We start from the raw sequence: 57,671 nt of genomic DNA on the forward strand, positions 1-57,671 counted from the left end.
GTGGCTTTCGCATTGTGTCGTGCGCCAGTGCTCGCCGACCGTCAGGTAGTGCCGATCCGCCTCACCGACTGGCCGCTCGACGGGTGCGGCGCGTTGAGCGCATTGATGGCGTCGATCATGCCATCGCCGATGCTGCCGGTCAGTACGGCGCCGCTCATTGAGCCGCAGTCAGCACGCACGCAGCAGCGCCATGCCCACGGCGCGTTGAGCGGGCCGCCAGGTGCGCCGCAACCCCGTTCGGCCGCGCAACGGCTCCTCACTGTGCGGTCGAAGCAGCCGTATCCGACGCCCCCTTCGCATGTGCTCCGCTTTGTGGCATTCGCGTGGGCGCATTCGTCGACTTGCCGCCTTTCGACATGGAGCTCGAGCCGCCCGCACCGCCCGCGTTGGGCGGATTCATGCCTGCACCGCCCTGGCCTGCTCCATTCGCCCCATTCACGCCGGCCCCGCCTGCTCCAACACTCGTGCCGCCGCTGCCGCTACCGCCCCCGCCACCACCCGCGCCCTGTGCGAATGCCGTGCTGGCGAATGCCAGCACGCACGCAGAGCAAAACACTGCTTTCTGTACCGTCTTCATGGTTAGCTCCCTCGATAGAACAAACGCCGGCCCGCGTCTGCGCAGGCCGGCCAATCATCGTCAGATTTCAGATGTCGCCCGCAGGCAGGTCTTGCACGCCGCGCGTGGATGACCAGTACGGGTCGCGGTTGTAGTACTGATGGATGGTGGTGCCCCACGTCGCATCCGCCATTGAAGGCCAGTGATCCTTGTCGAAGCCCGGGTCGTCCTTGATGCGTTGGGCGTCGATGCTTACGCGAAAGCACTTCGCGTCGGTGTCCAGCGTGAGTGCATTCCAGGGTATCGCATGCAGGTTGGCGCCCATGCCGAGAAAGCCGCCCTCGGACAGCACCGCATAGGCAATCCTGCCGCTGCGTACGTCGAGCATGATGTCTGAAATCTTGCCGACGTCTTCTCCGTCCGATGAAATGACCTGCGTGTCGTCAAGGGTCGCCGCCGCCATGACCTCCGGCCCCGGGCCTTCGCCGACGCCACTGCCGACAATGTCCGCACCGCCCGCGCCCGATGCAGTGCCTTGCGGGTCTAATGTGCTCATGATGTCCTCCACGTTTAATAGGTGTGGACGTTGACCCGCAACGACTATGCCCGCGATGGCACAGCCGCGCCTGCCGGCGCGAGGCGCGCCCTTGAGCGCTATGGAGCGCCGGCGAGCGCAGTCGAGAAGAGACAATGCGAAGAGCGCGTAAAGATTTCTCGCGCTTCTAATGCGGCTACGCGGCGCGCAAGGCGCGCCGGCTAGACTCCACCGGCCGCGCTACAGCGCGACGCTTTCGAGCCGCGCCGCGAGAAACTCGACGAAAAGACGCGTGCGCGCTGGCAGGCGCCGCGTAGGCAGCCACAGCGCCTGCAGCGGCAATGGCGACAGCTCGTAGTCGGTCAGAATCAATTCCACGCGACGCTGCTGCACCAGTTCGCCAATCTGCCAGTACGCCGCCCGGCCGATGCCAAGACCGCTCGCCACCGCGTCATTGATGGCCGCCGTGCTGTTGCTCTCGAAGCGGCCCCGCACCTGTACCGCCTCCTCCACGCCGCGTTTGCTGCGGTAGCGCCACAGCGATGCCTCCGGCAAAGCGGAGCGGACCACGCAATCGTGCTGCTTCAGATCCGCGGGCCGCAGCGGACGCCCGCGCGCCTCAAGATAAGCAGGCGACGCGAACGTGACTCGTCGTATCGTGCCGAGCCGCCGGGCAATCAGATTGGAGTCAGGGGTTTCGCCAATGCGGATCGTGATGTCCGCACCGCTGGTTGCCGGGTCGTCGTACTCTTCGGACAAATCCAGCGACGCGGTGAGCTGCGGATAACGCGCGAGAAATGCCGCAAGCAGCGGCGCGATATAACGCGGCCCGAACAGCGTCGGCCCGCAGATACGCAAGCGCCCCGACACTGTGGTCGCGTACTCGGCGAGTTCGGCGCGCGCCATCGCCAGATCGGCGAGCACCTGCTTGACACGCGCATAGAACTGCTCGCCTGGCGTGGTCAGGCGGCATTGGCGCGTGGTGCGCGCGACCAGCAACGTGCCCGCCTCGCGCTCCAGTACCTGCAGCGAGCGGCTGACCGCCTGCAACGAGCGGTCGAGCCGCCGCGCCGCGCCGGTCAGGTTGCCTTCCTCGGCAATCGCGACAAAAACTTCCAGGTCGCGCAGCGATCCATTATCCATTTTTGCGGGAGAAAGAGTCATTTTTCCTCTCGATTATCTATCAAGTCCGCGCGAGTAGCATACGCAAGATCCACCTCACGGAGTCCCGCGCATGTCCCACAACGATCCGAGCCCTGCCGCTACTCATGCGCCCGCGTCGGTCAGCACACGCCCTTATGCGATCGCCGTCGGCATCGCGGTGCTGGGCTTGTATGCTTCGCAGGCGCTCGTGAACGATCTCGCCACCTCGGTCGGACTCGGCGCGTGGGCCAACATGGTGACCACGCTGACCTTGACCGGCTACGCCGCCGGGCTGCTTCTCCTCGTGCCGCTCGTCGACCTGTTGCCAAACCGGCGGCTCATTATCGCGACGCTCGCCGCGCAGGTGCTGTCGCTCGCCGTGCTTGCGGCTGCGCGCGATCCGGTGGCCTTCCTCGCCGCGTCGTTTTGCGTCGGCCTGACCTCGAGCGCGATCCAGATGCTCGTGCCGGTCGTTGCCTCGCAAGCGCCGGAGGCCGAGCGCGGCCGCGTGGTCGGCGACGTGATGAGCGGACTGATGGTCGGCGTGCTGCTGTCGCGGCCGGCGGCGAGCCTGATTGCCGGCGCCTTCGGATGGCGCAGCTACTATGCGATCGACGCCGCGGCGCTCGCCGCCATGTCCGCGTGGCTCTGGACGCATCTGCCCGAGCGGCGGCCGCTCCATCAAAGCTCGTACGGCGCGCTGCTCGGCTCGCTGCTGCACCTGGTCCGTGACGAACCGGTGCTGCGGCGCCGGGCGCTCTATCAAGGCTTGCTCATGGTGTCGTTCAACCTGTTCTGGACGAGTGTCGCCGTGAAGCTCGCGAGCGCGCCGCTGCGGCTCGGGCATCTCGGCATCGGCCTCTTTGCGCTGGCGGGTGCGGGCAGCACGATCATCGCGCCGGTCGCGGGACGCCTCGGCGACCGTGGGCTCGACCGGCGAGCCACGATCGCCTTTCACACGATCGTGGTGCTCGCGGCCGGCATCGGCTTGCTCGGCGGCAGCGACCGCCTGCCGCCCGCGGTATCGCTTGCGTTACTCGTGCTTGCAGCGCTGCTGCTCGATCTCGGCGTGATCGGCGATCAGGCAATGGGGCGGCGCGCGGTCAATCTGCTGAACCCGCAAGCGCGCGGCCGGGTGAACGGCCTGTTCACCGGACTGTTTTTTGTCGGCAGTGCAATCGGTGCGCTGCTTGCCGGCCCGGCGTGGGCGCTCGGCCACTGGACGGGCATCTGCATCACAGCGGCTGCATTCGCGCTCGCGGCCAACGTCCTGCATGTACGGCACACCACGCCATCTGCACGCTCGACGCAAGCGGGCGCGGTTGCCGACCCACGCGGCTGAAACCGCCCCTTCCCACTCACGGAAAAACCGATCATGGATGCAACGCGCTCTACCTTCCGCTATGAAACCGTCAACGTGGACGGTGTCGACATCTTCTATCGCGAGGCCGGTCCTAAAGACGCGCCCACCGTTCTGCTGTTGCACGGTTTTCCGTCGTCTTCGCGAATGTACGAACCGCTGATGCCGTTTCTCGCGCCAAAGCTGCATCTCGTCGCGCCGGACTATCCTGGCTTCGGCAATAGCGCGACACCCGCGCCCGAACGCTATGCGTACACGTTCGACAATCTCGCCCGTTCCATCGAGCAGTTCACTGACGCGTTGCATCTCGACCGCTACGTGCTCTTCATGGCGGACTACGGCGGCCCGGTAGGATTCCGCCTTGCGATGGCGCGCCCCGAGAAGGTGATGGGCATGGTGATCCAGAACGCCGTTGCGCACGAGGAAGGACTCGGGCCGCTGTGGGAAACGCGCAAGGCATTCTGGAAAGACCGTGCGCAGCATGAGGCAAGCTTGCGGGCCAACCTGGCCTCGCCGGATGCGTTAAAGCTGCGGCACGTAGGCACGAGTCACAATCAGCACCGCTACGATCCGGACAACTGGCGCGACGAAGAACATTTTCTCGCACGCCCCGGACAGGCAGCCATACAAACCGACCTCTTTTACGATTACCGCACGAATCTGCAATCGTATCCGCGCTGGCAGGCCTGGTTGCGCAAGCATCGGCCGCCCATGCTCGTGACCTGGGGCAAGTACGATCCGTCGTTCACGATAGGGGGCGCCCATGCGTATCAGCGCGATGTTCCGGATGCCGAAGTACATGTGCTCGAAGCAGGCCACTTCGCACTGGAAGAAGCAAGCGACGAGATCGCCGCATTGACGCTTGATTTCGTGCAGAGGGTGGCGGCTCGCTGAGTTACTCATGTGTGTCGCGTGGGTCTATCCGTTGCAGCGGTGGGGCCGTGACTATTGACTCGCAGTCCTCGATAAAAAAATTAATGTAGCGCTCGCTTTATTGTCCTTGTCAGATAGCTACCAGAGCACGCTTTTCTGACAGCCAAATAACGAGCCGCCCAGATGCGCACTGCGTTTACCGATACGGTCCAGCAGAGCTTCGCCACGCTCACGCCCACAGCCAAGCGCATTGCCGCTTACATGCTGGCGAATCTCGACCGACTCGGTCTTGAAACGGCGGACCAGATCGCGCAGCAAACAGGAACGAGCGGCATTTCGGTCGGGCGCTTTCTGCGCAGTGTCGGCTATCGCAATCTGGACGATTTGAAACGCGAGCTGCGCGGTACGTCAACGCGCCCGTGGTTCATCACGGACCGTCTCAAGGAATATCGCAGCGAGCGTCCCCTCGACGATTCGCAAAGTCCAGGCCGTCAACGGGCCGTACTCGCGCGGTCTTTGGAACTGGAAACAGAGGCGGTGCGCTATGTGTACGGCCTCGTAGAAAGCGAAGCGTTCGGCTGTGTGGCAGACCGCGTGGCCACTGCGGACGCGGTTTATATCGTCGGCATTCAGTCGACGCGTGGCATATCCAACGCATTCTTCAGCTACCTCGAATATTTGCGGCCACGTGTGTTCTACTCCGACGGCATGTCGGGTTCGTATGTGGATTCGCTGAACTCCGGGTTTGCATCGCCGTATCTGATAGTGACGGACACGCGCGCCTATTCGCGCATGGCACGCCGCTTTTGCGAAGCCGCGGCACAGCGCAGCATCGCGTTTGCACTCGTCACCGACATTTACTGCCCGTGGGCGCGCGACTTCAACTGCGACCTGTTGCAGGTGAAAACGGATGTCGGCCAGTTCTGGGACTCACTCGCGCCGCTCACCTGTCTTTTCAATCTGTTGCTGACCTCGATAGTCGAGCGCCTCGGCCCCGCCATCGACGAGCGCGTCGCCCGCAATCGCGAACTGCAGCACGAGCTCGATCAATTCGAATTCTGACCATGACCGACACCCCTCGCCTGATACACATTACGCAAGACACGCATCGCGTGGACATCGACCTTGTTTATGCAACGCCGCGCAACTTTACCGGTAAGCCGATCTATCGCGAAGCGCATTGCCTGCTGCTCGAGCCCGCCGAAGCCGCATTGCGCAAGGCCGTGGAGCTTGCTGACAGCATCGGCATGCGCCTGCGTATTTTCGACGCCTACCGGCCGCCGCAAGCGCAACAGGTGTTATGGGACTTCCTGCCGGACCCGACTTACATCGCCGAACTGGGCCGCGGCTCGAACCACAGCCGGGGCACGGCCGTCGATCTCACGCTGATCGACGGCGACGGCCGGGAACTGGACATGGGCACGGGTTTCGACGAGATGGTGAAAGCCTCTGAGCACTTCCACCACGGCCTGCCACAGCATGTGCAGCGCAACCGTCTGCTGTTGCTCGGCCTGATGCACGCAGCGGGATTTACGCACATTGCCAGCGAATGGTGGCACTACGAACTGCCCGGCTCGCGTGCGCTACCCGTGATCGACAACAGCGAAAGCGGCCCGTTGAAGTTGATGTGACCCGGCAGGTTTGCGGCTGTCCGTTTGCAGGTTCTCTTCCTTTAGATACGGAGCGAGTATGAATCTGGTTTTGCGCAATGCACTGGCAGCGGTCGCGGTGGCCAGCGCGCTGACATTTTCCGTCACCATGACAGGCAGCGCGCTCGCCGCGACGCCAAAAGACATGCTTGTGATTGCCACGACGCTCGACGAATTCTCTACGCTCGATCCCGGCGAAATCTACGAACTGGTGCCCGAAGAATACGCCGCGAACACCTACGACCGGCTGGTGCGCGTCGACCTGAAAGATCCGTCCAGATTCAATGGCGACGTCGCGCAATCCTGGACCGTGAGCCCCGACGGACTGACGTTCACCTTCAAGGTCGGTTCGGGCCTCAAGTTTCATTCCGGCAATCCGCTCACGGCGGACGACGTCGCGTGGTCGATACAGCGCTGTGTGCTGCTCGACAAGGGCGCGGCCGCCGTGCTGCAGGGAATCGGCCTCACTAAAGACAACGCGCTGCAGAAAGTCCGCAAGATCGACGACTCGACGGTGAGCATCACCACCGATCAGAAGTACGCGCCCACGTTCGTGCTCAATGTGCTCGGCGCGTGGCCGGCATCGGTGCTCGACAAGAAGCTGTTGATGTCGCACCAGAAAGGCAATGACTTCGGCAACGAATGGCTGCGCACCAACGAAGCGGGCTCGGGTGCGTACAAGCTCGTCAAATGGACCGCTAACGACAGCATCATTCTGCAGAAGTACGACGATTACCGCATGCCGCTTGCAATGAAGCGCATCGTGCTGCGCCACGTTCCCGAAGCGTCGAGCCAGCGCCTGCTGCTGGAAAACGGCGACGCGGACGTGGCGCGCAACCTGAGCCCCGACGATCTCGCTGCATTGACGAAGTCCAACAAGGCACACGTCACGGCCGTGCCGCAAGCCACGCTGCTGTATCTCGGTCTGAACGTGAAGAATCCGAATCTCGCGAAGCCTGAAGTGCAGGAAGCGATGAAGTGGCTGATCGATTACAAGGGCATTCAGACGAACGTCGCGAAGACCACCTATCAGGTGCATCAGACTTTCTTGCCGGAGGGCTTTCTCGGCGCGCTCAACAGCAACCCGTATCACCAGGACGTTGCAAAGGCGAAAGCGCTGCTTGCCAAGGCCGGTTTGCCCAACGGCTTCAACGTGACGATGGACGTGCGCAGCGCGTATCCGTACAACGAAATCGCGCAAGCCGTGCAAGCGAACCTCGCGCAAGGCGGAATCAAGGTGGAGATCATCCCTGGCGATAACAAGCAGACGCTCGCCAAGTATCGCGCACGCCAGCATGACATTTATATCGGCGAATGGTCAGCCGACTATATCGACCCGCACAGCAACGCCCAAGGCTTTGCGTGGAACCCCGACAACTCGGACAAATCGTCGTACAAGATGCTGGCATGGCGCAATTCATGGGACATTTCCGGCCTGACGAAAGAATCCAATGCCGCGTTGGCCGAGTCGTCCACGACGAAACGCGCAGAGCTCTATCAGACCATGCAGAAAGAGATGCTCGCGCGCTCGCCGTTCGTCATCATGTTCCAGCAGGTTTCTCAGGTAGCCATGCGGCCGGGCGTGTCCGGGCTCGAAGTCGGGCCGATCAACGACCTCGTCTCGTATCTGCACGTGAAGAAGCAATAAGCGCCCTGCGGCGTCCACACCATGTCGACCACCATCACTCCAATCGACCGCATTCGCGCCGCCTCCGCGCGCCGTCCAGGCGTGCGCTGGACCCTGCGCGTGCTGCGCTGGGTGCTGACGCTTGCCGTCACGTTCACGGGCTTGCTGGCTGTGACGTTCGTAATTGGCCGCAAGGTGCCCATCGACCCTGTGCTCGCCGTCCTCGGCGATCGCGCCTCGGCGAGCGCCTACGCGGCGGCGCGAATCCAGCTCGGGCTCGACAAGCCGCTTGCCGAGCAGTTTCTTATTTATGTGAATGCGGTATTGCACGGTAACCTGGGGGTGTCGCTGCTGACCGCCAAGCCGGTACTGGACGATATCCGGCGCGTGTTTCCGGCCACGCTGGAACTGGCCACGCTCGCCACCATTGCCGGCGTGTGCGTCGGCGTGCCGTTAGGCGTGGTAGCCGCGACGCGTCATAACCGCTGGATCGATCACGTCGCACGTTTCGTGGGGCTGATCGGCAGTTCCGTGCCGGTGTTGTGGCTCGGTCTGATGGGCTTGCTGCTCTTCTATGCGAAGCTGCATTGGGTCTCGGGGCCCGGGCGCCTCGACCCGGTATTCGACGGCATGGTGGACGCGCGCACTGGCAGCCTGCTAGTCGATTCGCTCATAGCCGGCGAATGGGACGTGTTCTTCAATGCGCTCTCGCATGTCGCGCTGCCTGCCGCGATTCTCGGCTATTACTCGGTTGCGTACCTGAGTCGCATGACGCGCTCGTTCATGCTGGAACAACTGAACCAGGAGTACATCACGACGGCCCGCGCCAAGGGCGTTCCCGAGCGGCGAGTCGTGTGGGTACATGCTTTCGGCAATATCGCCGTGCCGCTGCTCACGGTGATCGCGCTCTCGTACAGCTTCCTGCTGGAAGGCTCGGTGCTCACTGAAATCGTATTCGCTTGGCCTGGCATCGGTTCGTATCTGACAGGGGCGCTGCTCAATGCGGACATGAACGCCGTGCTCGGCAGCACGCTTGTGATCGGCGCCACTTTCATCGCGTTGAATCTGCTCACGGACGCGCTCTATCGCGTGTTCGATCCTCGCGCCCGCTGATGCAACGGAGACTATCCACGTGCGTCATCCTCTTGAACATTCGACGCAGGACTGGCCGATGAATGCCCCACGCCTCACGTGGAAGCAATGGCTGCTCACGGACACGCCCGCCTCGCGCAAGCAGGCCGCGTTGGGTCTCGCCTATCGCCGCTGGCGGCGTTTCGCGGGCAACCCGCTATCCGTATTCGGTTTTGCGATCCTGATGGTGCTCGTGATCGTTGCAATAGTCGGACCGTGGATCGCGCCGCACGACCCCCTGCGCCAGGTGCTCTCAGACCGGCTGCTGCCGCCGGGTTCAACGTCGCATTGGCTCGGCACCGACCAGCTTGGGCGCGACATTCTCTCGCGCATCATCTATGGCTCGCGGCTCACTTTATCCATAGCAATACTGGTGGTCGTAGTGGTGGTGCCCATCGGGCTCATGATCGGCACCACGGCGGGCTTCTTCGGCGGCTGGGTCGACAACGTGCTGATGCGCATCACGGACATCGCGCTGGCGTTTCCGAAGATCGTGCTCGCGCTCGCCTTCGCTGCGGCGCTCGGGCCCGGCGTGATCAATGCAGTGATCGCCATTTCCATCACCGCGTGGCCTGCGTATGCGCGGCTCGCGCGTGCCGAAACCTTGAGGCTCGTGCAGGCCGACTTCATTCAGGTTGCGCGCCTGCAAGGCGCATCGAATCTGCGCGTTCTGCTGCGCTATGTGATGCCGCTATGCATGTCGTCTGTAATCGTGCGCGCGACGCTCGACATGGCCGGCATCATTCTGACTGTTGCCGGTCTCGGCTTCCTCGGGCTCGGCGCACAACCGCCCAGCCCTGAATGGGGCTTCATGGTGGCTTCCGGCCGCAATGTGCTGCTCGATTCATGGTGGGTCGCCACGCTCCCTGGCTTCGCGATCCTGCTCGTGAGCCTTGCGTTCAACCTGCTGGGTGACGGACTGCGCGACGTGTTCGATCCTCGTCATGGAGACTGACATGCGCAACGACGAAGCGAACCCTCCACTGTGCGAAATCGACGATCTGCGGATTGCCTTTCGTACGCACGACGGCACGCTGAACGAAGCGGTGCGAGGCGTGTCGCTGACCTTGAGGAAAGGCGAGCGGCTTGGCATAGTCGGCGAATCGGGTTCCGGCAAATCGCTCACGGGCCGCGCGCTGCTCGGTCTGTTGCCGCCTGCAGCGCATTGCACGGCCAACGCGCTGCGCTTTAACGGCCATGATCTGCTCGCCATGCCCGCCGCACGCCGCCGGCGCTTTTGCGGTTCGCAGATGGGAATGGTGCTGCAGGACCCGAAGTATTCGCTCAACCCGGTCATGACCGTCGAACAGCAGATGCGCGAAGCGTTCGCATTGCATGAGCCGAAGCTGAGCCGTCGCGCACTGCGGGAGAAGGTCGTGGCGGCGCTCGAGTCCGTGCATATTCGCAATCCTGAACGGGTTGCACGCTCGTATCCGCATGAGTTATCGGGCGGCATGGGGCAGCGCGTGATGATCGCGATGATGGTCTCGACGGGTCCAAGCCTCCTGATCGCCGACGAACCGACGAGCGCGCTCGATGTGCTGGTCTCCATGCAGGTGCTGACCGTGCTCGACGAACTGATCGACAAGCATCAGACCGGCCTCATCTTCATCAGCCACGATCTGCCGCTCGTCATGTCGTTCTGTGACCGTGTGGTCGTGATGTATGCCGGGCGCGTCGTCGAGACCTGCGCGGCGCGCGATCTGGTCAATGCGCAACACCCGTACACGCGCGGGCTGCTCGCCGCCAATCCGCCGCTGACAGACCCGCCTGAGGAATTGCCTGTGCTGTCGCGCGATTCCGCGTGGCTTGGCGACCTGCCCGTGCGGCCAGGAGCACCGTCATGATCCGCATCGACGCACTGACGGTGCGCTTCAGGACGGCAGCGGGGCTCGTGGATGCCGTGCGCGCCGCAAGCTTTCATGTCGCGACTGGCGAGGTGTTCGGTCTGGTCGGCGAATCCGGCTCCGGCAAGTCGACGATTCTTCGCGCGTTAAGCGGACTGGCGCCGGTTGCCGAAGGGTCCGTGCACATCGCCGCCGCAGCGGATCGCGACGCGCGCAGTCGCCATGTGCAGATGGTCTTTCAGGACCCGTATGGTTCGCTGCATCCGCGCTTTACGGTCGACAAGACGCTGCGCGAACCGCTGCATATCAACGCAATCGGCGACGAGGAAACGCGCATTGTGAATGCGCTGCGTGAGGTGGGACTCGATCCGTCGTATCGTTTTCGCTATCCGCATCAACTATCGGGCGGACAACGACAGCGGGTGGCAATTGCACGCGCGTTGATCGTCGAGCCGCGCGTTCTGCTGCTGGACGAACCGACATCCGCGCTCGACGTCTCGGTGCAGGCCGAAATTCTCAACCTGCTGAAACGGCTGCATCGCGAGCGCAATCTGACGATGATTCTCGTCAGTCACAATCTCGCGGTGGTCGGTTTTTTGTGCTCGCGCGTGGCAATCATGCGCAACGGCGAGATCGTTGAAGAGCTGCCGATCGAAAAGGTACGCGCGCAACAGGTGGCGAGCGAATACTCGCGCAAGCTGTTGCTCGCGACAGGCGGTTATCAGCGCAAGGCCGCGGAAGTGTTTGGGGTGGACGCGTCGCTATGAAGAGAGTCGCCTCCATACCGCCGTGGCTCGAATCGCCGGCAAGCTTCTACGGCTGCCGCCCGGGCGCCACGCTGCCCGGAGGCCGGCGGTTGTCTGGCTGCGGCTGCGGCTGCGTGGACCACCTGTCCGCGCCTGGCTGCTGGCGTTTGGTGTTGTCGTCCGCCTGGTTCTTTTTTGTGGGTGCGGCCGGCGCCGTACGATTCAAGGTCTGCAACTGCAGCAACTTCAGCAGGCGATCATCCGCGGCTGCATTGCTCATACCCGCCAGGCAGCTTGCGCAAACCAGGCCAAGCCTCGCTAGCGATCGAATTCTCGTAGTCATCAACGTCTCCCTGCGAGTGCAAACCGCGAGGCGTCTCGCATGACGCCACCGGGTCCGTCCCCGCATGTCTGGCCGCGCGATCAGCGCCCGCCGGTAGACGAAATGCTGCTGAAGTGCGCTCTTTCATAGTACTCCGGCGGCTCGATGGGTGTGCTTCGTCACGCGAAAAACCGCTGGCGTGATGAATGTGAGGCGTCGGCGCACAGCCGTCGGTATGTCGCCGCTGCGCACTGCGGGTCGCGAAAACGATCGGCGCGCCGACGCAATGCGACCGGCTCTTGCCGCCGTGCGCCGCAGGCGGTGTTTGTCCTGATTGCTACGGTTTACCTTGCCGTGCCGTAATGTGGAGTCCGTCTACCAATGAGGAGCCCAACGTAGTCGATGCGAACAAGAGCCGTGCACCGGCCGCCGCCTCGCCGCAGGAAGTAGCAAAAAAACATGCAGCGAGCGGGCATGACCGGCATGCACGCCATTGCAGTGACCCGATGCCTGACGACAAAGGAAACAACATGCGTTTTGCGAAGACTTTCACCCCTATCGCCGTTGCAGTTGGAGCACTTCTCGCAGTTGCACCGCTCGCCTCTCGCGCGGAGACAGTCGTAAAAATCGGCTTTGCCACTCCGCTCACCGGACCCAATGCCAGTTACGGAAAAGACCTGCAAAACGGCGTAAAAATGGCGCTCGACGACGCCAAGGCGCAAGGCATCAAGATCAACGGTGAGCCGGTGTCGTTCAAGCTCATCTCCGAAGACGACCAGGCGGACCCGCGCGTCGGCGTACAGGTCGCGCAAAAGCTGGTGGACGAAGGCGTGTCGGTCGTGGTCGGCCACTTCAACTCGGGAACGACTATTCCCGCATCCGACCTTTACGAAAAAGCGGGTCTGCCCGTTATCGACCCTGCCGCCACGAATCCGGTCATCAGCAGCCGCGGCTACAAGAACGTCTTCATGGTGATTTCAAGCGACGCGCAAAACGCCGGCACCGCGGGCACCTATGCGGTCACCACGACGAAAGCCAAGCGCATCGCCGTGATCGACGACCGCACCGCGTTTGGTCAGGGCGAAGCCGATGAGTTCGTGAAGGCCGTGAAGGCGAGCGGTGGCGACATCATCGATCGCGAATACACGACGAATCAGGCGACCGACTTCAAGACACAACTCACGAACCTCAAGAGCAAGAACCCTGATCTGATTTTCGTGGGTGCGCTGAATCCGCAGGCGGCCGGCATTATCAAGCAGATGAACCAGCTTGGGCTGAAAGCGCAATTCGTGGGCGGCGGCGGCGTGAAGGACATCGACTTCATCAAGCTCGCGGGCAGCGTAGCCGAAGGCGCGATGGCATGGGAATACGGCCGTCCGCTCGACAGCACTCCCGTAGGCGCCAAGTTCGCCGAGCGCTTCAAGCAGAAGTTCGGCCAGGACGTGCTCTCGTATGCGCCGTTCGGCTACGACGCGGCGTGGACCGCCATCAAGGCTATGCAGGCAGCCAATTCGACCAAGCCGGACGACTATCGTCCGAAGCTGCAAAGCATCAGCTTCGACGGCATCACCGGGCATATCGAATTCAATGCGAACGGCTCGCTGAAGCACGGTTCGTCCACCGCGTATCAGGTGAAGAACGGCCAGTGGGTGACCGTGAAGACAGTAAGCGGGCTTTGATTGCAGGGCGCCTCGGTGCGGCACGCCGGATGACAGGCATGCTTACCGTGGCGCCTGTGCGCACTCTGTCTCGTACCAGACATTTACCTGCCGCTGTGCCGCTTCGAGGTCCGCCGGGTAGTACGGATCGAAGCGCCATTCAGGATGGTAGCCCGCCATTCTGAGCGCCGCCAGCTCGCTCATGCTGCGCTCGCGCGTGACGGGCGCCTTGTTTCTGATGTCGGTGAGGTCGCGGCATTGCGTGGCACTCAGATGTGCTTGCGGACCTCGCTGCATGCCGCCGGTCACGCCGGTCATACAGCCGGCGAGCAATAGTGTCAGCGCGGCAAGAATCGGCTTCGCCTTCGTCGCAATTGTCATTTGGGACCTCGCCTCGTTCGGGAGGAACTGCCGTTTTCGGGGTTGGGGCTGCGATGCTTTTATATACGCGGGATGCCGCGAGGTTTTGTGTCGCTTCCTTCGCTGTAGCGGCGCAATTTTTGCGCCTGGTGAGATGGACTGTTGCACAGGGACCGTTGCGAGGCCACGGCTAATCGACACCCACCGTGGCCCGGCAACGCCTTACTGCTTCGACAATTGCCCGTATGCGATCACCGAGTTATCCGTCGCCTTGATCAGATAGACGATGGTCCGTTGGTACAACGTCGTGCTGCCGCTGACAGGCAGGAACGTAATCGCCGCATTGCCGCTGTACGTCACACCGGCAGCCAGCGTGCAGGTGCTCGTCGTGCCGGTCGTCGTCATCGTGTACAGGTTCTTGTTCGAGCCAGGCGTGGTCAACGTCAGCGTGCCGGTGACCCCGCAGCCGAGAATGTTGCCGGTGAAGTTGCCCGCGCCATCCACGGTGAGCGACGTTGAGTTTTGCGCCCAGGTGCCGGTGACGCTCGACTGCGTCACCGCTAGCGCGTTCGCCGGATCATAATTCAGCGCGAGGTTCACGGTCGTACCGTTGGCCACATAGCTGCCGGTCAAGGTCTGATTCGCCGTGTACGTGCCGCTTCCCGCCGTGGCCGGATAGCGTATGTTGCTGCGGGTCTCGAAGCCGCTCGTCAAAGTCCAGTTCGGCGCAGCGGTCGTGGCGGCACCGAAGAACGTCGACGTGACAAACGAAAACAGGCCGGTCACGTACGATATGTTGTTCGTGGGATCGATCATGGCTGTCGTGCGCGACGACGAAGACGCGGGTTCCGTCCAGATCCCTTCAAATCCATTGCCCGTAGCAGCAGTCGACCCCGCCTGCGGCGTAGCCAGACTTGGCAGCGCCTCGCCTGTCTCGACCGGCGTAGATGCAGGGGCCGGGGCGCTGGCGCTCGTCGCCGGTGCAGCGGCTTGAGAGGTTGGCGCAGTGTCGCCGCCGCCGCCCCCGCCGCATGCGGCAAGCGCGAATGAACCCAGTAACGACATGATCAAAGGTAGTTTTTCTTTCATTTTCATTATGTAGTCAGGTTTGCGGACAGTTAATCCACAAAACGGTTTTCAACTCTCGATAGCCCCGCGCAGAATTGCGCACTGGCTTAAACGGCAGCAGAGCGAAAATCTTTAGAGTCGAAAGACGGAATATCTTTGATCAATGCAAACTTCTTACTGGAGCACACCTTGGGTCTTTGAAAGGCTAAATGCAATCCGCATAGCAGACTGCCGCCGCAAGCTTGCTGCTAGCCGTTTCACCGCGAATCGCATTCAACCCGCTTTGTCTCGACTACGACTCAAACCCATGAAATCGCGCAAAGCCCTCAACCTCCTCCCGGCCTGTGCGCAAGCGGCTCACAGGCGCATTACAGTCAGAAACCCCCAAACTCAAGCCACACACCACTTCGTAATTTGAAAGAAGCCCCAGTTGCTCCGCTATAACGTTCTGAAATCGCACGAACGACACCTGAGGACATGTATCCAGCCCCACTGCTCGCGCCGCCACCATAATGCTTTGAATAAACATGCCGTAGTCAAGCCAACTGAACTTTGTCAGTGTTGAATCAATTGAAAAGATCAGGCCCACTGGTGCGTCAAAGAAATCGAAGTTTCTCGCTGTCACGCGCGCACGCTGTGCCAGGTCCTGTTTCTGCACGCCGAGTGCACCGTAATAGGCAGCGCCGAACGCTTCCTGGCGTGTTCGCATGGCTTCGGGCAACGGCTCGGGCATATGCCGGAGCGGCGGATGCCGGTCTTCGTCATGCGCGACTCTTAACGCCGCGCTAAGAGCGGACTTGGCGCGCCCTGCGAGCACATCGACTCGCCAGGGCTGCGTATTCGAATTGCTCGGAGCATAGCGCGCCACGTCGAGAATCTGCTCGATGACATCACGGGAAACCTCATCGGATTTGAAAGCGCGGACGGCCCGGCGCGATCGTATGGCCGCGTCGACAACGCGTGCGTCGGGATGAGTCTTACGGTCGATTTTCATAGCTCAACGAAGATTGCTAAAGCGCCACAAACAGCGCGCCAAAATCAGAGCGCGGCAAGTGCGCATCTGTACCTGGCATCGCAACTCAACGAAGCGTTGCGATCCCTCAAACTTATGTCATGTCGTGATCTGTGGCTCAGAATGTGTGCCGCACGCCCATCATTGCGCCCATCTGTCCCATGCCTTGCGCAGGCGTCGTCCCGCCGCCGCCAGCGCTGACGGAATAGCGCGCGTGCGGGCTGTTCCACAGATAAGCCACGTTCCCATACACCGCTGTCCTTTTTGACAGGAAGTAGGTCGCGCGCAGACTGGCCAGGGTCGCGCGAGCGTCATGCTGCCGGACCACCACGCGATACGCCTCGCCGTCGAGCGCGAACGTGGGCGTCACGTAGTACTGCGCGCCGACGAAGAAGAGATTCGAGCGAACGTCCCCGCCAGGTACTTTGGATTGCACGCGCCGGCCTAGCCATCCAGCGCCGAGCTTCACGCCGGCCACGTTTACGTAGCCATTGGCCTGGACACGCGCGTCCTTGTCGCTGCCCGACGAGGTGCGCAAAGGCGCTACGCCGTCAAAGAAGTTCGCGGCCGCATTGGCGCCGCCGCGCTGTTCGTCGTAGGCACTGGCCACGCCGAAATAGGTGCCGTCGTACTTGAGCATCGCGCTCCATTGGCGGCACTGGTTGACATCTCCGGGCACCTGGCCCGCACAAGTGCCCTGGCCCGGCGAATTACCGGTTCCCGCACCGTCACGACCAAACGACCACGACGCGCCTATCGTGACGCCGTAGAACTTGCCCTTGTAGACGATGGTGTTGTCGCTTCTCGCGTTCGGCACATAGGCGTCGAGCGCGCCGATGCCATAGATGTCGGGCCCGAGAATGTCGGCGTCCGACATCGCCCAATAAGTCATTGTGTACTGACGGCCGAAGCTCAGCGCGCCCCACGGCCCTTCCAGTCCAACCCATGCCTGTCGGCCGAATAGCCGGCCGCCTTGCCCCGAATCGCCGGCACGCGGATTGAAGCCGCTTTCCAGCACGAAGTTCGTTCTGAGCGTGCCGCCCAACGCTTCGACACCACGCATTCCCCAACGCGACGGCAGTTCGCCGGTGATACCCGGCATGCGCACCAGATGTCCTCCGGCCGCATTCGCGTGAGACACGTATTCGATGCCTGTGTCGAGCACGCCATAAAGTGTGACGCTGCTTTGTGCAAATGCGGAGACGCTGACAAACCCCGCAGCACATGCCGCCCACCTGCCATATCTCATGAAGCCTCCGTGTTTACGACCCATTGGTTACAGCGACGAAGCGGGTCGTCATGAATGCATGGCGGCGAGGTTAAGATCGGTCGATAAACGCGACAACAGGGAAATCCCGCAAGCAGCAACCGGCTCGCGAGGAAAACAAAAAGTACCGCAGGCATTTCCTGCTCAGACTTCACGCGACGAGTCGCTGATTTATTTCGGCAATCTAAGTCAGTTAGAAATGCTTCCTCGAAACCGCACTACTTCTTTCGTGAGCTGGCGAAGCTCGCCGGGCATTGAAATCTGTTCAACTTGGTATTGCAGAACATTCGCTTCTTGCACGAACCGCGCTATGGCATCTTGAACACGGTCACGCAATTCAAAGGAGTTTCGAATGTCGCAAACCGAGGCGTTAAGCAGCAAGGATCAACTGGTCGCGCGCTGTCTGCCGTTTCTCGAAGAAGTCAAAGACATGACGACCGGCACGGAAGTCGAGCGATGGCTGAACGAGCGGTATGGCGTAACGAGCGATCTCTACCAGGACCTCGCGCGGCTTATCAAGATCGGCGTGAAAGAAGGCTGGGCCGCCGACGTCGAAATAGCGGGCCCGAAATACCGGCGCGCGCGCCTCGTCGCGCCCTGCGCCGAGACGTTCTTCTTCAGCATCACCGCTGTGCTGATGGACAGCACGGGAAACGCGCAAAACAATCCGGAAGACAGCTTCCGTGGCGACTATCACGCACATCCCTACGGCGAGTTCAATATGGTCGTGCCACTCGACGAAGGCGCCGCGCTGGCAGGCCCGAACGGCTGGTGCCACGGCGGCTGGACAGCGCCCGCGCCCGGAAGTCATCACTATCCGGAGGCAAAAGGCGGCGCGGTCATCGCGCTGTTTTTCCTGCCTGCCGGGCGCATTGCTTACGACATCCACCCTGAGTGAACATGAAACAAGGCGAGCCATTTAGGGGGCTCGCCTGCCCGTCCTCACTGACCATTCTGATCGTTATACATGGCGATCCGAATCAACTGGCTCTGACCTGCCGAGCCACATCGGCAAGCTGTTCTCGCAGCCACTGTAGCGCAGGGTCAGCGTCATTGCGTTCATGCCATACGGCGCGCACGGTCACATTGGGGCATGCATAAGGCGTGGCGCGCATTGTGAGCTCGCCGTGGCGCTCCAGTTCGCGCGCCAACGGCGAAGGAACCAGGGCGAGCATCTCGCTATGACGCAACAATGCGGGAATGGCGAGAGAGTGCGCCACCGACACGCGTAAGCGCGGCATCTCAGGCGCGTTGGCGAACGCACGGTTGATGGCGTCACGATCAAACATCTCCGATTGCCGTGCAAGGCCACGTTCGAGAATGAAGCCGCTCACCGCGCCCTCTTCCGCGCCGCCCTGCGAGACCGCCACGAGTGGGTAAGCCAGCAGGTCTGCTTGAGTAAGCGGGCGGCCCGCGAGGGGATGATCGCGATTCAGGAGCAGCGCGTCGGTCTGCTCCCACAGCGTCATCGAACGAAAACGCAGCGGCACGTCGGCGAAGATACCGATCGCAACGTCGATTCTGCCGACATCGATCTGTCCCGCGAGATCGAGCCGCGTGGAAGGCCGCACGACGAGACCGGCGAGCGGCGCTTCGGCAGACAGGCGCTGACTCAGGCGCCCCAACACGAGTGCCGTGATGTAGTCGTTGGCCGCCACGACAAACTTGCGTTGCGCGACGCGCGGATCGAACTCGTCCACGCCCAACGCGGCCCGAATCTGCTGCAATGCGCTGCGCACCTGCGCGGCCATGGCGAGCGCGCGGACGGTCGGCTCCATGCCTCTCGCGGTGCGCACGAACAGATCGTCGCCGACGACTTCACGCAGGCGGCCAAGCGCATGGCTGATCGCAGACTGGCTCAGGTTCAGACGCTTGCCGGCGAGCGCGAGATTGCGGTCTTCGAATATGGCGTCGAAAACACGCAGCAGGTTGAGGTCGATGCGGTTCGCGGAAACGGCCATCACGCCGCTCCCTGCGCGGCGCTAGCCTCGCGGCCGGCCAGTGCCTTGAGGTCGAACGCCGGGTCGTTAAGGTCGTCGATGGAAAGCCGCGCACCGCTCGCCAGTAGTTTGCGCGCCAGCATATGGTCCTGCGGCCTATCGACGCTATCGACCGCCACGAGGTTCTGGCCGCGAAAGTAGAACAGCGAGAACTTCGCTTCGTCTATAACCCCGCGTACCGCGAAGTCCGTGAAGCCCTTGCTCACGCCGGCCATCTGCAACTTCATATCGTATTGATCCGACCAGAACCACGGCACCGCGCGATAGGGTTGCGGGCGGCCAAGAATCGACGCGGCTGCCGTCTTCGCCATATCGTTTGCGTTCTGCACTGACTCGATGCGACAACGGTCGCTGTCCGCCTCGGCCCAATACGGCACGAAGGACGCGCAATCGCCCGCTGCGACGATCGCAGGATCGCTAGTGCGGGCGCACGCATCCACGACGATGCCGCCTGCCACCTGCAAGCCGCAGCCGGCCGCAAGCTCGGTATTCGGCAGCACACCAATGCCCACTATCACGAGATCGCAAGGCAGGCGGCAACCATCGTCGAGTTCGACCGCAACTGCGTCCGGCGTATCGTGCAGCGCCACCACCTTGCGGCCGCACGCGAACGACACGCCGCGGCTCTTGTGCACACGCTCCATGAAACCAGACAAGGTTGGCGACGCGACGCGGGCAAGCACACGCTGCTCGGTTTCCACCACCGTCACGTCGAGGCCCTTCAGCCGCAGCGACGCGGCCGCTTCAAGACCAATGTATCCGCCGCCAATCACCACCGCGCGCCGCGCCGTTTGTGCACGTTCGGCGAGGCGTCTTGCATCGCCGAGATCGCGCAGGTAATGAACCGCGTCGAGCGACGCGCCCGCGCAATCGAGCATGCGCGGCCGCGCGCCGGTGCTCAGCGCCAGGTGGTCGTAGGCTATCCGTGAGCCGTCGTGCAACTCGACCTGTTTGCGTTCGCGGTCGATGCGCACAGCACGCGTCGAGGGCATCCACTGAATCTGCAGTTCCGTGTAGAACGCCGGCGAGCGCAGCGGCAAGCGCTGCTCCGCGAAACTGCCTGTGAGAAAGCCCTTTGACAGCGGTGGACGTTGATAAGGCGCGTGCGGCTCATCGCCGATCAGCACGATATCGCCGTCAAAGCCCAATTCCCTTGCCGACGTCGCGATCTGCAGACCCGCATACGAGGCGCCGACAATCACGAGCTTGCGTTTCATGGTTTCATCCCTGTTTCGCGGGGATCTGCACAACCAGTCCGTTCATCGCCGGTGCGACGACGAGTTGGCAACTGAGCCGGCTCTCGGGACGGCGTTCCGCGGCCACGCCCTCCAGCAGTTCGCGTTCCGTATCGTCAGGCTCCGGCAACTCGGCGGTCGACGACGAATCGATATAGACGTGGCAGGTCGCGCACGACAGACATCCGCCGCATTCCGCGTCGATGCCGCGAACGTTGTTGTGAATCGCGGCTTCCATCACGCTGGTGCCGGCGGGGACGTCGATTTCACTGCGGCTCCCGTCGCGCAGAATGTAGGTGACGATAGGCATGGCATGTCTCCTTGATGATCGGGTCCGCCTAGAAGTTCTCGAAGTACTCGCGGTGTTCCCACTCGGTGACTTCGAGATTGAAGCGGCTGATCTCCGCCTCCTTGAGCTTGCAGAAGTAGTCGATAAAGGCGCTGCCGAAGCCCTCGCGCAAACACTCGTCTGCACGTAGTGCGTCGATCGCATCGCCCAGCGAGCGGGGCAGCAGTTCTGCCTGCGTTTCATAGGGCGTGTCCGCGGAAGGCGGCAACTCGAGCTTGCGGCGCAAACCGTCGAGCCCTGACAGCACCTGGGCGCCGAAGTACAGGTACGGGTTGGCCGTAGGCTCGCCGACGCGATTCTCGACGCGCGTGGCCGGGTCGTTCGGCCCGCCGAGCACGCGCAGCATTACACCGCGATTGTCGCGTCCCCAGATAGCGCGGTCGGGCGCATTCGAATAGGGGCGGTAGCGCCTGTAGCCGTTGATGGTCGGCGTGGACAGCGCAGTGGCTGCCTGCGCGTGAGCGAGCAGCCCCGCGAGGTATCGCTGGCCGGTAACGGAAAGTGGCGAAGCGGCGTCGGTCGGCATGAACGCGTTGGCACCGTCTTCAATCTGCATGAGCGACTGATGCAGATGCCATCCGCTCGACACCACATTGGGAATGCGCGGCCGGCACATGAAAGTCGCGTGATAGCCGTTGCGCTGGCAGATCTGTTTGACTGCACTGCGAAACAGGATCATGTCGTCCGCGCTTTTGATGCCCCTGGTCGGCGCAAACGTGAACTCGAACTGACTCGGGCCATACTCGACTTCGAGTGAGCGCACCGGTAATTCGAGGCCCTCTATGCCATGCCGCAACATCTCCATCACATGATCCACCGCGTCGTAGCGCAGTTCGGTCAGGTACTGATAGCCGTGTGACAGCAATTCGACGTCGGGCGGCAAGCCGGGTTGGCCCGAATGCTCGGGTTTCATGTTCGGGTTGATGCACTTGAAAACATGAAACTCCACCTCCAGGCCGCTGACAAACTCGAACCCCTGCTTTTCGATGCGTTCGAGCGCGCGGCGAAACAGGTGGCGCGTGCCGAAGGGCACCGGCCTGCCGTTCGGAAAGTACAGGTCGCACAACACCCAGCCCGTATGCGGCGCCCACGGCAGCACGCGAAACGTTTGCGGGTCCGCGACCATGAGCGTGTCGCACGCGCCCTGCATTTCCGGCATGTCGAATCCGCCGCCCGCTGTAAACACGGGGAATACGGTACGATGCGACGTATCTTTCGCAAGCAGCGTGCTCGTGAGCGTCACGCCGCATTCGAAAGCTTTGATCGCATCGGCGACCACAAGCGTCTTGCCGCGCAGGAGTCCGTGCTGATCGGGAAACGAGAATCGCACTACCTGTACGTCACTTTCCTTCAGACGCTCCAGAAGCTGTGCAAAGGCCGAGTGCTGCGCATCGGTCCACAGACCATGAGTCTTCACAAAAGACATAGCTCTCTCGCGCGGCAGCCGCCGCGCGCTCCGTTCCGGTTTGCGATATCGACTCAGGCCTTGGGCGCGGGCCACGGCGCCGCAGCGCGGCGATTCACGTCTGCCTGTTTCCAGTAGTCGTCCCAGCGCTCAGCCGGCGCGATGCCGTCAATGGAAGCCGGCCCGGTGAGATGCGCCGCTTCCTGTTCGCCGATCATCATCAAGGTCTTCTCGCCGGCTCGCGTCTTTTCGATTGCATCGACGAGCAGGCGCCGGTACGCCATGATCCCTTTGTCGGTCGTGCCGAGATGCTCACGCGTGCGGTCCTGAATGGGCCCTTGCGATTCCACCGCCCATTGATCGTGCACGTTGATGTCGAAGCCCATTCCGGTGTACGTCTCGGTCAGTTGCTCGTGGACGTTGAAGCCGTACTGATTGCGCTTGTTGCGGCGCGATGTGTAGTCGGGCAGTTCATAGAGTTCGAGCCGCTGCTCGCGCATCTGCTGCTTGTTGGTCGGCGCGCCGAAACTGGTGAAAATCGCGTACCAGTAGCAGTTTTCGTCGTCCACGGGCACGTGCCATTGTGTGATCGTCATCTCGGCGCTCATGGGAATCACAAAGGCCTGCGGGAACACGACATTCGTGACGCGCACGTGCGTGTGCTCGTCATCCAGCGGGCGTTTGGCGATGAGCCGAAGACCGTAGTCCGCCGGGCTGACGAGAATCTCCGGCGACTCGTATTCGCGCAAGACCTTGGTGATAGGCATATTCGAATCGGCCGACGCGCCGCGAAACTGCTTGCCGTAGCTCGCGCTCACATCCTCGTCTTCGAAGAAGCGATGCAGGAACGATGCATGGGCCGGATCGATGCCCACCTCCAGAGCCTGCAACCAGTTGCATTCGAACAGTCCCTTGAATGCGAAGGTGTACTCGTTGGGCGCCGCGAAGCAATCGAAGTTGGGAAATGCCGGCGGCTCGCCCGTGCCGATATAGGCGAAAAGAATGCCGCTGCGCTCGATCACCGGATAAGCGCTTTGACGAACCCTCTTGCACAGCGTGCTTCCCGCAGGCTCGCCTGGCGTTGACAGACACTGGCCGTTCACATCGAACAGCCAGCCGTGAAAGGCGCAACGCAAGCCGCCTGCTTCCAGCCGGCCTGCGGCGAGATCGGCACCGCGATGCGGGCAATCGCGGTCCAGCATGCCGTAGCGCCCTTCTTCGTCCCTGAACACGACGAAGTCCTGGCCCATCAGCCGCACGGCACGCACCGGCCGCACTTGGGGAAGCTCCTCTACGAGCGCGACCGGTTGCCAATAGTTGCGTAACAGCGCGCCTGCGGGCGTGCCCTTGCCGACGCGCGTGATCGCGTCGTTCTGCTCGGAACTCATCATGGCGTTGTCTCCTGGTATGGATTCAGATGACGATTCTCTGCATGCAGAGATGTCCTTTTGATGATGCAAAGGATAGGCGAATGAATTCATAGTCTCAAGTATTGCATACATCGCACCCCTCCCCGAAAGACCCGATAGCTGTCCAGTTACTTTCGCAAGCCATTGTTTTATATACATTTACAACGACATGTAGGGACTTTCCCGTACGTCGATCGCCTCAGTGCTTCCAGTTATCAAAGGCCGGATTGCATACAATGCAAGACAATTGATGTTCAAGACAGACATCGCAGGAGCTTCGCGAGCGCTCCGCTCAGCTACAATGAAAAGCACATGGCGTCCAACGCAGGACGCCAACCAGGCAACGGGAGAACAAAGATGGAGTCGCAGCAAGAGCGGGTGTTGGTCTATCTACGCGATCTGATACTGAAGGGCGAATTCGCGCCGGGCGAACGCCTTGGCGAAGTGGCGCTGGCGGAACGGCTGCAGGCGTCGCGCACCCCCGTTCGCCTCGCGCTGACCACGCTTGAGCAAGAGGGGCTCGTCGAGCCGTCGCCCGGCGGCGGCTACGTGATGCGGCGAATCACTGCGGCGGAAATTGCCGACGCCATTGCGGTACGCGGACACCTGGAAGGTATGGCGGCACGACTCGTCGCCGAACATGGCGTGCCGCGCCAGCTCTCGAACGGGTTGGCAGAATGCCTGCGCGCCGGCGACAAGCTGTTGGCGAAAACCGAGTTGAATCTCGACGACTACGCCGCCTATACCGACATGAACAATCGCTTTCACAAACTGGTGGTCGACGGCTCGGGCAATGCGGCGCTGATTCGCGCCATCGACATGAACAACCGCCTGCCGTTCGCCGCCGCTAGCGCGATGCTGCCGATGCAATCGGCCATCGAGGAAGGCCGCCAATGGCTTTTCATGGCGCATGAGCAGCATCACAGCCTGGTTCAGGCGATGGAGCGCGGCGAGGGTACGCGAGCGCTCGCGCTGGCCACCGAGCATGTGCAGATCGCGCAGAGAAACCTGGCCTACGCACTGGAGCGCCCGGAAGTTTGCATAAAGCTTGCGCCCGCGTTGCAGCTGGTGGCCGGCGCTACATTGTGAAAGCGCGGCGGTGACGGGCGGCGACTGTGCATCGTCGCCGCGCAAGTGGCGATGGGGCGACGGTTCCAGTCGACTACCGGTATGCGCCGCCGGATAAATGATCCAACGAGGAGCGACGGTATTTCGCCAGTCGCGGTGGACGCGTTAATGTACGAGCGCCGTAAAAGCGGACGCCGCAGTACAGGCGCACGCGCTACGTGCGCGAACGAGACTTCATCCACCAACAAACCTCTTTTATGGATTGTTTATGCTTATCAAGAATGTGGCGGTCAGCCTGCCTTCCAGAATCGTAACGAACGACGAAGTCACCGATATGATCCGGTTTCATTCAACCGGCTATGACGGCGACATCGACCGAGGCATACGCACCATCAAGACCCTGCTCGACAGAAGCGGTCTGGTGAACCGGCGCTGGTGCGACAGCCACGAGTCACCCATCGACCACGTTGCCATGGCCACCCGCAAGGCTCTGGCGGAGACCTATTTGCGGCCGGAACATATCGAGCTCTTTATTTATGTCGGTATCGGCAGGGGCTTTCTGGAGCCCGGCAATAGCCATATGATGGCCAGCACGCTCGGCTTCACCAATGCCGAATGCTTCGACGTAGTCGACGCATGCATGAGCTGGACAAGAGCCATGTCGATTATCGACAGTCTGTTCAAGTGCGGCCAGTACAGAAACGCCATGATCGTCAACGCCGAGTTCAATATGCTGGCTGGCGGCCCACTTTTCCCGGCGAACTTTGCGTTGAAAAATCAGGCGCAAATCGAATATACGCTGCCGTCCTTCACCATCGGCGAAGCGGCCACCGCCACGCTGCTCGTTGCGAAAGAGCCGGATAACTTCAGTTTTGCGTTTCGCGGAAAGCCCGAGGTGTCCGACCTGTGCACGATTCCCATTCCCGGCTATGAAGGGTTTTGCCATCCGTCCGAGCGAATTGGGAAAAACGGCGACATGCGTTTTACATCGTTTGGCCACGAGCTTCATAAGAATTCCGACGAACTCACCGCAGTCCTGGCTAAACTGCCGGTTCCGAAGAAAGATATCGACATTGTCTTTACCCATGCCTCCTCGAAAGCGGCGTGGCACGGCTATGGAGAAAAGGCGGGGATCCAGGACAAGATGTATCACATCTATCCGGAGACCGGAAACCTCGTGTCAGCCTCTATTCCCGCCGCAATTGCAATGGCGAAAGACAGCGGAGAACTGAAGCGCGGAGACAGAGTGCTGTGCTGGGTGGGCAGTGCCGGCATGTCGTTCAACGTCAGCAGCTTCAAGTTCTAAAGCTCACGTCAATCAAATTTAGAAGCGCGACATGAAAGCCATTTCAGGGGGCATCCGCTACCTTAACCGGATAGTGTCCGACGCCGCGAAGGTCTCCGACTACAGCGTATTGGCTGTGGGCCTGATCGGCACCATTGGACATCCGCTGTACTGGTTCTGGTGGACGTTTGTCGATCCCCAGCCGAACGAGAACCTGCTGATGCGTGTTTTCGGCACTGCCAGTTGCGCATTGCTGCTTTTGCGGCGCTTCTGGCCGGCTTCGGTAGTGCGCCTCCTGCCTTGGTATTACTTTGTAACGGTGGCGTACACGCTGCCGTTTTTCTTCACTTACTACCTGCTGGTCGGCCATTACTCGATGCTCTGGTCCATGGCCGAGCTGGGTATGGTCTTCTTCCTGATCGCGATCTTTCCGTCGTTCGTTGCGTTGTCACTGAATCTCGCCCTCGGCATCGGAGCTGCCGTGCTGTGCGCGCGCATTGTGGTTCCGCAAGCCGTCCATGTGGATACGCATCTGTTTCTCTACACCTATCTGCCCGTTTTTACGTTCGGCATTTTTGCAGGCATCACCTTCTCGTACAGCAATCTGAAAGGAATCGTCGCGCAGGCGCGCACGGGAGCGCTGCGCGCGCTGGCCGGCTCGATCGCTCATGAAATGCGCAATCCGCTCAGCCAGCTCAAGCATGTTCTGGATAGAGTGGAAGAGGTGCTGCCCGCAGCGATGGATCATCACGCGTCGCCCGCTGCGACGCAGCGCCGGACCGAGCTGCTGTACCGCCATCTGGCCCACGGCCAGCTTTCCATTGAGCGCGGTTTGCGCATCATCGCAATGACACTCGACGAAGTCAGCGCAAAAGCGATCCGCTCCGATCAGTTCACGTACGTCAGCGCGGCGGCGGCCACGCGCAAGGCGCTGGAGGAATACGGCTTTAGCGACCAGAACGAGCGCGCGCGAGTCAGACTCGTGGTGCTCGCGGACTTTACGTTCAAGGTCGACGAAACGGTCTACCTGTTCACGCTGTTCAATCTGATCAAGAACGCGCTTCATCATATTGCCGCGCATCCTGCCGCAACGCTCACGCTGACGGTAGACAATCAAACGGTGATCGTGCATGACACCGGACCGGGCATTGCTCCGGAGATGCTGCCGCATCTTTTCGAGCCGTTTCGCACGGCCAGCAATTCCGCCGGCACGGGGCTCGGGCTTGCTTACTGTCAGCGCGCGATGCGCGCATTTGGCGGCACCATCCGTTGCCGCTCCCAGGTCGGCCAGTTCACGCAGTTCACGCTGGAGTTTCCGCCCGTCTCCGATAGCGAGGTCGCGCGGCACGAGCAGGAAGTGTTCGAGCGCGCCGCCTCGCTCCTTAACGGCAAGCGTATTCTCATTGTCGACAACGATGCAGACCAGCGCGCGCGAACGCGGCGAGCGCTGTCGAAGGCGGGCGCGCAACCAGGCGAAGCAGCCGACGGCGAGGCGGCGCTCGCTGCGCTCAGCGAGCCCACGCCCTGGGATCTGGTGCTAATGGACATCAACATGCCGGCGCTGGACGGCTACACCGCAACCGAGCGGATTCGCGCGGATCGTCGCAATCCGAACTGCAACGCGATGATCGTCGCGTATACGGCGGAGCCCGCTAATGTGGCGCGCGTTCTCGCACGCCGCGCCGGCATGGATGAATATGTCAGCAAGTCGGCGAGCATTGCCGAGTTGATCGGCGTGCTGCACAAGCTCTTCGAGAGCGGTCATCGGCATGGTCGCAGCCAACATTTCGACGGCTTCGCAGGCAAAACGATTCTGCTCGCCGACGACGACACCTACAGCAGGCTCGTCGCCAAGGGCTATCTGGAGCGATTCGGCGCGACGGTCGTCGAAGCCGAGCACGGGCCGGCCGTGCTGGCCCGGCTGCAGGAAGGCGTGGCCATCGACGCCATCGTGATGGACATGAACATGCCGGGCATGGGCGGCGTGGAAACCACCGCGCTGATCCGCGCGCGCACCGACGCTTATGCGAGCTTGCCGATCATTGCGTTGACGAGCCAATCCGACATGGAGGCCGTGGAAAAGTGTTTCGCCGCCGGCATGAACGAAGTGATGACCAAACCGGCGCAGGTCGGTGCGCTATATGCGGCGCTGGCGCGGCAGTTCGCGCGCCAGCGACTTGAGCATGCGCGGGAAGATGGCGTGTCAGCGCACGAAGACGCGTTGCCCGCGGGCAAGCTCGCGTCGCTCAACGAAGGCCCGTTGCTTGACGACAAACATCTGCAGGAACTGGTTGCGCTCGACTTGCTGGACCAGACGTTCCTGAATGGCATCGAGCAGATTCGCGCGACGGTGGCCAGGCTCGCCACAAGCGTCGCGGCACGCGACTTCGACTCCACACGCGAAGCCTTGCACGTGCTGCTCGGCGTGAGCGGCAATATCGGTGCAAAAGCGCTGCATCAGTTCGTGCGGCAGATTTATCCGCGCGTATTGGAAGGCGAATGGCCCGCGGAAGCAGACTGGCTTGCGCGCATCTGTGCGCTGAGCGACCGTTCGGCACCCGCGCTGCAAACGTATTTTGCGTCCGCGAAGGCGACTGACAAGCAACGCAAGACAACGAGCGATTGATCGTTCTGCCAGACGCTATGCGCCGGCGCGCCGGTTATCGCGTGGCGCTTTTCAGCTTGCCTTTCGACTCACGGAGTCACCTATGACCGACACGATTACCGTTCGACGCATCCATGCCGACGAAGCAATGACCTATGTCGATTCACTCGCCGATCTACTGATCGACTGTGTGGAAGGCGGCGCATCGGTCAGCTTCATGTTGCCGATTTCGAAGCAGACCGCGCTGCAATTCTGGCAACACGTCGCCGATGGCGTGGCCCGCGACGAGCGCATCCTGCTCGTCGCCGAAGATTCCGCGGGCAAGCTTGCGGGCACCGTGCAACTCGTCATAGCCCAGCCCGAGAATCAGCCGCATCGCGCGGATGTCGCGAAGATGCTCGTGCACCGCAAAGCCAGACGCAGAGGCATCGCCGCGCGGCTCCTCGCGGCTGTCGACGAGGAAGCCCGACGCGCCGGCAAATCCGTACTCGTGCTCGACACTGTCACGGGCGGAGACGCGGAGCGGCTTTACGCGCGCGCGGGCTGGCAACGCGTGGGAGAAGTGCCCAACTATGCGCTGATGCCGGACGGCACGTTCTGCGGCACGACTTTCTTTCACAAGCAGCTTTTTGCCTGAGCTGAAGAATAGCTGGATAGCGAACGGTGTCACCGCTACCCAGCCAACGCATCAAACCCGGTGCTCTTGTTGCGCAACGCTTTAGGGTAGCTTGCCGAGGCACGCGCTGAGTTCATCTTTCGAAAACGCACGAAGCGTTTGGGTTTTGACATTCCCCGCTGAACCAAGTGCAAAACCGAACGACATGAAGCTCTGTTCATCGGGCGCCTCGACGACGGTGACAATGTCGTACTGCCCCATCGTCCAATAGATCTGCTTCATTTCACAGCCGAAGCTCCTGGCCATTTCCGCTGCCTGGCCGGCGCGCTGCGCGCTGTTTTTTATGTTGCGCATGCCCTGATCAGTAAATTGCGCAAGAACCACATAAGTCGCCATGACGTTTCCCCTTTCCCGTTGCTTGCCGGGGACCCGGACGCGCAGGACGGGCCTCCGGCGCGTAAGCCCAGTATAGGCAACGCATCTAGTGAAATATCGTCGTTCATTAGTCATCAGGTACACCAACCACTAGCCGTTTTGTCACAAATATGGTGTATGCCGCCCAGCAGCACAGGGAGACGGTACGGGCGGTTTCACACAAGTCTTTAAATACCCACAAAAGAATGAATAGCTTCGATACAACCATCGAGACGTACCTCTCGAACGTCCACTTTGGCTTCTTCGTCACCCATGCAATTCAGGCAATTGCAGACCTGTATACCTTCAAAGGTCTGCTGCTCATTCCGCTGTTGTGGTGCATGTGGTTTCAGTCAGACGAGCGCAGCACGTGGCGCCGCGAAATGGTCATCGCGACAATACTGAGCGGCATCCTCGCACTTTTCATGGGACGGGCGCTGACCCATTGGCTGCCGTTCAGAGTGCGCCCGGTCTACAGTTCCGAACTGCATCTGCAATTCGCGACCAGCGTGTCGAAAGACGCATTGCTGACATCGTGGAGCTCGTTCCCGAGCGACCACGCGATGCTGTGGATGGCCATTGCCACCGGCATCTTTCTTGTATGGCGAAGAATCGGCCTGCTGGCGCTCGCGTACACGGTGCTGTTCATCTGCGTTCCGCGGGCGTATCTCGGCTTTCACTATCCCACGGACCTGATCGTCGGCGCCGCAATTGGAATTGTCATCACGTACGTCATGACGCGCGAGGCCGTTCGTGCACGCACTTCAGCTGTGTTCTTGCGATGGGTCGAGCGCTACCCGGGGCCTTCCGCGATGCTGGCCTTCGTGCTGTGCCTCGAACTGGTCACCCAGTTCGACGAGCTGCGCAAGCTGGCAAGCAGGGTGCTCGCCCATATCTAACTTGCCGTACGCGCTTCATGTGCCGATGGAAACGAACAGCAACACCATCGGCGCCTTGGATGCGCCCGGAGTCGGCGCACGCAGGGGCACGCCGTAGGTGCAGCGAAAATCCACGAAGCGCGACCATTGAAAACGCACGCCTGCGCCCACGCTGACGAGCGACGCGTTTCCGGCCTCGACGGGCTGATCGATCCGGTTCCACACATGGCCGGCATCGACGAACACAAAAGGCTGCGCGGCCGCGCCGCTCGCGCCGAAGGGCAAGGCGGGCGCGCGCAATTCCGTCTGCACGTTCCAGCCGCGATCGGCCAGCACCACATACGGCTCGTAGCCGCGCACGCTGGACTCTCCGCCAAGGCCTATTTCCTCGCTCGGCAGCAAGGTATTGGGCGTCCACTGAAACGTGCCGCGCGCGTTTAACGTAAAGCCCCCGCCGAGTGCGAGCGCGCGCTGTGCGGCAATCTGCAGATACGCGTAGCGGGCAGTCGCGCCGTGCCGCGCGGCGTCGAACGCTGTGTCGCTGTTGGAGGCGTCGAGACCGCCCGGGCTTGCCACGAGCGTCGCCGACGCATGGGCGGCGCCCGCATCGCCCGGCTTGCTGAAATCGTACGTAAGCAGAAATTGATGCACGTGCGTGTTCGAGTTGAATACCTGAAAGCCGCCGAATTCCAGATCGTTGTTGCTGCGTTTGAAGTCATAACCCAACTGCACGAGCTGAGCGGTATCGCCTGTTGTCGGCAAACGCCAGTCGTAGCGAACGCTCATTTGCGCGGATATGCCGGTTTGCCCGTAACTGTCCGGCAGACGCGGCGTACTTTGCGCATAGACGCCGAACAGTTCGATGCTGTCGTGCCACGGCAGCGGCGCAATGTAGCTGAGCGCGTGGGCCATAAAGCGCGCGCGATTCGCCCGTCCTTCAATGTCGGGATTGCCGCTGAAGAAGTCGTTGCTCGCCGTGAACTGATACGCGACGTGCTGGTCGAGACCGAACAGGTTGCCGTAGTCGATGCCCGCGAAAAAGCGGTCGCGGCCGAGATCGCGCACACCCGCGTTGTCGTAGCCCGCGTTCACGCGCAACGGCAGACGGTCGTCGGTCTGCAGGATGACGTCGGTTGAATTCGCGGCTTCCCCTGGCGCGAAGACCGCATCCACGCGTCGATAGGGATTCGCGTTGAGCACCGCAAGACCCAGCGAAACGTCCGACTGCAGAATCGGGCCGCCGGCCTTGAGCGGCATTTCGCGCTTCAGCAGGTCGTCGGAGAAGTAGCGGTTGCCGCTCGTGCGCACCTCTTCGAGGCGAAACTCCGCCACTGCGATATGCACGACGCCCGAGCTCACGTCCTGCTCGGGCACGTACACGTCCACGAGCGGTTTGCCGGCGGCACGATAACGCTCGACCACGGCGCGGCGTATCTGCGCAAGGCGCGAGAACGTGAGCGGCTTGCCGATGTCGCTGTCGAACGTGTGCAGAAATGCGGCGTCCAGAACCGGCAGATGCGCGGCGGTAATGCCGCCCTGCGCTGCCGCGGCAGGCTCGGTCGTGCCCGCGACTTCGAACACCAGACCTTCGAGCCGGCTCACTGCAATCTGCGCCGCGTTCTCCACGGATGGCGCTGAAGGTTGCGATGGCGCACTACGCGGCGTTGGCGGAGCGGGTTGCGGGGCAACGTCGCGCCAGGCCTGGGCGACCGCGGCCCCGGCGTGCAGCGCAAACACCACGCACGGCGCGAGTTTGAACCAACGCATACGTGCTGCGCGCGACAGCGAACCCGCGTATGAAACGCGCCGCCTGATGCGCAGGTCAATGCGCAAGCTAATGTGCAAGTTAACGCACGGGCTAATGCGCAAGCTGCCAGCGCAAAACAGGCTGCGTCGCGCCAGACGGCATCGCCCATACGCCGTCGGCGCCGAAGTCATAGCCCGCGAAGCTGGCGGGGTCGCTCATCTGCGCGGTGGTGAGCCCGTTCGACGGCGGCAGGCTGCCGCCGCTCGCGGGTTGCCCAGTCGTCTCCCGGTTCCAGTAGACGTCTGGCGCGAGCGTGCCGGAGCCGAACGCAATCACGCCATGCGTCGGCATCGTTCGGGTTCGCACGGCACCGGTCGCAAACGACTGGCTGACGCTTCCATCGTTGATGCCCACCAGCCCACCGCCGTAGCCGGTCGAGAAAACGGGACTGACGCTGCCCGTCGCATACGACTGTGCAATGGACCCCAGGTTGTAGCCGACGAGCCCGCCGTTCGCGTCCGAGCCCGAGATGGCGGCGCTGCTCCACGAGCGCTCCACGGCGCCTTCATTGCGGCCTACCAGTCCGCCGAACGTCGTGCCGTTCTGATAGATCTCCATCGCCACGCCGCTCGAGTGCGCATTAGCAATCACGCCTTGATTAACGCCGGCCAGAAGGCCGCTGCCCAGGTGACTCGTGCTGACATAGCCGTCTTCCACGCCCACGTCGCGCAGCACGCCCGCGAGGCCTACCACGCCGAAGAGCCCGGACGAATAATCCTTGCTGAAGTCGGCGACTTCGATGTGCGCGTTGCGCACGCTGTGCCACATGCCGTCGAACTGGCCGGTGAAAGGCGTGGTGTGATTGCCGATCGGCGTCAAGGTATAGCCGCTCGCGTCAACGTCCGTGCCGAGCGCATAGTTGCCCGCGAGGTCCTGCGAAATGTTCTGCAGGTCCGTGACGTTGTTGACGAGCTTGTACGCCGTGATCTGCGTAAGCTGCCCGCTGCCGGGCGCGGCGCTCCACGCAGGGTTGCCGAGCAGGGTGCCGGCGCTATAGCTGCCGTTCATGTCGTAAAGCATCGTCACGAGCCCCGTGCTGCGCGACCAGTCGATCACGCCGCCATTCACGACGCTACCGCCGTTATCGAGGCTGGCGGCATCCGCGCGCAGGGTCAGGTTGCCACTGCCCTGGTTGGCAAGGGTTGCGCCTTGCGCGATGCTGAGGTTGCGATACGCCGCGAGCGTGAGCGACGCATTACCTTGCCACGCAAGGCCCGAGTTCACGTCGATGTTGCCGCTGCCGCCGTTCGCGCCGGTCGTTTGCAGATTCACCGGTGTGCCGGTGCCGAGGCCTGCCGACAGCGCGCGCGCCGCATTGTCGTCGACGGTGAAGCTGGACGTCGCGATATTCCATTGATTCGCACGGACCGTCGTGCCGCCTGCGGGAAACACCACGTTATCCGCGCTCATGTCGACGGTGCCGCCGCTTGCCTCGATTGCGCCCCCCGGCTGCAACGTGCCGCGCCCCGCGATCAGCCACACGTGGCCGTCGCGCGTGGCGGTGCCCGTCGCACGAATTGCCTCGTGATTGCCGGCGAGCGCGTAGATGTTGCCGTCCACGGCTTGCAGGCTGACTTGCGCCGCCTGGATCAGGCCGCCGTTCATGATCGTTCCGCCGGCGCCCTGCTGCGCCGGCTGCACGAACACCTGGCGGCCCGTCGACGAATCCTGCAGCAGCACCTGCTGCCCGACCGCCAGTTCGACGGTGCCGTTCGGCGCGCTGATGGTGCCGGCGTTACCCACCTGCTGTCGTGCGATGAGGAACACGTCGCCGCTGCCGGAGGCAATCGTGCCGAGATTGACCACGCCCGCGCTCGAATTGCCCGACAGCGTGAGCGGCTGGCCGTTCATGAAGGCGTCGGTGTCCGCAACGTCGAGCGTGGAGGCGACGAAGCGTCCGTTCGTCGAAACGACGCCGCGCGGTCCGACAAGAATCCCCTGCGGGTTGATCAGATAGACGCTGCCGCTTGCAGTGAGCGTGCCGAGAATCGCTGACGGCGAGCCGCCGGTCACACGGTTGAGCGTCGCGCCGTTGCCGTTGGCAAACACCACGCGGTTGCCGCTGCCAATCGAAAAGCTGTTCCAGTCGACCACGCCGCGGCCAGAGCCCTGCGTGACCGTCAGCGTCGTGCCGTTGCCGCTGATCGACCCATTGCCGCCGACGAATTGCCCGCCCGTGGGCAATGCGCCCGCGGCTTGTGCGTCGAACGAACTCGCGCAGCACAACAGCGCCGCAACAAGCGGCAGGAGCGCGATACGCCCCCCGCGCCGACGTGAATGGTTATGGTCGCATGCTGCAAGCGGAATTCTGTTCATCACGTCTCCTGTGCCACCAAGGCGCGCCGTATGCTCAGTTGTCATGCGGCTATCGCGGGTCGGTCCAACCGTGCGCACGCCCGTATTATTGCAGCCGGTTTCGGGCGCACAATGAGCAGAAGGAAGTGGCATATCGACGTATTGCGCCTAAAGGTCTGCGGATTTGGCCAGGACGTAAGCGGCGAAGCGCCGCAAGGGGGAGCTCACTCATGGTTTCCCCTATAGCAGCGAGGCGGCGCGCACACGACCATTGGCGCTAGCCCTGCTTCGGCAGCGCAGTGCCTCAATCTCACTCGCGATCTGAACAGACGTCCTATCGAAGCGGTAAAACAGTGCGATTGACAACGCAATGAGCAACAACGAAATTGCCGATCAGGTTCCGGCTCTCGTGTGGACCGCTGAAGCGCGCGGAATTGTCACGTATGCCAACATTGCGTGCCGCAAGTACCTCGGCAATCCTTTCGCGCCGAACACCACGATCCATTGGGACCAGTTTGTTCTGGAACACGATGTCAGGAAAGTGCTCGACGCATGGCGCAGCGCGCTGACAGCAGGCGAAAGCGCGAAGGTGAATGCGCGCCTGAAGCGTTTCGACGGCCGCCACCGCTGGCACAAACTGCGTATCCAGCCGATTTTTGACGACGCGCGCACGGTCTGCGGCGCGTGCGGCATTGCGATGGACATCGACGACTTCGTGCAGGCCGGCGAAGCCTACGAAGTCGGCGAACGACGTCTGCGCTTCGCACTCGACGCAGCGCGCGTCGGTGCGTGGGAATGGGACATGGGCAGCCGCACCGCGCGCATCAGCGCACAGCTCGCGCAAATCTACGGGCTCGAACGGCAGGAAGCGGAAGTACCGTTGCAATGGCTCTTCGACCGGATTCCCGAAAGCTATCGCGCGTGGTTCGCGCGCGAGTTGACCGGCCGCCTGCACCAGTGCGTGCCGTTCGAGCTCGACTTTCCGATCGAACTCGAGGACGGGCGACGTTTGTGGCTGCGCACGCGCGGCGAAACGGATTGCGGTGCGGGCACGGCAATCGAACGTGTATTCGGCGTCACGTACGACATTACCGAACAGCACGACGCGCAGACCGAACGCGAGCGCAGCGAACAGCGCTATCGCGCGCTTGTCGAAGCGAGTTCGGAACTGACGTGGATAGCGGACGCGGCGGGTCACACCAAACAACTTGGCAACTGGCAGGCGTTCGCTCCCGAAGAGGGCCTGAGCGCGCGGTGCGGATGGCTCGAGCTGGTTCATCCCGACGACCAGGAATGCGCGCGCGACACGTGGTCGGCTATCGTCAAATCGGAAATGCCGGGCTCGATGACTTTCCGGCTGCGCCGGCGCGACGGCAGTTGGCGCACCATGTCCGCGCGTGCCGCGCCCTTGCGCGACGACGACGGCACGCTGCGCGAATGGTTCTGCATGGCAACGGATGTGACCGACGAGCGCGCCGCCGCCGCGGCGCTCGAAGAGCGCAATCTGCGCCTGCAAGTGGCCATGCGCGCGGCGAAAATGACCATCGGCTATCTGGCGCTCGATTCATGGACAGTCTGCTGGGATAGCGTCGACGCGGCGCCCGGCGTGCTGACTGGACCGACAGGACTGTCGTACGACGCGGCGCTGCAGCGCATCCATACCGACGACCGCGCCGCCGTGGACGCCGCGATGCGACGCGTCGCGCTAACCGGGGAATTCGACAAGCCGCTCGAATTCCGCATCATGATGCGCGGCCACGAAAACTGGCTGCAAAGCCAGGCTGTGCTGCAGCGTGATGCGGACGGCAACCCGTGGCGCGTGATCGCGAGCGCGGTGGATATCACGCAGCGCAAGACGCTCGAACTCGCATTGCGCGAAACCGACCGCCGCAAGGACGAATTCCTCGCGATGCTCGCGCATGAACTGCGCAATCCGCTCGCGCCGATGCGCAACGCCATTGCGCTGCTGCGCCGCGAGAAAGAAGCGGGCATGAAGTCGTGCGAACTTGTCGGCATGCTGAGCCGGCAGGTCGATCATATGGCGCAACTCGTCGACGATCTGCTCGAAGTGTCGCGCATCACACACGGGCGCATCGTGCTTCGACGCGAGCCAGTGCTGCTTGGCACCGCCGTGTATGGCGCGCTGGAAACGGTCTCGTCGATGGCGGCCTCGCGCAGCCAGCATCTCACGGTAACGCTGCCGCCCGCGCCCGTCTGGCTGCATGCAGACCCGCTGCGACTTTCGCAGATTCTCGTCAACGTCCTGAACAACGCGTGCAAGTACACGGACCCTGGCGGCAGCGTGTGCGTCACCGCGCTTGCCGACGAGCGCTTCGCTACCGTCACCATCGAAGACAACGGCAGCGGCATTTCATCCGATCTGCTGCCGCACATCTTCGATCTGTTCGCGCAAGGCGAGCGCACGCTCGATCGGGCGCATGGCGGTCTCGGCATCGGTTTGTCGCTGGTGAAGAAGCTGGTGGAACTGCACGGCGGCGGCATCGACATTGCGAGCCCAGGACCGGGCCGCGGCGCTACGGTGTCGATCAGGCTGCCGCTCTCGCACGCGCCGGAAGCGTCAGCATCGTTGCACGAAGAACCCTCGGCGCGGGGAGCCTCGCATGCAGAGCGCGCTTTGCTGCACGTGCTGATCGTCGACGACAACAAGGACGCCGCCGACTCGCTCGCGCTGCTTTGCGAGAGTGAGGGTTATCACGTGGATGTCGCGTATGGCGCGCAGGAGGCACTGGCCAAAGCACAAGCCGAGCCTGTGGATGCCGCGCTGCTCGACATCGGCCTGCCGGAAACCGACGGCTACGAACTTGCACGGCTGATTCGCCAGAGGGGCGAAACGCGGCCCGTGCTGATCGCGGTGACGGGTTACGGCCAGGCCGACGATCATCTGCGTGTGCAAGCCGCAGGGTTCGATCATCACCTCGTCAAGCCGGTCGATATCGACTATCTGATGTCGCTGCTGGCGGAACTGTCGCCCGCGGCCGCCTCACCGCATGCGGAGTGAAGCCGGGCGTTCGGTCCGCCGGTAAAGGAAACCGTTGTGGGGCGCGGCATCCGCGGCCGTGAGTTTCGCTGCAGATTGCGGTGCTGCTTACCGGCACTGCCTGCTGGCATGACCGATTCTCCTCTTTCTACAGATTGAGACGATTGCGCGATTTGTTGAGCGTGCCTCGCGTTCAGCGTTTGCGGCGCGAGTTTTACAGTACGTCATCGACTGCGCGCTCCGGAAATCCTGGAGCGCGACGCAACGCTCGGAGGTTCGGTGATGAACAAAACTCGTGGCGCGATTCCGGCCTCGTTCTTCGGCATCGCAGTGGGCGCACTGGCGCTTGCCAATTTGTGGCGTGTGGCGATCCGGTTATGGCAGTTGCCTGTTGCCATTGGAACGGGGATGACAGTAGCAGCTTTGGCGGTATGGCTCGCGGTTCTGGTCGGCTATGCACAGAAGTGGCGTACGCATGCCGCAGACGCCCGCGCCGAACTCCAGCACCCGGTTCAGTCGTCGTTCGTGGCACTGGGCCCCGTGTCGAGCATGCTGGCTGCGCAACTGTTGCAGCCGCATGCGCATGGTTTTGCACTCGCGTTGTTCGGCATTGCCGCGTTGACGCAGCTCGTGCTCGGCGCGTATCTGCATGGGCGGCTCTGGCAAGGCGGACGCAAGCCCGAACTCGTCACGCCCGCCATCTACCTGCCGACCGTTGCGCCGAGCTTCGTGGCCGGCGCGACCTCCGCGGCTTTCGGCTTTCACCAGTTGGGCAGCCTGTTCTTCGGCGCGGGCGTGCTGTTCTGGCTCGCTATCGAGTCGCTCGTACTGCATCGCGCCGCCGTACATGAACCGCTGCCCGAGGCATTACGGCCGACGCTCGGCATTCAACTGGCGCCGCCAGTGGTGGGCGGTGTGGCCTATGTCGCACTGACGAGCGGGACGCCTGACATGTTCGCGCTGATGCTGCTCGGCTACGGTCTCTATCAGGCATTGCTGCTGTTGCGCCTGTTGCCGTGGATTCGCCAACAGCCCTTCGTGCCTGGATACTGGGCTTTCAGCTTCGGCGTGGCCGCATTACCGACCATGGCGCTGCGTATGGTGGAGCGAGGCGCGGGCGGTGTCGTGGCATCGGCCGCGCCAGTTCTGTTCGTCCTCGCCAATGTGATTATCGCGATCCTCGCGGTCAAGACCTTGGACTTGCTGGTGCGGGGCAAACTGATTCCGCCACCCGCCGCGCCTCTTGCTGCTTCGCGCACGGCGACACAAGGAGCGGCGGATGCTCGCATCGGACGAACCGGCGAAGCTGCCGGCGTCTAGCTAGCCGCAAGGCCGGGCAGGCTTTGACAGCCCGTTGCCCGGCGCTCGCATGCAGTCAGTGGCCGATAGCCGCCACTCAGGCCGCCACTCAAGCCGCCGGGGCCACCGACGCCCCGGCAATGCCGTGTCTCTTGAGCGAATCGGCGACGAAGCCCGACGCCTTCATTTCTTCGACGAAGCCACGCAGGAAAGCAGCGGCCGCTTCGCCGCGGCTCTTCGGCGTGCCCATCGCCTGTTGAATCACCATGAAGCGCTCATCGAGCAGGCGCAGTCCGGGTTTGGTGCGCGCATCCGCTTCGAGTTGCTGCTTGACTCCCGCTGCGACTTCCAGTCCCTGTTCAAGGAACGTTTGCACGACGGTCGGCGACGTGGGCGCGCGCACGATCTGCGCGGCTTTCAGTTCGCGCGTGAGAAAGAGGTCATAGGCGCTGCCCTTGCCCACCGCCACGCGATTATGCGGCTGGTCGACGTCCGCGTTGGTGCGCACGGGCGAATCGTCGCGCACGAGATAGAAGCCTTCAATCAACACATACGGCGCGGTGAACGCGATGGTCTCGCCGCGCAACGGATCGACGGCGAAAAAGCCGAAGTCCGCGCGCTCCTCGCTCAGCGCCTGCACCGATTTGCCCGCCGCGTCGAACACGACCAATTCGAGCTCGACGCCAAGCTTTCCGGCAAATGCGCGCGCCAGATCGACGGAGACGCCGAACGGCTCGCCCGTTTGCGGGTCTTTGTTCGCGAGAATGGGGTTGCCGAGATTGATCGATGCACGCAGCTTGCCCGTGGGCGCGAACGCGGAGATGAGGGTTTGGTCGATGTTCATGGTGTCTCGTTGGAGCCGCGCGTTACGCGCGGGCGTTGCAGGTCAAGTGAGCGGTTCAGGGTTCGTGAATCGTGCCGATGCGCGACAGCGCGACGAGCGTGTGCAACAGATGCGCTGGCATCGGATCTGGCGCTTCTGCGTTGTGCTTCTGCGTTGTGCTTGTGTTCGAGCAGCTCCAGAAGCCCCCGCAGATGCAGGCAATGCGTGGCATGTTCGATACAGCGCTCGCGGTGCTGCATCGAACGGCAGGACAGCAGGCGGCGCACGCGGCTAATACCGCAAACGCGACAAAGGCAACACAGGCGGCAAACGCGCTCCAGCCTCGTGCATTGTGGCGCGCGGGTGGCGTGCGAACGAAAACGGCATGGCGGCGACGAGCGGAGCCAACTCCTCGTCATGGTAGGCCGTGGCGGATTCGAACCGCCGACCAACGGATTAAAAGTCCGCTGCTCTACCAGCTGAGCTAACGACCCGGCCTCTTCGCGCCCGTTGCCCCGAGCGTCTATCAAACACTAACAAAGCGGTGGCGGCTCCAGTGAAGCTCTCGCTAGCCGATGTCGATTGTCCGGCTAGCGGCCCGAGGTCGCTCCTGCTTCGGTACAGTTAAAGTTAGCACGCCTTTATCGAATTTGGCCAGTGCGCGTTCGGGATCGGCCTCCTCGGGCATCGGGATCGTGCGAACGAAGGTTCCGTATGCACGCTCGAGCCGGTAGCAGCCGTCCTCTTCGCTATGCACGTCCTGCTTTTTCTCGCCGCGCAACACGAGCGCGCCGTCTTCGACGCTCACTGTCAGATCCTCGCGCTCCATTCCCGGCAGTTCGACCGTCACGCGCAGCACCTTGCCTTCGTCAACCACGTCGATACGCGGCTGGAAGCGCGACGAGCTGAAATCGCCGAACCATCGTTCCAGTGCGCCGCGGCCGGCGAAAGGATCGTGAAAGAACTCCTCCACCGCGCGCCACGGGTCGCGCGGAAAAAGCCGTGAAATGTCAGGCCATGCGGCGCGCCACTGCTCGCTCGCCGACGCCTCGCGCGCATTGTCTGCCTCGGGTTTGCGCCCCGAGCCGCGAAGAAACTTGAAAGGATTCCACCTTTTCGGGTCGGTGTTCATCGCATCCTCCTTCTGCCTTGTACGGCACCGCAGGGTCGCCCTTGCCTGACGTGCGCCGTCGGGAAACTGCCCGAATGGCGACTCTCGCGCGGTGACAGCGTACGTTCAAAACGCGCAGCGCGTACAACGCGACTGCTGGGCCGAAAATAAAATAGATCGGCGCCCAACGAACTTCAAGTTCGCTTTTGCATGGGCCGAGGGCCGAACAATCCGGAAGCCGCGGCTGAAAAATTTTGTTACAAACTGGCCCCAAAACAGGCTCTTGAACTCGCCCGACCAAACCCTATTTCGCTTTCCGCCAGCCCACTGGCAACGGCTGCGCCCCGAAGCGGGCGTTCAGGCATCTCGCTGTTCGCGCGCAGCCGGATTCCCTTTTTGGTGATCTGTTATCGCACAGGAGATGGAAATGCACATTCGTCCCCTCTACGACCGGGTTGTCGTCAAGCGAATCGAGCGGCAACGCACGACGGCCTCCGGCATCGTGATTCCGGACTCCGCCGCCGAAAAGCCCGAGCAGGGCGAGGTGATGGCGGTCGGCGACGGGCGCCTTCTGACGGACGGCACCCGGCAACCACTCGAACTCAAGGTCGGCGACCACGTTCTGTTCGGTAAATACGCGGGCCAGACGGTCAAGGTCAATGGCGAGGAACTGCTCGTCATGCGCGAAGAAGACGTGATCGGCGTGTTCGAAGCAGACGCCGCCGAGCAGCGCAAAGCCGCGTGATAACCATTTGAAGACTTCCCCGGAGCAACAAGATGAGTGCGAAAGATGTCAGGTTCCACGACAGCGCCCGCAGCCGGATCGTCAAGGGCGTGAACGTGCTGGCCGATGCCGTGAGGGTGACGCTCGGCCCGAAAGGCCGCAACGTGGTGATCGAGCGCAGCTTCGGCGCGCCGGTCATCACCAAGGACGGCGTGTCGGTCGCGAAAGAGATCGAGCTGAAAGACCGTTTCGAGAACATGGGCGCGCAGGTCGTCAAGCAGGTGGCCTCCAAAACGGCCGACGTGGCGGGCGACGGCACCACCACAGCCACGGTGCTTGCGCAGTCCATCGTGCAGGAAGGCATGAAACACGTCGCCGCGGGCATGAATCCGATGGATCTGAAGCGCGGCATCGACAAGGCGGTCGCGGCCGTGCTGGACGAATTGATGCGGACCTCGAAGCGCATCTCGACCAGCAAGGAGATTGCACAAGTCGCGTCGATCTCGGCGAATGCGGACGAAGCAATCGGCAAGATCATCGCGGACGCAATGGACAAGGTCGGCAACGAAGGCGTGATCACCGTGGAAGACGGCAAGTCGCTCGACAACGAACTCGACGTCGTGGAGGGCATGCAGTTCGACCGCGGCTATCTCAGCCCGTACTTCATCAACAATCCCGACAGGCAGGCCGCGTATCTCGACGATCCGCTGATCCTTCTATACGACAAGAAGATTTCGGCAGTCCGCGATCTGCTACCGATTCTCGAGGCATCCGCAAAGGCGGGCAAGCCGCTCTTCATCATCGCTGAAGATGTGGAGGGCGAAGCGCTTGCAACGCTCGTCGTCAATTCAATGCGCGGCGTGCTCAAGGTGGCCGCCGTGAAGGCGCCCGGTTTTGGCGACCGGCGCAAGGCGATGCTCGAAGACATCGCGGTGCTCACGGGCGCAACCGTCATTTCCGACGAAACCGGCAAGCAACTCGAGAAAGCGACGCTCGAAGACCTCGGCAGCGCCAAGCGCGTGGAAGTGCGCAAGGACGACACGATCATCATCGACGGCGCCGGAGACCAGCAACGCATCGACGCGCGCGTGAAGGCCATTCGCGCGCAGATCGCCGAAACCACCAGCGACTACGACCGCGAAAAGCTGCAGGAACGCGTCGCGAAGCTCGCGGGCGGCGTCGCCGTAATCAAGGTGGGCGCGGCGACGGAAGTCGAGATGAAGGAAAAGAAAGACCGCGTGGACGATGCATTGCACGCGACCCGTGCGGCAGTGGAAGAAGGCATCGTGCCGGGCGGCGGCGTGGCGCTGCTGCGCGCCCGCTCGGCCATCGCTAACCTGAAGGGCGCCAACGCCGACCAGGACGCGGGCATCCGCATCGTCCTGCGCGCGCTTGAAGCGCCGCTGCGCGTGATCGCTTCGAACGCGGGCGACGAGCCCTCGGTCGTCATCGCGAAAGTGCTCGAAGGCAAGGGCAATTTCGGTTACGACGCGTCGACGGGACAGTATGGCGATCTGGTCGAAGCAGGCGTTGTCGATCCGACCAAAGTGACGCGCACGGCGCTGCAGAACGCGGCCTCGGTTGCGGGCCTCATCCTGACGACGGACGCGACCGTCGCGGAAGCGCCGAAGGAAGAAAAGCCCGCCGCCGCGGCAGCGCCGGAAATGGAGTACTAACCAGTACACAAGTAGCAACGGTAATGTAGGTTCGGCTGCCATTGCCGGACTGCCTTCGGCTTCGGCTCCGGTCCGGCACGGCTCCAGTTCGGCTCCGCCATCCTGACGGCTGGCGGAGCCGCTTTTTGCATGATCCGCAGCCGCCTTGCGTGACATGCGACTCGCTTGAATACGTATGGAACTGACGCTCAATATCGACTCGCGTCCATTGACCCTGGAACTCGACGACGTAGTGGCCGGCCTGCTTGCGGTTCGCCTGAACGTGCCCTCCGACGCCGACACGCGCGCCGCGCTATGCCGCTATCTGAGCGATGCGGGCGGGCCGTGGATGCTCGACGACAATCACATGCGCAAGCGCATTCTGCGGCGCCTGATACTCGATATCGCCGATCCCGCTTTGGTGATCCGCTATTTAATGATCGAGCAGCCGCACTGAACAGCCAGGCAGCGCGTGCGCAGCGGCGCGTGCTTGCAAGCCCGCGCCGGGCGAACGTGCGCCCACTGCATGACGCATCAGAGCACCGAGCCCGCCATGCTGCCCGCCGCTTCGCTCTCGCCTTGCCCGGGCGCGAGTTCTATCCGGCATTTGCCGGCCCTCTTCGCGCGATAAAGCATGGCGTCAGCGCCGGCCAGCGCATCGCCCAGGCTTTCTGTACGCAAGCAGTCGTTCAGGCCCGCGCTGAACGCATACGCCGGCTTGTCATGCGGCTGGTCGGGCGGGCGCCGGATAGCGACCAGCATGTTGCCGATGCGCTGCGCCGCGTCCGCCATCGAAGTTTGCGGAAACAGTATCGCGAACTCCTCGCCGCCGAGGCGTCCGAACACGTCGCCGGCACGCATGTGCCTGCGCACTTGCGCGCCGAAATCGGCGAGTACGCGGTCGCCCGCCGCGTGTCCGTGCCGGTCGTTGATTGCTTTGAAATCGTCGATGTCGATAATCGCGACACTCAACTGCACCTGCGTGGCACGCGCCGCGCGCGACAGCGCTTCGCCGCGATCGATGAACGCGCGGCGTACCAACGCACCCGTCAGATCGTCGAATGTGGCCAGTTTTTCGACCTGCTGCATGTGCCGGTCGTTGGCAAGCATCACAAGTCCGATGGACAAAATCGGCAACGAAAGAATGCTGACGCCGAGAAAGGCGAAGTCGGGAGCGATATGCGAGGGCCAGGCAAGCGACGTGTCGGCAAAAAACGTGTTCAGCACCCCGCGCGCGAAATACACCAGCCCGCCGATGAGCGCCGCGCAAAGCACGAGCCAGTGACCGTACTGCGAGCGCCCACGCACTCGCGCACTCCAGATGGTCCACCCCACGGCAACCCGCGAGTAGGCAAGCGCGAACGACATGAGCGCGGCTCTCGCGGTGATATCAGGCGCCACGCACGTCCAGTACAGGAGCGCACAGACCGCGCCCGCCAACGCGGCATGCTCGCCCCGGCGCGCACTGCGCTTGCCGACGAATGCCCGGCAGCCCTGCAACATCAGCAACGCCCCTGCGAGCACGCACACGCACGAGGCCAGCATCACAGCCGCCGACGGGCGCGCGTGCGTGACGAACAGCACTCCCGAAGCAAGCGCGAACAGGCAATGCGCGGCCAGCCAGCGGCGCAGTCCGGCAACCTGGAAGCGCGCAAGGTAGCCCAGCACGGCCGCGCTGGAGAGGCACGAGACAAATACGGTGGCGAGCAGCGCTGCTGAGCTGGACATGGTCTTTGGCGTTATTGTCGGCCTGCCTTCACGGCGTGCGGCCTCTAGTTTTTCATGGCGTCCGCTTGTGTCGCCCGTTAAAAACGGCCCGTTGATACGGTCCGTTTCAACGCCCCTCGTACGGACAAATTCCTCTTCAGGTGTGCCGCTCTGCGACGCCCGGCACGCGCAGGAGAGAGGCGCAAACCTGACCGCCTTGCTGCGCTAGCGCTCCTTCCTGCGTCGGAACGCCCACCATGCCGTCAATCCCGTGAAGCAGGCCACGAGCACCACCATCACCCAGAAGCCGTGATGGTTGTCGGCAAGCGGAATGCCGCCCACATTCATGCCGAAAAAGCCGGCGACGATATTGATTGGCATCGCGAGAACCGTGACCAGCGTCAGCGTGAACAGCGTGCGGTTATTCTGTTCTTCGAGCCGCGAAATGATCTCTTCCTGCAGCAGCCTGACACGTTCGATCAGCCCTGCCATGTCCGACAGTACCACGGAGAACTCTTCCGTCGACTCGCGCAAATCCTGCACGTCCTCCTGCTGAAGCCAGCGCGGCGGTCTGGCGAGCAGGCGGAAAATCGCACCGGGTTCCGGTGCGAGCATGCGCTGCAAGCGCGTCAGCATACGTCGCATCGCACCGAGGTCGAGCCGGTTTTGCGTGGGCCTTTGCGAGAGAAAGCGGTCCTCGATACGATCCACGTCGGCGCTCGTGCGTCGAACGATCTGCACGAGCAGATCCGCCTGGTCGCGCATCAGGTGCACCAGCAGTTCCACTGGCGAGCGAAAGACTTCGCCTTCTTTCACCGACGCGCGCAAGCGGTCAACCGAACGCAGCGGCTTTAGTCGCGCTGTCACGATGATCCGCTGATGCGCGTAGATCCACAGCGTTGCAATCTCGGACGGAGTGAACTCGAGGTTGAACATCACGTCGTTGACGACCGCACGGAGCGCCCCGTCTGCCTGCTCGATGCGCGTGGAGTGCGAGCCCTCGCGCAGCGCGTCGAAAAACGTCTCGGGCAGATCGAGTTGCGCACGCATCCAACGCTCGCTCGCGCTATGCGCGAGATTGAAATGCAGCCATAGAAATTCGTCCGCATGCGCCGTACCGCCGTTCTGGCGCGCGCGCAGCCATTCTAGTGCGTCGTCGGCGGAAATGGGCCGGCCCGGCTGCGTGGGCGAAAAGACAAAGCCGCACACAATGCCGGACGAATCCGAGCCGTAAGTTTGCAGCAGCAATTCAGATTTCATAGGTCTTTCGGGCTGTTTCCGCTTTCTGTTTGTCCCAGCCCGCAATTTACCAGCCGAACATGAAGCCGCGATGGCCGCCACGAAAAAGACACGCGATTGCCATATTGCGCTCGCTCGCGGCTCGCCATGACGTTCTACCATTGAGCAATTGCTTCATAGCAAATATCAATCATCCGCAAACCTTTGCGGGCTCTGTACTCGGGATAACCGCCCTACGACACCCTGCGCACATGCCGTTATTGCGTTTGGCACCGGCGAAAACTGAAATCCGATCGTGTGCTAGCGGCCCCGGAACTCGTCCGGACAGCCGGAGCCTTCAACATAGTTTTCGGCCAGAAAAGTGGCGACTGGAGTGCAAAATCATGAATTTCCATAATCTTTCGGAAAAGACCAAGCTGACGACCGGATTTGGCTCGCTTGCGTTTGTCGTATTGATTGTCTCCGCAATCTCGCTGATGTCGCTCAACGATGCGAACGAGCGTTTCTCCGGCTTTGTCAGCGGCATCAATGCGCGGGCGCAAATGGCCGAGTCGTTGCGCGACGCCGTCAATGCCCGTGCGCTCGCGGTGCGTAACCTGGTGCTCGTTTCTTCGTCCTCTGACATTGAGGTTGAAAAGGCGGCCGTGCTGGACGCGGAGAAGCAGGTGGAAAGCCGCCTGGAAAAATTCAACGCGATGGTGGCCGGGGCGACAGACATCAACGATAACGCACGCACGCTTGCTGGCGAAATATCGCGTATTGAACAGCTTTATCGACCGGTCGCGCTCGAGATCAACAGGCTCGCGCTGAGCGGCCAACGCGATGCCGCCATTGCCGATATCGCCGCGAAATGCCGCCCGCTGCTGACTGCGTTGACCAAGGCGACCAGCGCTTACCTCGACGCCACACACCAGCGCGAGGTGCAGATGGAACAGCAGTCCGCCGAGCAATTCGCACATCAGCGCAATTTACTGATTGCCTTCTGTATCGGCGCTGTTGCGCTTGCAATCGGGGCAGGCATCGTCATCACACGCGGCCTGATGCGTGCGCTTGGCGCCGAGCCGGTGGCGCTCGCGGAAGTCACACGGCGCGTTGCGCAAGGCGATCTGCGCACCGTGCCCGGTGCGAGCAAGGCGCCCGCAGGCAGCGTGCTCGCCTCGATGGGCGAGATGCAGTCGAGCCTTGTACGCCTGATCGGCAATGTCCGCAGCGCGGCCGACAGCATCGCCACAGGCTCCAGCCAGATTGCGTCGGGCAATGTCGACCTTTCGTCGCGTACCGAACAACAGGCGGCTTCGCTGCAGGAAACTGCGTCGAGTATGGAAGAACTGACGGCCACCGTGAAACAGAACGCGGAAAACGCGCAGCAGGCGAGCACGTTGTCGGCCAATGCATCGGAGGTGGCGCTGAAGGGCAATGGCGTGGTCGGTGAAATGGTCGGCACGATGGGCGATATCAGCGCGAACTCCACCCGCATTGCGGAGATCACCGGCATGATCGAAGGCATTGCGTTCCAGACGAATATTCTCGCGCTCAATGCCGCGGTGGAAGCAGCGCGTGCGGGCGAACAGGGACGCGGCTTCGCCGTGGTGGCAAGCGAGGTGCGCAACCTTGCGCAGCGCTCGTCGAGTGCGGCGAAGGAAATCAAGGATCTGATCAGCACCTCCGTCGAAAAGATCCGGGACGGGTCGTCGCTCGCTGACAAAGCCGGTATGACGATGGCCGAGGTCACTCAGGCAGTGGCGCGCGTGACCGACATCATGGGAGAAATTGCGGCGGCCTCGGCGGAACAGAGTCGCGGCATCGAACAGGTGAACCAGGCGATCACGCAGATGGACGAGGTCACGCAGCAGAACGCCGCACTCGTGGAAGAAGCGGCGGCCGCCTCGAAGTCGCTTGAAGACCAGGGCCGGCAGTTGAATCAGTCGGTGTCGTTCTTCCATCTCGATGGTGCAACGGCTGCGGCACAGCACGAATCCGCCGCCGTGCGGTCCGCGCCGCCGCGCGCTGCGAGCGCTTCGGCGAGCAAGCAGTCGGTTGCGAAGCACCGCGCGGCGAAGCCGAGCCTGCGGCCGGCCGCTGCGGCCACGGCAGCCCCTGCAGTCGCAACGGGCACAGATGGCTGGGACACCTTCTAATCTTCTAATGCCTCCGGGCAGACGTGGCTACAGCGTCCTGGCGTGTGCGGCGCCGGCAACCCGGCACTGCATACGCAGGGCGCGCAGCAAAGCGAATCAGCGTTTTACCGCCGTGACCAGTTGCAGCGGCGTCTCTATCGTGCGCGACAACTCGCTCTGCTTTCGCTGCTCGGTCACTGCTTTTAAAGCGACGTCCATGCCGAATACGGCCTGACGTTCGGCGAACTGATTGACCGTGGCGAGCACGTGACCGTCTGCGATCAGCGGCTTGATGGCTTCAATCGCGTTGTAGCCGGTGATCAACACGCCGCCGGTGCGGCCCGCGTCGCGCACGGCGTCGGCCGCACCCATTGCCATGTTGTCGTTTGCACATAGCAAACCACGAATCTGCGGATGCTGGCCAAGCATTCTCGATGCAACGTCGCGGCCCTTGCCATACTCCCAGTCGCCGGGCTCCGTCGCGACCACCTGCAAGCCCGCGGCGTTCATTGCTTCCTTGTAGCCGGCCGTGCGTTGCTGCGCGTTGCGATCCGCCTGGATGCCGCCGATGATGCCCACCTGATCGCCAGACTTGAGCCGCTCGGCCAGATAGTTCGCCACCAGCATCGCGCCCTTGCGGTTATCCGGACCGACGAACGGCACGGAGATTTTCGCGGCGTCCTGCAAGGCGTCGTCCAGCGGATTGTCGATACTGATGACGATGATGCCCGCCTTGATCGCTCGCGCAACCACGGACGTGAGCCCTTTGGAGCCCGATGGTGCAATCACGATTGCGTTCATCTTCGCGCCGATCATCTGTTCGACAATGCGGATCTGTCCGGCCGTATCGGGCTCGGTTGCGGTTCCGCGCACCGTCAACACGAATTGCGACGCGTAATGCTGCTGATAGTTTCTCGCGGCGTTCGCCATCGCCACGGTGAAAGGGTCGCTGAGCGATTTCAGCACGAGCGCGATCTTCGGCATGCCGCCTTCCGGCGTTGCCGCGCCGGCCGCACGCGCAAGCCCGGCCGCAGCCAGTGCCCCGGCGATCATCACGCGGCGGCGCATTCCCTGCGTCATGGTCGTTCTCCTTTCTGATTGCGCCCGCGAACTGCATGAACGCCAGCGGATGAACACTGATCGATGGGCCCGCAGGCGGGTCGCCTGTTCGCCATCAACGGGCCTTCAGCGCGAACAGTTCAGATGCGATCTCTTCGAAGAGAGGCCGGCTGTCGACGTCTTCGCTCAGGCAACGATCCCGCAGGCTCGCGAGTTTCGCAGCGCCGTCTGACTGCGCAAACGCATCGCGCTGATCGCAACGATCCAACAATTCCTCGATCAGGCAGCCATATGCCCTCACTTCGAGGCGCTCCAGCGCGGTGCGCGATGCGCGATCGCGCGTCGAATAGAACGACGCTGCGCCGAAGTCCCCTAACAATACACGTGCCTGGCCGTCGTACAGAATGTTGTGCGCGTACAGGTCGCCGTGCATCACGCCGCGCCGGTGCAAATGACACGCGGCCGATGCAATGCCGTATGCCATATCGACAACGTCGGCGGGTACAAAACGCGCGTTTGCGTCGTAAATGTCGCGTGTGCACGATTCGAAGCTCGGCGGTCCGGCCAGATTGCGGTACTGCGGGTCGATCAGTTCCATCACCAGCCCGTGCGCGTTGGCCGGGTGGTCCTTCACTCTTCCGGCGACGGCGATCAGGTTCGGGTGATCGCCAGAGCGCAGGCAAGCCGCCATTTCGCAGTCGGGCAAACCGTCGCTTGTCACGGCGCCCTTGAACAGCTTGAGCGCGACGGGCCGCGTAGCGCTACCGTTCACACGGAGCTCGGCACGATAGATCACGCCCGAGGCACCCTCGCCCAGCGGCTCGTGCACACGCAAATCGCTCCAGGCAATTCCGGCGAAGGGCGTATCGTGCAGCGCCGCGGCTTCCAGTGTCTCGCCAAATGGGTTGCCCGCAAAAGCGAGCCAGGCGAGCCGCGGCATGCGCAGGAGCCACGCGGGCAATCCATCCAGTCTGTTCGCGGCCAGCCGCAGCAACTCGAGGCGCGAACACGCGGCCAGCTCTGCGGGAAGAAAACGCAGACGATTGCCCGCCAGCATCAACTTCTGCAAATGTCTGCAGTTGCCGATCTCGGGCGGCAGCGCGTCGATCTCGTTGTCCGTGAGAATCAGCCAGCGCAGGCGCGGCGGCAACGCATTTCCCTTCACAGTACGAATGCGATTGGCCTTGAATCCGATCATGCTCAATTGCGGACACTGCCCGAGCACTTGCGGCAAGTCCGTGAACGGATTGTTCGACGCAAAGAAAATGCGCAGCTTGCGTAGTCGCGCGAAGTCGTCGGGCAGCGTCATGAGCGCATTGCCTGAAAGATCGAGCACTTCGAGCGTGTCCGCGAGATCGAGAATCTCGCGTGGAAATTCGCTTAGCCCGCAAGCAAGCTTGAGATGGCGTGTACCTGTCAGTTGCCCCGCTCGCAGTTGTTCAAGTGTCGTTGTCACAGTGATAGGAAGATCTCGTGGGCGCCGCGCATCGTGCTGGAAGCGTCGATTTTACTGAGTCGCGTCGCGCCGCGCTTCTACAGAGTTCGCGACGTCGCGCGATTGCGCGGCGCAGGCTCACCGCACTGCGCACAAATCCTTCATACTTGACGGCGAAACAGACAGCAAGATTCGAAGTGCTTGCGCCCGTCGCAACGTTCACACTGAGATCGTCGCCGCACTCATTTCGCGGCGCTCGCTCGCGCACCGGACTCGCGCCGCGTGACCTCCACTTCAACCAGCAGGAGCAGACAAGTGACTTACGCATACAAGCTGATGGATTCTCCAGTCGGCAAATTGAAGCTGGTCGCCCGCGCCGGGCGCTTGACCGCCATTCTGTGGGAGAACGACAAGCCCAATCGCGTACGATTCGGCGGCGAGTTGCTGCATGCGGATGATCTGCCTGTTCTGTGCGAAGCCGGGCGTCAATTGAACGAATACTTTGCAGGCAAGAGGCAGACGTTCGATCTCGAACTCGACTTTCAGGGCACCGCGTTCCAGCAAAAGGTATGGGCCGCGCTGTTGACCATTCCATTCGGTCAGACGCGCACTTATGCGCAAATCGCCGCACAGATCGGCAATAGCAACGCTGTGCGCGCGGTGGGCGCGGCAAACGGCAGAAACCCGATTTCAATCGTGGCGCCTTGCCACCGCGTGATAGGCGCGTCCGGCGATTTGACGGGCTTTGCCGGCGGGTTGGCGAACAAGATGCTGTTGTTGTCGCTGGAAGCAGGGCAAACGTCGCTCACAGCAGCGGGTGACGTGCAAGCGCAAGTAAGCGCACAAGCCGTCGGAGCCCCTGCAAAACGCGCGCACCGTGCGCCGTCCCCCGGAGTACAGGGTTCGTTGTTCGGCAACTAACGCCTTCGCTGCAGCGCAGCCCGAAATCGCTCAAAAGGTGGCGAAGAAGGCCCGCGCCGCCAGCATGCATGAGCCCGCAACCAACCCGCCATGATATGAACGCAGCACCGCGGATGCGCCGCCGTCGGCTGCGCCTGCTGCTATCGCCTGTCTCGCCACTGCAGCCTTCGCATTCACAAAGCCGCGCTTGATGGGTGCGAATGAATCGTCGCTTCCGCCAACGGGCGAGTCGACATCCAGCACCGCAGTCAATCCCGCCGGCACCCCGGCGTTCAGCCAGTACGCCTGCTCGGCGCGCGCGTTGAAGAAGAACACCATCGGGTCCGAGCCGCCGCCGCACAGCAGAACCGGCGCCTTCGGCACCCAGTTGCGCAAATCGTTGCGCTTGAAAGCCTGGCGTAGCGGATGCATGGGGTTCGCCGCGGGCGCCATACCCGGCGTTGCGTTGGGGAACGCGCCGTCGGGATTTGCCGCGGCGTCTTCGAGAAGTGCGCCGCGATAGCGGTTGCGCACGAGATTGCCCTCGCCGAAGCCGGCTGCGAAAAGCGGGGTCAACACCGCAGGCGTGAGCGACGGCGACGCAGGCGGCGTAACCGGAGCGAATCGCGCAGCGGGCGGTGTGCTGCTGAAAAGATGCGACGGCGGCAACCTGCCTTGCGAGAACATGGAATCGAGCGATTGCAGGCCTGGGAGCAGTTGCTCGATATCCGGCGCATAGGCGGCTTCGAAAAACTCAGCCGGTTTGCGATACAGATTCCCGTAGGCGCGCTGATAACCCGTCACGGCCAATGTCGTAAAGAGCGTCGAGCCGAGATTGACCTGCCCTGCAACGATGGCGTCCGCCGTAGCGGCAAGCGCATACGGACCGGAGCCTGGCGCGGAGGCCGTCACGCTGACGCCTGCCGCCTGCAACGCGCGATGCGTCGCGAGCGCAACGAAACCGCCTTGCGAATAGCCCGTGACGAACAGCTTGCCGTTTTCGCCAATCGCTGCCCGCGAGCCGTCGCCGCTCAACAAGGCGCGCGCCGCCCGCAGCGAGTCGATCATTTCCGAGGACTGCTGGTCGGCGTTCAGATAAGGGTGGTAGGGAAGATTCGAACCGGCATAGCCGGCGTAGTTGCTGGCCGCCACGATGTAGCCGTGCGCGGCGTACATTGCGGCCACGCTCAGGCCCTCGCTCGCGCCGCCGTTCTCCGGGTCGCTACGCGTAACATCCGCGAGATCGTACTTGCTGTAGGTGGTGGTGCCGTGCGCATACAGCATCATCGGACGCGGCCCGCTGCAGGTCGGACCGTCGCCCTGCGGGATCATGAGTGCACCGCTCGCCGTGGCCGCCTCGCCGGCGCCGCCAATGGTCCGGTAGCCGTAATGCACGATCTGCACGCCGCACTCCGGCTTGCCCGCCATTTGCATGAGTTGCTGCCCCGAGGGACTGGCGGCAAGCAGGTTCGACAGCGCCGCTGCGTCAAGCCGCGAGGTCACCCGATGATCCAGCAGTTGGCCACGCTCGCGGCAGGCTTTATCGCATGACGAGTCGGCCTGGGCCGAGGTCGCGATGACCAACGCAACGGATGACAGCAGAACGAGGGTTGCAGCGCGGGCGGGTTTCGGCATGCGGGCTCCGGGTCAAGGGTCGGCGAGTGGGCGGCTCTTTGCCGTGCGCGGCTGAAGATGCGCGCGCCCACTGCTGGAACCGTAGCATAGGCGCGAGATGGATCGCTACGGCGGGCGGCGGCTGGCGTAGCAGGGCGATATTGCTCCCCGCATGGGCCACTCTCCCCCCGGCACCTCCCGCCGCAGCTCAGGTCGCCCTACCGCTTCCCCCGCTACGCCGCCCGCAGCCCGGACACGCCCCAACCATTCTTGCCCGCCCGCCCCACCGCGGCCGCGGCCTCGCGCGTATCCGCCTCCACCTGGAAGGTGTGAATCGACGCCTCCAGCAGCCTCGCCTGCTCGGTCAAGGTCTGCGCGACTGCGGCGGCCTGCTCGACCAGCGCGGCGTTCTGTTGCGTGACGCTGTCCATCTGCGAGACCGCGTCGCCGACCTGGTCGATGCCCGCGCTCTGCTCCGCGGCAGCCGCCGCAATATCGCGCATCACGCCCGACAGCTTTGCAATGGCCTCGCTCGCCGCCTGGATCGTGGTGCCGGTCTTACCGACGAGTTCGACGCCATTCTCCACCCGCCCCGCCGCGCGGCTGATCAGCGCGCGGATCTCTTTCGCCGCCGACGCGCTGCGCTGCGCCAGCGTGCGGACTTCACCGGCTACCACCGCGAAGCCGCGCCCTTCTTCGCCCGCGCGGGCCGCTTCAACGGCCGCGTTCAGCGCGAGTATGTTGGTCTGAAACGCAATGCCTTCGATCACCGCAATGATCTCCACCATCTTGTGCGATTCCGTCGATATCTCCTGCATCGTCGTCACCGCTTCGGCCGCCATCTGCCCGCCATGCATGACGATCTGCTCCGCACTCGCCGTCAGTTGGCTCGCCGTCTGCGCGCTTTCTGAGGTTTGCCGGACCATCGCGGTCATCTGCTCCATGCTGGCTGCGGTCTCTTCCAGAGACGCGGCCTGGCTTTCGGTGCGCGCGGACAGGTCCGTATTGCCCTGGGCAATCTCGCGTGCGCCAGTTGCCACTTTGTCCGCGGCCCCGCTGATCTGCACGATGGTGCCCGCCAGCGCATCGCGCATTTGCCGCATGGTGTGCAGAAGGCTGTAGTCGTCGCCGGAACGCAGCTCTATCGGTATGACGAGGTTGCCCTGGGAGATTTCGCCGGCAACATGCGCCACATAGGCCGGGTCGCCGCCAATGGTGCGTTGAATGCTGCGATTGGTGAACGCAACGAGCGCGGACACCAGCAGCGCGACGGCGCCGACCACCGCGCCGAGCATGTACAGCGAGCGCCTGAATGCGGCGTCGATATCGTCGACATACGCCCCTGTCGCGAGGATCCAGTCCCACGGCGCGTAACGCACGACGTAGCCGATTTTCTCGACCGCGGCGGATGGCGGATTGCCCGGATGCGGGAACACATAGTCGACGAAGCCGCCCTCGGGGGCCTGCGCCACCGTCGCGAAAGTCACGTAATGATGACGGCCATCGGCATCCTCGACGCCCGCGAGATCCTTGCCGTTCGTCGCCGGTTTCATCGCGTGCATGATCATGCGCGGCTTCGAATCGAGCACAAGAAAGTAGCCGTCCTCGCCGTAACGTATGTCGCGCAAACGTTCGAGCGCCTGCTTGCGGGCCTCGGCCTCGCTGAGCGCGCCGCTTGCCGCGAGCGCCGCATACTGCTTGACGATGCTGAGCCCGACATGACCGACGTTCACAAGGTCGTTCTTGCGCTCTTCGATGCGGGTCTCGCGCGACAGCCACGCGGCCGACACCGACACGGCGAGCAGCGCGAGCAGACTGACAACCAGCGGCAACCAGAGCTTCTGCTTGAAATTCAGTCGATGCATGCTCGCGCCCCTGTAAGTCCAGTCAAAGAAAGTCGATAGAGCGCTATGCGAACCGCCGACGGTTCGAGCTCCGCCGTCGCGCCACACGACTACCTGAGCTATCTATCGGCACAGACGCGGGCGCCCTGCGTAGAGACAAACCCTTTCCTGGCATGGTCGCCACTAAAAGCGCGGGATTCCTCGCGTTGGATGACAGCGTGCTGAGGGGGCGCCGCGCATGAAGCGCACCCTTAAGTTCGTGCAGGCGCTGTCGTTTACATGTCATGTGGACCGCCACGCATGCGTTGCCACCCGCAGCGCCCCAGTCACACCTCCTGCGCGCGGATCCGCTGCCCTCCGCGGCCGCTGCTTTGGTCCGGCATAAAACGGCACCGCAATAGTTTCGTCTAAGGGATAACCCGTATAATGCGCAAGTGGTCAGACAACTCCGGCTCGCGCTAGTTGCCACACCGCCGCGCCACCCGGCGCTTCATCCACAATCGCTCTCCTGCCCAGATCCGTGACTTCCCCTGCCGCTGCTACCGCGCTGCCTTTCCGGAACGCCCTCTTCGCGATGCTCGGCATCGGTCTCGTCAACATGCTGGTGGCGCTCGATCAGACGGTCGTCAGTACGGCGCTGCCTTCCATCGTGGCGGAGCTGCACGGCTTCGAGTACTACGCGTGGATCGCGAGCGCTTACCTGCTGGCTTCAGTGGTAACGGTGCCGGTGTTTGGCCGGCTGGGCGATTACTTCGGCCGCAAGCGCTTCGTGATTGCCGCGGTCATCACGTTCACGGTGGCGTCCGTGCTCTGCGGCATCGCCAACGACATGCTGTTTCTGGTGATCGCGCGCGGCTTGCAAGGCGTAGGCGGCGGCATGATGGTGGGTACCGCGTTTGCCTCGATTCCCGATCTGTTTCCCGACCCGCGCGCTCGCGTGCGCTGGCAAGTGGTGATGGCCGCGGCGTACGGCATCGGCACCGCGGCAGGACCATCGCTTGGCGGCTGGATGAGCGAGCATCTCGGCTGGCGCTCCACGTTTCTGATCAATCTGCCGGTCGGTGCCGCGGCGCTCTATTTCATCTGGGTGCATCTGCCGAGTTTTGAGCGTCCGCACGAAGGCGAAGTGAAGATCGACTGGCTCGGCGCGGGACTCGTGGCCGCCGTGCTGGGTGGCCTGCAGGCTTTGATTGAAGCAGTGCCCAAAGACGGCCTGAGCGCCGGCAACATCGCGCTCGCCGTGTGCGTGGTGATCGGCGCCATTGCGTTGTACCGGTGCGAGAAGCGCGCCACGCATCCCATCATTCCGCTCGACCTCTTCAAAGACTCGCAACTCGTCACGCTGTTCACGCTCGGCATGCTGTCGGGCTTTGTCATGTTCTCGCTGATCTTTTTCGCGCCGCTGCTGTTGCAAGGCGGGTTTGGCCTCTCTCCGCAACAGGCGGGGCTGCTCGCCACGCCCATCGCCGCCTGTATCGCGCTTGGCAGCGTGCTCAACACGCGCATTGTGATTCACATGAAAAAGCCGACGCGCATTCTCTCCATCGGCTTCGGGCTGCTGTTGTTCGCGTCCATTGGCATTGCGTTCGCCAATGCCGACACGCCGCATCTATGGATCGAATTGCCGATGGCCGCCGTCGGCATCGGCCTCGGCTTCATCCTCAACAATCTGAATGTGTTCGGCCAGGAGATTGCGGGCCGCGAGCGCTTCGGCATTACTACGGCGCTGCTGCAGTCCACCCGAATGGTGGGCGGCATGTTGGGCACGAGCATCGTGGCGACGGTCGTGCAGCACCATTACCGCGATGTGGTGACGCGAACCATCAGCGTGCTCGGTGAGCCGGCGGCCTCGCAATGGCGACCCCGCTTCGTCGATTTGCGCATTCTGATCGACGAAGCGTCGCGCCAGAAGCTGATCGCGGACATGAAGCCGACCGCGCTCAACACGCTCGCGTTGATCGACACCGCACGCGACGCGCTCGTGCAGTCCATTCACATCGGCGTGTGGCTGACGGCGGTCGCGGCGCTCGTCGCTGCGTTGCTGGTGCAGCGGATTTCGCACGTGGTGTTCCGCCGCGGCTAGCGCGGCCAGTGGCCGGCCGCGCACTTTCGCGGGGCCGCTGTCGAAGTGACTGAACGCGCGCGAGGTTGCAGCCTCTCGCGCACATCAGCACATTAGCGCACGAGGCACGGGCGCTTGTTGTCGAATTTCCAGTTGGGAATCAGGTACTGCATGGCGACGCCGTCGTCGCGTGCGCCAAGGCCGTGCTGCTGATAGAGCGCGTGCGCCTTCTCAATCTCGTCCATATCCAGTTCCACGCCGAGGCCGGGCTTCTGCGGCACCTTCACCTTGCCGCCGACAATCCGCAACGGCTCGCGCGTCAAACGCTGGCCGTCCTGCCAGATCCAGTGAGTGTCGATTGCGGTGATCTTGCCGGGCGCGGCAGCCGCGACGTGGGTGAACATGGCAAGCGAAATGTCGAAGTGATTGTTCGAATGAGAGCCCCACGTGAGCCCCCAGTCATTGCACATCTGCGCGACGCGCACCGAGCCCTGCATGGTCCAGAAGTGCGGATCGGCAAGCGGAATGTCCACGGATTGCAACTGAATCGCGTGGCCCATCTGA

General features: G+C 62.7%; 48 protein-coding genes and 1 tRNA gene (1 of these 49 running past the window's edge). 24 read left to right on the forward strand and 25 right to left on the reverse strand.

What is annotated here, in order from left to right; translation table 11 throughout:
* Positions 1 to 256: 256 nt before the first annotated feature.
* From F757_RS0131365 to F757_RS0131375, 3 genes are all read right to left on the reverse strand, one after another.
* Complete coding sequence (locus F757_RS0131365) at positions 257 to 577, reverse strand: hypothetical protein (protein ID WP_027214794.1); 321 nt, start codon at positions 575 to 577, stop codon at positions 257 to 259.
* Between the two features lie 67 nt (positions 578 to 644).
* Entirely contained in the window at positions 645 to 1,112 is a 468-nt protein-coding gene (locus F757_RS0131370) for a PRC-barrel domain-containing protein (RefSeq protein ID WP_027214795.1), read from the reverse strand.
* Between the two features lie 219 nt (positions 1,113 to 1,331).
* Positions 1,332 to 2,255, reverse strand: coding sequence for a LysR family transcriptional regulator (locus tag F757_RS0131375; RefSeq protein ID WP_232221493.1), 924 nt, complete (start codon positions 2,253 to 2,255; stop codon positions 1,332 to 1,334).
* Positions 2,256 to 2,325: 70 nt separating this feature from the next.
* Here F757_RS0131375 and F757_RS34480 point away from each other — a divergent pair, with 70 nt between their 5' ends.
* From F757_RS34480 to F757_RS0131430, 10 genes are all read left to right on the forward strand, one after another.
* Positions 2,326 to 3,576, forward strand: coding sequence for an MFS transporter (locus F757_RS34480; protein ID WP_035467744.1), 1,251 nt, complete (start codon positions 2,326 to 2,328; stop codon positions 3,574 to 3,576).
* A gap of 33 nt (positions 3,577 to 3,609) precedes the next feature.
* A complete protein-coding gene (locus F757_RS0131385; RefSeq protein WP_027214797.1) occupies positions 3,610 to 4,488 on the forward strand; it encodes an alpha/beta fold hydrolase in 879 nt (292 codons plus the stop codon).
* Between the two features lie 162 nt (positions 4,489 to 4,650).
* Positions 4,651 to 5,529 carry a sap1 transcriptional regulator SapR gene (gene sapR, locus F757_RS0131390; protein ID WP_027214798.1) on the forward strand — a complete coding sequence of 293 codons (879 nt, stop codon included), beginning with the start codon at positions 4,651 to 4,653 and terminating at the stop codon, positions 5,527 to 5,529.
* A gap of 2 nt (positions 5,530 to 5,531) precedes the next feature.
* Positions 5,532 to 6,098 (forward strand): D-alanyl-D-alanine dipeptidase, encoded by a 567-nt coding sequence (gene ddpX, locus F757_RS0131395; RefSeq protein WP_027214799.1) that lies wholly within the window; start codon positions 5,532 to 5,534, stop codon positions 6,096 to 6,098.
* 58 nt (positions 6,099 to 6,156) lie between these two features.
* Positions 6,157 to 7,764: an ABC transporter substrate-binding protein gene (locus F757_RS0131400; protein ID WP_027214800.1), complete on the forward strand. Its 1,608-nt coding sequence runs from the start codon at positions 6,157 to 6,159 to the stop codon at positions 7,762 to 7,764.
* Between the two features lie 21 nt (positions 7,765 to 7,785).
* Positions 7,786 to 8,856 carry an ABC transporter permease gene (locus tag F757_RS0131405; protein ID WP_027214801.1) on the forward strand — a complete coding sequence of 357 codons (1,071 nt, stop codon included), beginning with the start codon at positions 7,786 to 7,788 and terminating at the stop codon, positions 8,854 to 8,856.
* 58 nt (positions 8,857 to 8,914) lie between these two features.
* A complete protein-coding gene (nikC, locus tag F757_RS0131410) occupies positions 8,915 to 9,829 on the forward strand; it encodes a nickel transporter permease (protein WP_027214802.1) in 915 nt (304 codons plus the stop codon).
* A 1-nt stretch (position 9,830) separates the two neighbouring features.
* Positions 9,831 to 10,721, forward strand: coding sequence for an ABC transporter ATP-binding protein (locus tag F757_RS0131415; protein ID WP_027214803.1), 891 nt, complete (start codon positions 9,831 to 9,833; stop codon positions 10,719 to 10,721).
* Positions 10,718 to 11,488: an ABC transporter ATP-binding protein gene (locus F757_RS0131420; protein WP_027214804.1), complete on the forward strand. Its 771-nt coding sequence runs from the start codon at positions 10,718 to 10,720 to the stop codon at positions 11,486 to 11,488. The genes F757_RS0131415 and F757_RS0131420 overlap by 4 nt, the downstream gene beginning before the upstream one ends.
* An 831-nt stretch (positions 11,489 to 12,319) precedes the next feature.
* Positions 12,320 to 13,468, forward strand: a complete 1,149-nt coding sequence (locus F757_RS0131430; RefSeq protein ID WP_027214806.1) for a branched-chain amino acid ABC transporter substrate-binding protein — start codon at positions 12,320 to 12,322, stop codon at positions 13,466 to 13,468.
* A 42-nt stretch (positions 13,469 to 13,510) separates the two neighbouring features.
* Here the strand turns inward: F757_RS0131430 and F757_RS0131435 are convergent, their stop codons facing one another.
* From F757_RS0131435 to F757_RS0131450, 4 genes are all read right to left on the reverse strand, one after another.
* On the reverse strand, positions 13,511 to 13,828 hold the full coding sequence (locus F757_RS0131435) for a DUF4148 domain-containing protein (protein WP_027214807.1): 318 nt from the start codon (positions 13,826 to 13,828) through the stop codon (positions 13,511 to 13,513).
* Between the two features lie 201 nt (positions 13,829 to 14,029).
* A complete protein-coding gene (locus F757_RS0131440; RefSeq protein ID WP_232221494.1) occupies positions 14,030 to 14,623 on the reverse strand; it encodes a hypothetical protein in 594 nt (197 codons plus the stop codon).
* 544 nt (positions 14,624 to 15,167) lie between these two features.
* Positions 15,168 to 15,869, reverse strand: a complete 702-nt coding sequence (locus tag F757_RS0131445) for a nitroreductase (protein ID WP_027214809.1) — start codon at positions 15,867 to 15,869, stop codon at positions 15,168 to 15,170.
* A 136-nt stretch (positions 15,870 to 16,005) separates the two neighbouring features.
* Complete coding sequence (locus F757_RS0131450) at positions 16,006 to 17,136, reverse strand: porin (RefSeq protein WP_027214810.1); 1,131 nt, start codon at positions 17,134 to 17,136, stop codon at positions 16,006 to 16,008.
* A 370-nt stretch (positions 17,137 to 17,506) separates the two neighbouring features.
* Here F757_RS0131450 and F757_RS0131455 point away from each other — a divergent pair, with 370 nt between their 5' ends.
* Complete coding sequence (locus F757_RS0131455) at positions 17,507 to 18,052, forward strand: 4-hydroxylaminobenzoate lyase (protein WP_027214811.1); 546 nt, start codon at positions 17,507 to 17,509, stop codon at positions 18,050 to 18,052.
* A gap of 82 nt (positions 18,053 to 18,134) precedes the next feature.
* On the opposite strand, the gene F757_RS0131460 is transcribed toward F757_RS0131455, so the two are convergent.
* From F757_RS0131460 to F757_RS0131480, 5 genes are read right to left on the reverse strand one after another with little or no spacing between them, the layout of a single operon-like run.
* Positions 18,135 to 19,115, reverse strand: coding sequence for a LysR substrate-binding domain-containing protein (locus F757_RS0131460; protein WP_035467747.1), 981 nt, complete (start codon positions 19,113 to 19,115; stop codon positions 18,135 to 18,137).
* Entirely contained in the window at positions 19,115 to 20,371 is a 1,257-nt protein-coding gene (locus F757_RS0131465) for an NAD(P)/FAD-dependent oxidoreductase (protein WP_027214813.1), read from the reverse strand. The genes F757_RS0131460 and F757_RS0131465 overlap by 1 nt, the downstream gene beginning before the upstream one ends.
* Positions 20,372 to 20,375: 4 nt before the next feature.
* Complete coding sequence (locus tag F757_RS0131470) at positions 20,376 to 20,699, reverse strand: 2Fe-2S iron-sulfur cluster-binding protein (RefSeq protein ID WP_027214814.1); 324 nt, start codon at positions 20,697 to 20,699, stop codon at positions 20,376 to 20,378.
* A 28-nt stretch (positions 20,700 to 20,727) separates the two neighbouring features.
* The gene (locus F757_RS0131475) at positions 20,728 to 22,164 is read right to left on the reverse strand and encodes a glutamine synthetase family protein (protein WP_027214815.1); all 1,437 of its coding nucleotides are present in this window, start codon (positions 22,162 to 22,164) and stop codon (positions 20,728 to 20,730) included.
* A 53-nt stretch (positions 22,165 to 22,217) separates the two neighbouring features.
* On the reverse strand, positions 22,218 to 23,534 hold the full coding sequence (locus F757_RS0131480) for an aromatic ring-hydroxylating dioxygenase subunit alpha (protein WP_027214816.1): 1,317 nt from the start codon (positions 23,532 to 23,534) through the stop codon (positions 22,218 to 22,220).
* A 375-nt stretch (positions 23,535 to 23,909) separates the two neighbouring features.
* Here F757_RS0131480 and F757_RS0131485 point away from each other — a divergent pair, with 375 nt between their 5' ends.
* The 4 genes from F757_RS0131485 (at position 23,910) to F757_RS0131500 (ending at position 29,147) form a co-directional block, all read left to right on the forward strand.
* Positions 23,910 to 24,641: a GntR family transcriptional regulator gene (locus F757_RS0131485; protein WP_027214817.1), complete on the forward strand. Its 732-nt coding sequence runs from the start codon at positions 23,910 to 23,912 to the stop codon at positions 24,639 to 24,641.
* Positions 24,642 to 24,888: 247 nt separating this feature from the next.
* A complete protein-coding gene (locus F757_RS0131490; protein WP_027214818.1) occupies positions 24,889 to 25,926 on the forward strand; it encodes a 3-oxoacyl-[acyl-carrier-protein] synthase III C-terminal domain-containing protein in 1,038 nt (345 codons plus the stop codon).
* Between the two features lie 31 nt (positions 25,927 to 25,957).
* Positions 25,958 to 28,531: an ATP-binding response regulator gene (locus F757_RS0131495; protein WP_027214819.1), complete on the forward strand. Its 2,574-nt coding sequence runs from the start codon at positions 25,958 to 25,960 to the stop codon at positions 28,529 to 28,531.
* An 82-nt stretch (positions 28,532 to 28,613) separates the two neighbouring features.
* Positions 28,614 to 29,147 carry a GNAT family N-acetyltransferase gene (locus tag F757_RS0131500; protein WP_027214820.1) on the forward strand — a complete coding sequence of 178 codons (534 nt, stop codon included), beginning with the start codon at positions 28,614 to 28,616 and terminating at the stop codon, positions 29,145 to 29,147.
* 81 nt (positions 29,148 to 29,228) lie between these two features.
* Here the strand turns inward: F757_RS0131500 and F757_RS0131505 are convergent, their stop codons facing one another.
* Complete coding sequence (locus F757_RS0131505) at positions 29,229 to 29,522, reverse strand: GYD domain-containing protein (protein ID WP_027214821.1); 294 nt, start codon at positions 29,520 to 29,522, stop codon at positions 29,229 to 29,231.
* A gap of 224 nt (positions 29,523 to 29,746) precedes the next feature.
* On the opposite strand from F757_RS0131505, the gene F757_RS0131510 reads away from it, so the two are divergent.
* A complete protein-coding gene (locus F757_RS0131510) occupies positions 29,747 to 30,439 on the forward strand; it encodes a phosphatase PAP2 family protein (RefSeq protein WP_027214822.1) in 693 nt (230 codons plus the stop codon).
* Between the two features lie 15 nt (positions 30,440 to 30,454).
* Here the strand turns inward: F757_RS0131510 and F757_RS0131515 are convergent, their stop codons facing one another.
* Complete coding sequence (locus tag F757_RS0131515; RefSeq protein WP_027214823.1) at positions 30,455 to 32,185, reverse strand: ShlB/FhaC/HecB family hemolysin secretion/activation protein; 1,731 nt, start codon at positions 32,183 to 32,185, stop codon at positions 30,455 to 30,457.
* A 91-nt stretch (positions 32,186 to 32,276) separates the two neighbouring features.
* Positions 32,277 to 34,541 (reverse strand): two-partner secretion domain-containing protein, encoded by a 2,265-nt coding sequence (locus tag F757_RS0131520; protein ID WP_027214824.1) that lies wholly within the window; start codon positions 34,539 to 34,541, stop codon positions 32,277 to 32,279.
* A gap of 349 nt (positions 34,542 to 34,890) precedes the next feature.
* On the opposite strand from F757_RS0131520, the gene F757_RS0131525 reads away from it, so the two are divergent.
* Positions 34,891 to 37,539, forward strand: a complete 2,649-nt coding sequence (locus F757_RS0131525; protein WP_027214825.1) for a PAS domain-containing hybrid sensor histidine kinase/response regulator — start codon at positions 34,891 to 34,893, stop codon at positions 37,537 to 37,539.
* Between the two features lie 261 nt (positions 37,540 to 37,800).
* Positions 37,801 to 38,838 carry a dicarboxylate transporter/tellurite-resistance protein TehA gene (gene tehA / locus F757_RS0131530; protein ID WP_035467750.1) on the forward strand — a complete coding sequence of 346 codons (1,038 nt, stop codon included), beginning with the start codon at positions 37,801 to 37,803 and terminating at the stop codon, positions 38,836 to 38,838.
* 88 nt (positions 38,839 to 38,926) lie between these two features.
* Here tehA and F757_RS0131535 read toward each other — a convergent pair whose 3' ends face one another.
* The 3 genes from F757_RS0131535 to F757_RS0131550 form a co-directional block, all read right to left on the reverse strand.
* Complete coding sequence (locus F757_RS0131535; RefSeq protein WP_027214827.1) at positions 38,927 to 39,661, reverse strand: ABC transporter substrate-binding protein; 735 nt, start codon at positions 39,659 to 39,661, stop codon at positions 38,927 to 38,929.
* Positions 39,662 to 40,058: 397 nt separating this feature from the next.
* Positions 40,059 to 40,134, reverse strand: a tRNA-Lys gene (locus tag F757_RS0131545).
* 74 nt (positions 40,135 to 40,208) lie between these two features.
* Positions 40,209 to 40,772: an Hsp20/alpha crystallin family protein gene (locus F757_RS0131550; protein ID WP_027214828.1), complete on the reverse strand. Its 564-nt coding sequence runs from the start codon at positions 40,770 to 40,772 to the stop codon at positions 40,209 to 40,211.
* 406 nt (positions 40,773 to 41,178) lie between these two features.
* Here F757_RS0131550 and F757_RS0131555 point away from each other — a divergent pair, with 406 nt between their 5' ends.
* From F757_RS0131555 to F757_RS0131565, 3 genes are all read left to right on the forward strand, one after another.
* The gene (locus tag F757_RS0131555; protein WP_027214829.1) at positions 41,179 to 41,496 is read left to right on the forward strand and encodes a co-chaperone GroES; all 318 of its coding nucleotides are present in this window, start codon (positions 41,179 to 41,181) and stop codon (positions 41,494 to 41,496) included.
* 32 nt (positions 41,497 to 41,528) lie between these two features.
* Positions 41,529 to 43,151, forward strand: a complete 1,623-nt coding sequence (gene groL / locus F757_RS0131560; RefSeq protein ID WP_027214830.1) for a chaperonin GroEL — start codon at positions 41,529 to 41,531, stop codon at positions 43,149 to 43,151.
* 175 nt (positions 43,152 to 43,326) lie between these two features.
* Positions 43,327 to 43,587, forward strand: a complete 261-nt coding sequence (locus tag F757_RS0131565) for a hypothetical protein (RefSeq protein WP_027214831.1) — start codon at positions 43,327 to 43,329, stop codon at positions 43,585 to 43,587.
* Between the two features lie 77 nt (positions 43,588 to 43,664).
* On the opposite strand, the gene F757_RS0131570 is transcribed toward F757_RS0131565, so the two are convergent.
* Both F757_RS0131570 and F757_RS0131575 read right to left on the reverse strand, forming a co-directional pair.
* Positions 43,665 to 44,858, reverse strand: coding sequence for a GGDEF domain-containing protein (locus tag F757_RS0131570; protein WP_027214832.1), 1,194 nt, complete (start codon positions 44,856 to 44,858; stop codon positions 43,665 to 43,667).
* 204 nt (positions 44,859 to 45,062) lie between these two features.
* Positions 45,063 to 46,097 (reverse strand): transporter, encoded by a 1,035-nt coding sequence (locus tag F757_RS0131575; protein WP_027214833.1) that lies wholly within the window; start codon positions 46,095 to 46,097, stop codon positions 45,063 to 45,065.
* A gap of 362 nt (positions 46,098 to 46,459) precedes the next feature.
* Between F757_RS0131575 and F757_RS0131580 the strand changes: the two genes are divergently transcribed.
* Entirely contained in the window at positions 46,460 to 48,214 is a 1,755-nt protein-coding gene (locus F757_RS0131580) for a methyl-accepting chemotaxis protein (RefSeq protein WP_027214834.1), read from the forward strand.
* Between the two features lie 96 nt (positions 48,215 to 48,310).
* On the opposite strand, the gene F757_RS0131585 is transcribed toward F757_RS0131580, so the two are convergent.
* Positions 48,311 to 49,273: a substrate-binding domain-containing protein gene (locus F757_RS0131585; RefSeq protein WP_027214835.1), complete on the reverse strand. Its 963-nt coding sequence runs from the start codon at positions 49,271 to 49,273 to the stop codon at positions 48,311 to 48,313.
* 94 nt (positions 49,274 to 49,367) lie between these two features.
* Positions 49,368 to 50,708, reverse strand: coding sequence for a leucine-rich repeat-containing protein kinase family protein (locus F757_RS0131590; RefSeq protein ID WP_027214836.1), 1,341 nt, complete (start codon positions 50,706 to 50,708; stop codon positions 49,368 to 49,370).
* 294 nt (positions 50,709 to 51,002) lie between these two features.
* Here F757_RS0131590 and F757_RS0131595 point away from each other — a divergent pair, with 294 nt between their 5' ends.
* A complete protein-coding gene (locus F757_RS0131595; protein WP_027214837.1) occupies positions 51,003 to 51,608 on the forward strand; it encodes a methylated-DNA--[protein]-cysteine S-methyltransferase in 606 nt (201 codons plus the stop codon).
* Between the two features lie 30 nt (positions 51,609 to 51,638).
* Here the strand turns inward: F757_RS0131595 and F757_RS0131600 are convergent, their stop codons facing one another.
* On the reverse strand, positions 51,639 to 53,222 hold the full coding sequence (locus F757_RS0131600) for an alpha/beta hydrolase family protein (RefSeq protein WP_027214838.1): 1,584 nt from the start codon (positions 53,220 to 53,222) through the stop codon (positions 51,639 to 51,641).
* Positions 53,223 to 53,434: 212 nt separating this feature from the next.
* Entirely contained in the window at positions 53,435 to 55,066 is a 1,632-nt protein-coding gene (locus tag F757_RS0131605; protein WP_027214839.1) for a methyl-accepting chemotaxis protein, read from the reverse strand.
* Between the two features lie 553 nt (positions 55,067 to 55,619).
* Between F757_RS0131605 and F757_RS0131610 the strand changes: the two genes are divergently transcribed.
* Positions 55,620 to 57,128: an MFS transporter gene (locus F757_RS0131610; RefSeq protein WP_027214840.1), complete on the forward strand. Its 1,509-nt coding sequence runs from the start codon at positions 55,620 to 55,622 to the stop codon at positions 57,126 to 57,128.
* A gap of 92 nt (positions 57,129 to 57,220) precedes the next feature.
* On the opposite strand, the gene gudD is transcribed toward F757_RS0131610, so the two are convergent.
* On the reverse strand, positions 57,221 to 57,671 hold the 3' portion of the coding sequence (gene gudD / locus F757_RS0131615) for a glucarate dehydratase (RefSeq protein ID WP_027214841.1). 899 nt of this gene lie beyond the right edge of the window; the window shows 451 of its 1,350 coding nt (coding positions 900-1,350); its start codon lies off the right edge, out of view — the gene reads right to left on this strand; its stop codon occupies positions 57,221 to 57,223.

This window comes from Burkholderia sp. WSM2232 (genome assembly GCF_000472545.1).
In the GTDB taxonomy this organism is placed as follows: Bacteria; Pseudomonadota; Gammaproteobacteria; order Burkholderiales; family Burkholderiaceae; genus Paraburkholderia.

What these genes read in the sequence shown, in the direction of transcription:
- F757_RS0131565 (WP_027214831.1), top strand. Translation starts at nt 43,327, where the DNA reads ATGGAACTGACGCTCAATATCGACTCGCGTCCATTGACCCTGGAACTC.
- F757_RS0131405 (WP_027214801.1), top strand. Translation starts at nt 7,786, where the DNA reads ATGTCGACCACCATCACTCCAATCGACCGCATTCGCGCCGCCTCCGCG.
- F757_RS0131570 (WP_027214832.1), bottom strand. Translation starts at nt 44,858, where the DNA reads ATGTCCAGCTCAGCAGCGCTGCTCGCCACCGTATTTGTCTCGTGCCTC.
- F757_RS0131495 (WP_027214819.1), top strand. Translation starts at nt 25,958, where the DNA reads ATGAAAGCCATTTCAGGGGGCATCCGCTACCTTAACCGGATAGTGTCC.
- F757_RS0131385 (WP_027214797.1), top strand. Translation starts at nt 3,610, where the DNA reads ATGGATGCAACGCGCTCTACCTTCCGCTATGAAACCGTCAACGTGGAC.
- F757_RS0131610 (WP_027214840.1), top strand. Translation starts at nt 55,620, where the DNA reads ATGCTCGGCATCGGTCTCGTCAACATGCTGGTGGCGCTCGATCAGACG.
- F757_RS0131520 (WP_027214824.1), bottom strand. Translation starts at nt 34,541, where the DNA reads ATGAACAGAATTCCGCTTGCAGCATGCGACCATAACCATTCACGTCGG.
- F757_RS0131490 (WP_027214818.1), top strand. Translation starts at nt 24,889, where the DNA reads ATGCTTATCAAGAATGTGGCGGTCAGCCTGCCTTCCAGAATCGTAACG.
- F757_RS0131430 (WP_027214806.1), top strand. Translation starts at nt 12,320, where the DNA reads ATGCGTTTTGCGAAGACTTTCACCCCTATCGCCGTTGCAGTTGGAGCA.
- F757_RS0131455 (WP_027214811.1), top strand. Translation starts at nt 17,507, where the DNA reads ATGTCGCAAACCGAGGCGTTAAGCAGCAAGGATCAACTGGTCGCGCGC.
- F757_RS0131600 (WP_027214838.1), bottom strand. Translation starts at nt 53,222, where the DNA reads ATGCCGAAACCCGCCCGCGCTGCAACCCTCGTTCTGCTGTCATCCGTT.
- F757_RS0131445 (WP_027214809.1), bottom strand. Translation starts at nt 15,869, where the DNA reads ATGAAAATCGACCGTAAGACTCATCCCGACGCACGCGTTGTCGACGCG.
- groL (WP_027214830.1), top strand. Translation starts at nt 41,529, where the DNA reads ATGAGTGCGAAAGATGTCAGGTTCCACGACAGCGCCCGCAGCCGGATC.
- F757_RS0131525 (WP_027214825.1), top strand. Translation starts at nt 34,891, where the DNA reads ATGAGCAACAACGAAATTGCCGATCAGGTTCCGGCTCTCGTGTGGACC.
- F757_RS0131460 (WP_035467747.1), bottom strand. Translation starts at nt 19,115, where the DNA reads ATGGCCGTTTCCGCGAACCGCATCGACCTCAACCTGCTGCGTGTTTTC.
- F757_RS0131420 (WP_027214804.1), top strand. Translation starts at nt 10,718, where the DNA reads ATGATCCGCATCGACGCACTGACGGTGCGCTTCAGGACGGCAGCGGGG.
- ddpX (WP_027214799.1), top strand. Translation starts at nt 5,532, where the DNA reads ATGACCGACACCCCTCGCCTGATACACATTACGCAAGACACGCATCGC.
- F757_RS0131475 (WP_027214815.1), bottom strand. Translation starts at nt 22,164, where the DNA reads ATGTCTTTTGTGAAGACTCATGGTCTGTGGACCGATGCGCAGCACTCG.
- F757_RS0131370 (WP_027214795.1), bottom strand. Translation starts at nt 1,112, where the DNA reads ATGAGCACATTAGACCCGCAAGGCACTGCATCGGGCGCGGGCGGTGCG.
- tehA (WP_035467750.1), top strand. Translation starts at nt 37,801, where the DNA reads ATGAACAAAACTCGTGGCGCGATTCCGGCCTCGTTCTTCGGCATCGCA.
- F757_RS0131605 (WP_027214839.1), bottom strand. Translation starts at nt 55,066, where the DNA reads ATGCATCGACTGAATTTCAAGCAGAAGCTCTGGTTGCCGCTGGTTGTC.
- sapR (WP_027214798.1), top strand. Translation starts at nt 4,651, where the DNA reads ATGCGCACTGCGTTTACCGATACGGTCCAGCAGAGCTTCGCCACGCTC.
- F757_RS0131575 (WP_027214833.1), bottom strand. Translation starts at nt 46,097, where the DNA reads ATGAAATCTGAATTGCTGCTGCAAACTTACGGCTCGGATTCGTCCGGC.
- F757_RS0131450 (WP_027214810.1), bottom strand. Translation starts at nt 17,136, where the DNA reads ATGAGATATGGCAGGTGGGCGGCATGTGCTGCGGGGTTTGTCAGCGTC.
- F757_RS0131440 (WP_232221494.1), bottom strand. Translation starts at nt 14,623, where the DNA reads ATGATCGATCCCACGAACAACATATCGTACGTGACCGGCCTGTTTTCG.
- F757_RS0131365 (WP_027214794.1), bottom strand. Translation starts at nt 577, where the DNA reads ATGAAGACGGTACAGAAAGCAGTGTTTTGCTCTGCGTGCGTGCTGGCA.
- F757_RS0131415 (WP_027214803.1), top strand. Translation starts at nt 9,831, where the DNA reads ATGCGCAACGACGAAGCGAACCCTCCACTGTGCGAAATCGACGATCTG.
- F757_RS0131375 (WP_232221493.1), bottom strand. Translation starts at nt 2,255, where the DNA reads ATGACTCTTTCTCCCGCAAAAATGGATAATGGATCGCTGCGCGACCTG.
- F757_RS0131510 (WP_027214822.1), top strand. Translation starts at nt 29,747, where the DNA reads ATGAATAGCTTCGATACAACCATCGAGACGTACCTCTCGAACGTCCAC.
- F757_RS0131485 (WP_027214817.1), top strand. Translation starts at nt 23,910, where the DNA reads ATGGAGTCGCAGCAAGAGCGGGTGTTGGTCTATCTACGCGATCTGATA.
- F757_RS0131515 (WP_027214823.1), bottom strand. Translation starts at nt 32,185, where the DNA reads ATGCGTTGGTTCAAACTCGCGCCGTGCGTGGTGTTTGCGCTGCACGCC.
- F757_RS34480 (WP_035467744.1), top strand. Translation starts at nt 2,326, where the DNA reads ATGTCCCACAACGATCCGAGCCCTGCCGCTACTCATGCGCCCGCGTCG.
- F757_RS0131500 (WP_027214820.1), top strand. Translation starts at nt 28,614, where the DNA reads ATGACCGACACGATTACCGTTCGACGCATCCATGCCGACGAAGCAATG.
- nikC (WP_027214802.1), top strand. Translation starts at nt 8,915, where the DNA reads ATGAATGCCCCACGCCTCACGTGGAAGCAATGGCTGCTCACGGACACG.
- F757_RS0131505 (WP_027214821.1), bottom strand. Translation starts at nt 29,522, where the DNA reads ATGGCGACTTATGTGGTTCTTGCGCAATTTACTGATCAGGGCATGCGC.
- F757_RS0131535 (WP_027214827.1), bottom strand. Translation starts at nt 39,661, where the DNA reads ATGAACATCGACCAAACCCTCATCTCCGCGTTCGCGCCCACGGGCAAG.
- F757_RS0131555 (WP_027214829.1), top strand. Translation starts at nt 41,179, where the DNA reads ATGCACATTCGTCCCCTCTACGACCGGGTTGTCGTCAAGCGAATCGAG.
- F757_RS0131465 (WP_027214813.1), bottom strand. Translation starts at nt 20,371, where the DNA reads ATGAAACGCAAGCTCGTGATTGTCGGCGCCTCGTATGCGGGTCTGCAG.
- F757_RS0131550 (WP_027214828.1), bottom strand. Translation starts at nt 40,772, where the DNA reads ATGAACACCGACCCGAAAAGGTGGAATCCTTTCAAGTTTCTTCGCGGC.
- F757_RS0131480 (WP_027214816.1), bottom strand. Translation starts at nt 23,534, where the DNA reads ATGATGAGTTCCGAGCAGAACGACGCGATCACGCGCGTCGGCAAGGGC.
- F757_RS0131585 (WP_027214835.1), bottom strand. Translation starts at nt 49,273, where the DNA reads ATGACGCAGGGAATGCGCCGCCGCGTGATGATCGCCGGGGCACTGGCT.
- F757_RS0131580 (WP_027214834.1), top strand. Translation starts at nt 46,460, where the DNA reads ATGAATTTCCATAATCTTTCGGAAAAGACCAAGCTGACGACCGGATTT.
- F757_RS0131400 (WP_027214800.1), top strand. Translation starts at nt 6,157, where the DNA reads ATGAATCTGGTTTTGCGCAATGCACTGGCAGCGGTCGCGGTGGCCAGC.
- F757_RS0131435 (WP_027214807.1), bottom strand. Translation starts at nt 13,828, where the DNA reads ATGACAATTGCGACGAAGGCGAAGCCGATTCTTGCCGCGCTGACACTA.
- F757_RS0131470 (WP_027214814.1), bottom strand. Translation starts at nt 20,699, where the DNA reads ATGCCTATCGTCACCTACATTCTGCGCGACGGGAGCCGCAGTGAAATC.